The 56,822-nt window shown below is 69.3% G+C and carries 56 protein-coding genes (2 of these 56 running past the window's edge); 29 read left to right on the top strand and 27 right to left on the bottom strand.

Annotated elements, in window-relative coordinates; translation table 11 throughout:
- Window positions 1-66, top strand: the 3' end of a protein-coding gene (locus ATK30_RS12815) for an amidohydrolase family protein (RefSeq protein WP_101435796.1). Its footprint begins 909 nt before the window's first position; the window shows 66 of its 975 coding nt (coding positions 910-975); the start codon falls outside the window, past its left edge; it ends in the stop codon at window positions 64-66.
- Here ATK30_RS12815 and ATK30_RS12820 read toward each other — a convergent pair.
- Window positions 63-1,193 carry a glycosyltransferase family 4 protein gene (locus ATK30_RS12820; protein WP_101435797.1) on the bottom strand — a complete coding sequence of 377 codons (1,131 nt, stop codon included), beginning with the start codon at window positions 1,191-1,193 and terminating at the stop codon, window positions 63-65. The genes ATK30_RS12815 and ATK30_RS12820 overlap by 4 nt on opposite strands.
- Before the next feature lie 318 nt (window positions 1,194-1,511).
- Window positions 1,512-2,597: a glycosyltransferase family 4 protein gene (locus tag ATK30_RS12825; RefSeq protein WP_101435798.1), complete on the bottom strand. Its 1,086-nt coding sequence runs from the start codon at window positions 2,595-2,597 to the stop codon at window positions 1,512-1,514.
- Window positions 2,598-2,615: 18 nt separating this feature from the next.
- On the opposite strand from ATK30_RS12825, the gene ATK30_RS12830 reads away from it, so the two are divergent.
- The 3 genes from ATK30_RS12830 to ATK30_RS12840 are packed head-to-tail and all read left to right on the top strand — an operon-like array spanning window position 2,616 to window position 7,168.
- Window positions 2,616-3,545 (top strand): glycosyltransferase family 2 protein, encoded by a 930-nt coding sequence (locus ATK30_RS12830; RefSeq protein ID WP_101435799.1) that lies wholly within the window; start codon window positions 2,616-2,618, stop codon window positions 3,543-3,545.
- A gap of 31 nt (window positions 3,546-3,576) precedes the next feature.
- Entirely contained in the window at window positions 3,577-6,090 is a 2,514-nt protein-coding gene (locus tag ATK30_RS12835; protein ID WP_101435800.1) for a glycosyltransferase, read from the top strand.
- A complete protein-coding gene (locus ATK30_RS12840) occupies window positions 6,083-7,168 on the top strand; it encodes a glycosyltransferase family 4 protein (RefSeq protein ID WP_101435801.1) in 1,086 nt (361 codons plus the stop codon). The genes ATK30_RS12835 and ATK30_RS12840 overlap by 8 nt, the downstream gene beginning before the upstream one ends.
- Before the next feature lie 347 nt (window positions 7,169-7,515).
- On the opposite strand, the gene rfbD is transcribed toward ATK30_RS12840, so the two are convergent.
- Both rfbD and rfbB read right to left on the bottom strand, forming a co-directional pair.
- Window positions 7,516-8,400, bottom strand: coding sequence for a dTDP-4-dehydrorhamnose reductase (gene rfbD, locus ATK30_RS12845; RefSeq protein WP_101435802.1), 885 nt, complete (start codon window positions 8,398-8,400; stop codon window positions 7,516-7,518).
- Between the two features lie 27 nt (window positions 8,401-8,427).
- Window positions 8,428-9,420, bottom strand: coding sequence for a dTDP-glucose 4,6-dehydratase (rfbB, locus tag ATK30_RS12850; RefSeq protein ID WP_101435803.1), 993 nt, complete (start codon window positions 9,418-9,420; stop codon window positions 8,428-8,430).
- 116 nt (window positions 9,421-9,536) lie between these two features.
- Here rfbB and ATK30_RS12855 point away from each other — a divergent pair, with 116 nt between their 5' ends.
- The 3 genes from ATK30_RS12855 to ATK30_RS12865 all read left to right on the top strand — a co-directional run bounded on the left by ATK30_RS12855 (window position 9,537) and on the right by ATK30_RS12865 (window position 13,293).
- Window positions 9,537-11,084 carry an LCP family protein gene (locus ATK30_RS12855; RefSeq protein ID WP_101435804.1) on the top strand — a complete coding sequence of 516 codons (1,548 nt, stop codon included), beginning with the start codon at window positions 9,537-9,539 and terminating at the stop codon, window positions 11,082-11,084.
- Window positions 11,085-11,147: 63 nt separating this feature from the next.
- On the top strand, window positions 11,148-12,566 hold the full coding sequence (locus ATK30_RS12860) for an LCP family glycopolymer transferase (RefSeq protein ID WP_208637336.1): 1,419 nt from the start codon (window positions 11,148-11,150) through the stop codon (window positions 12,564-12,566).
- Window positions 12,567-12,588: 22 nt separating this feature from the next.
- Window positions 12,589-13,293, top strand: a complete 705-nt coding sequence (locus ATK30_RS12865) for a TIGR03089 family protein (RefSeq protein WP_101435806.1) — start codon at window positions 12,589-12,591, stop codon at window positions 13,291-13,293.
- A gap of 34 nt (window positions 13,294-13,327) precedes the next feature.
- On the opposite strand, the gene ATK30_RS12870 is transcribed toward ATK30_RS12865, so the two are convergent.
- Window positions 13,328-13,756: a DoxX family protein gene (locus ATK30_RS12870; RefSeq protein ID WP_101435807.1), complete on the bottom strand. Its 429-nt coding sequence runs from the start codon at window positions 13,754-13,756 to the stop codon at window positions 13,328-13,330.
- A gap of 281 nt (window positions 13,757-14,037) precedes the next feature.
- Between ATK30_RS12870 and ATK30_RS12875 the strand changes: the two genes are divergently transcribed.
- Window positions 14,038-15,942, top strand: coding sequence for an elongation factor G (locus ATK30_RS12875; protein ID WP_101435808.1), 1,905 nt, complete (start codon window positions 14,038-14,040; stop codon window positions 15,940-15,942).
- Here the strand turns inward: ATK30_RS12875 and ATK30_RS12880 are convergent.
- The 5 genes from ATK30_RS12880 to ATK30_RS12900 form a co-directional block, all read right to left on the bottom strand.
- The gene (locus ATK30_RS12880; RefSeq protein WP_101435809.1) at window positions 15,878-16,300 is read right to left on the bottom strand and encodes a hypothetical protein; all 423 of its coding nucleotides are present in this window, start codon (window positions 16,298-16,300) and stop codon (window positions 15,878-15,880) included. The genes ATK30_RS12875 and ATK30_RS12880 overlap by 65 nt on opposite strands.
- 84 nt (window positions 16,301-16,384) lie before the next feature.
- Entirely contained in the window at window positions 16,385-17,320 is a 936-nt protein-coding gene (locus ATK30_RS12885; RefSeq protein ID WP_167441896.1) for an esterase/lipase family protein, read from the bottom strand.
- A 75-nt stretch (window positions 17,321-17,395) separates the two neighbouring features.
- A complete protein-coding gene (locus tag ATK30_RS12890) occupies window positions 17,396-18,136 on the bottom strand; it encodes an ESX secretion-associated protein EspG (RefSeq protein WP_101435811.1) in 741 nt (246 codons plus the stop codon).
- An 8-nt stretch (window positions 18,137-18,144) separates the two neighbouring features.
- Window positions 18,145-19,578: a hypothetical protein gene (locus ATK30_RS44675; RefSeq protein ID WP_143271376.1), complete on the bottom strand. Its 1,434-nt coding sequence runs from the start codon at window positions 19,576-19,578 to the stop codon at window positions 18,145-18,147.
- 118 nt (window positions 19,579-19,696) lie between these two features.
- Entirely contained in the window at window positions 19,697-20,854 is a 1,158-nt protein-coding gene (locus tag ATK30_RS12900; protein WP_101435812.1) for an acyl-CoA dehydrogenase family protein, read from the bottom strand.
- Between the two features lie 119 nt (window positions 20,855-20,973).
- Here ATK30_RS12900 and ATK30_RS12905 point away from each other — a divergent pair, with 119 nt between their 5' ends.
- Window positions 20,974-22,647 (top strand): class I adenylate-forming enzyme family protein, encoded by a 1,674-nt coding sequence (locus ATK30_RS12905; RefSeq protein WP_183125343.1) that lies wholly within the window; start codon window positions 20,974-20,976, stop codon window positions 22,645-22,647.
- Window positions 22,648-22,699: 52 nt separating this feature from the next.
- Here the strand turns inward: ATK30_RS12905 and purE are convergent, their stop codons facing one another.
- Window positions 22,700-23,197 (bottom strand): 5-(carboxyamino)imidazole ribonucleotide mutase, encoded by a 498-nt coding sequence (gene purE / locus ATK30_RS12910; RefSeq protein ID WP_101435814.1) that lies wholly within the window; start codon window positions 23,195-23,197, stop codon window positions 22,700-22,702.
- Window positions 23,198-23,208: 11 nt separating this feature from the next.
- Window positions 23,209-24,393, bottom strand: coding sequence for a 5-(carboxyamino)imidazole ribonucleotide synthase (locus tag ATK30_RS12915; protein WP_101435815.1), 1,185 nt, complete (start codon window positions 24,391-24,393; stop codon window positions 23,209-23,211).
- A gap of 552 nt (window positions 24,394-24,945) precedes the next feature.
- Here ATK30_RS12915 and ATK30_RS12920 point away from each other — a divergent pair.
- Window positions 24,946-25,308 carry a hypothetical protein gene (locus ATK30_RS12920; RefSeq protein WP_143271377.1) on the top strand — a complete coding sequence of 121 codons (363 nt, stop codon included), beginning with the start codon at window positions 24,946-24,948 and terminating at the stop codon, window positions 25,306-25,308.
- Between the two features lie 181 nt (window positions 25,309-25,489).
- On the opposite strand, the gene ATK30_RS12925 is transcribed toward ATK30_RS12920, so the two are convergent.
- Both ATK30_RS12925 and ATK30_RS12930 read right to left on the bottom strand, forming a co-directional pair.
- Window positions 25,490-26,824 carry a glycosyltransferase 87 family protein gene (locus ATK30_RS12925; protein ID WP_101440791.1) on the bottom strand — a complete coding sequence of 445 codons (1,335 nt, stop codon included), beginning with the start codon at window positions 26,822-26,824 and terminating at the stop codon, window positions 25,490-25,492.
- A gap of 53 nt (window positions 26,825-26,877) precedes the next feature.
- Complete coding sequence (locus ATK30_RS12930; protein ID WP_167441897.1) at window positions 26,878-27,729, bottom strand: hypothetical protein; 852 nt, start codon at window positions 27,727-27,729, stop codon at window positions 26,878-26,880.
- A gap of 256 nt (window positions 27,730-27,985) precedes the next feature.
- Between ATK30_RS12930 and ATK30_RS12935 the strand changes: the two genes are divergently transcribed.
- Genes ATK30_RS12935 through ATK30_RS46850 form a run of 4 tightly spaced genes read left to right on the top strand, consistent with a single transcriptional unit; the run spans window position 27,986 to window position 31,457 of the window.
- Window positions 27,986-30,265, top strand: coding sequence for a sigma-70 family RNA polymerase sigma factor (locus ATK30_RS12935; RefSeq protein WP_101435817.1), 2,280 nt, complete (start codon window positions 27,986-27,988; stop codon window positions 30,263-30,265).
- A gap of 10 nt (window positions 30,266-30,275) precedes the next feature.
- Window positions 30,276-30,776, top strand: coding sequence for a GtrA family protein (locus tag ATK30_RS12940; protein WP_101435818.1), 501 nt, complete (start codon window positions 30,276-30,278; stop codon window positions 30,774-30,776).
- A 37-nt stretch (window positions 30,777-30,813) separates the two neighbouring features.
- Window positions 30,814-31,338 (top strand): GtrA family protein, encoded by a 525-nt coding sequence (locus tag ATK30_RS12945; protein WP_101435819.1) that lies wholly within the window; start codon window positions 30,814-30,816, stop codon window positions 31,336-31,338.
- On the top strand, window positions 31,335-31,457 hold the full coding sequence (locus ATK30_RS46850; RefSeq protein WP_279629990.1) for a hypothetical protein: 123 nt from the start codon (window positions 31,335-31,337) through the stop codon (window positions 31,455-31,457). Before ATK30_RS12945 ends, ATK30_RS46850 begins: the two co-directional genes overlap by 4 nt.
- Window positions 31,458-31,487: 30 nt before the next feature.
- On the opposite strand, the gene ATK30_RS12950 is transcribed toward ATK30_RS46850, so the two are convergent.
- Together ATK30_RS12950 and ATK30_RS12955 are read right to left on the bottom strand one after the other, a co-directional pair.
- Window positions 31,488-32,771, bottom strand: a complete 1,284-nt coding sequence (locus ATK30_RS12950) for an ATP-binding protein (RefSeq protein ID WP_101440793.1) — start codon at window positions 32,769-32,771, stop codon at window positions 31,488-31,490.
- Between the two features lie 15 nt (window positions 32,772-32,786).
- Complete coding sequence (locus ATK30_RS12955; protein ID WP_009072764.1) at window positions 32,787-33,488, bottom strand: response regulator transcription factor; 702 nt, start codon at window positions 33,486-33,488, stop codon at window positions 32,787-32,789.
- Between the two features lie 42 nt (window positions 33,489-33,530).
- Between ATK30_RS12955 and hisN the strand changes: the two genes are divergently transcribed.
- Window positions 33,531-34,322, top strand: coding sequence for a histidinol-phosphatase (gene hisN, locus ATK30_RS12960; RefSeq protein WP_101435820.1), 792 nt, complete (start codon window positions 33,531-33,533; stop codon window positions 34,320-34,322).
- On the opposite strand, the gene ATK30_RS12965 is transcribed toward hisN, so the two are convergent.
- The 5 genes from ATK30_RS12965 to ATK30_RS12985 all read right to left on the bottom strand — a co-directional run bounded on the left by ATK30_RS12965 (window position 34,316) and on the right by ATK30_RS12985 (window position 38,038).
- On the bottom strand, window positions 34,316-34,579 hold the full coding sequence (locus tag ATK30_RS12965) for a hypothetical protein (protein WP_101435821.1): 264 nt from the start codon (window positions 34,577-34,579) through the stop codon (window positions 34,316-34,318). The two genes, hisN and ATK30_RS12965, sit on opposite strands and share 7 nt — an antisense overlap.
- Window positions 34,576-35,391, bottom strand: coding sequence for a TNT domain-containing protein (locus ATK30_RS12970; RefSeq protein ID WP_244194598.1), 816 nt, complete (start codon window positions 35,389-35,391; stop codon window positions 34,576-34,578). Before ATK30_RS12970 ends, ATK30_RS12965 begins: the two co-directional genes overlap by 4 nt.
- A gap of 250 nt (window positions 35,392-35,641) precedes the next feature.
- A complete protein-coding gene (locus ATK30_RS12975; protein WP_101435823.1) occupies window positions 35,642-36,571 on the bottom strand; it encodes a hydroxymethylglutaryl-CoA lyase in 930 nt (309 codons plus the stop codon).
- 1 nt (window position 36,572) lies between these two features.
- The gene (locus ATK30_RS12980; protein WP_101435824.1) at window positions 36,573-37,148 is read right to left on the bottom strand and encodes a PH domain-containing protein; all 576 of its coding nucleotides are present in this window, start codon (window positions 37,146-37,148) and stop codon (window positions 36,573-36,575) included.
- 83 nt (window positions 37,149-37,231) lie between these two features.
- On the bottom strand, window positions 37,232-38,038 hold the full coding sequence (locus ATK30_RS12985) for a biotin--[acetyl-CoA-carboxylase] ligase (protein ID WP_101435825.1): 807 nt from the start codon (window positions 38,036-38,038) through the stop codon (window positions 37,232-37,234).
- A gap of 80 nt (window positions 38,039-38,118) precedes the next feature.
- Between ATK30_RS12985 and ATK30_RS12990 the strand changes: the two genes are divergently transcribed.
- Together ATK30_RS12990 and ATK30_RS12995 are read left to right on the top strand one after the other, a co-directional pair.
- Window positions 38,119-39,228: a C40 family peptidase gene (locus tag ATK30_RS12990; protein WP_244194599.1), complete on the top strand. Its 1,110-nt coding sequence runs from the start codon at window positions 38,119-38,121 to the stop codon at window positions 39,226-39,228.
- A gap of 151 nt (window positions 39,229-39,379) precedes the next feature.
- Complete coding sequence (locus ATK30_RS12995; RefSeq protein WP_208637337.1) at window positions 39,380-39,568, top strand: hypothetical protein; 189 nt, start codon at window positions 39,380-39,382, stop codon at window positions 39,566-39,568.
- On the opposite strand, the gene ATK30_RS13000 is transcribed toward ATK30_RS12995, so the two are convergent.
- Window positions 39,536-42,463 carry a BTAD domain-containing putative transcriptional regulator gene (locus ATK30_RS13000; protein ID WP_101435827.1) on the bottom strand — a complete coding sequence of 976 codons (2,928 nt, stop codon included), beginning with the start codon at window positions 42,461-42,463 and terminating at the stop codon, window positions 39,536-39,538. The two genes, ATK30_RS12995 and ATK30_RS13000, sit on opposite strands and share 33 nt — an antisense overlap.
- 70 nt (window positions 42,464-42,533) lie before the next feature.
- Here ATK30_RS13000 and ATK30_RS13005 point away from each other — a divergent pair, with 70 nt between their 5' ends.
- The 3 genes from ATK30_RS13005 to ATK30_RS13015 all read left to right on the top strand — a co-directional run bounded on the left by ATK30_RS13005 (window position 42,534) and on the right by ATK30_RS13015 (window position 45,322).
- Entirely contained in the window at window positions 42,534-43,394 is an 861-nt protein-coding gene (locus ATK30_RS13005) for an alpha/beta fold hydrolase (RefSeq protein WP_101435828.1), read from the top strand.
- 134 nt (window positions 43,395-43,528) lie between these two features.
- Complete coding sequence (locus ATK30_RS13010; RefSeq protein WP_101435829.1) at window positions 43,529-44,365, top strand: alkaline phosphatase family protein; 837 nt, start codon at window positions 43,529-43,531, stop codon at window positions 44,363-44,365.
- A 111-nt stretch (window positions 44,366-44,476) separates the two neighbouring features.
- On the top strand, window positions 44,477-45,322 hold the full coding sequence (locus ATK30_RS13015; RefSeq protein WP_101435830.1) for an NBR1-Ig-like domain-containing protein: 846 nt from the start codon (window positions 44,477-44,479) through the stop codon (window positions 45,320-45,322).
- A gap of 125 nt (window positions 45,323-45,447) precedes the next feature.
- Here ATK30_RS13015 and ATK30_RS13020 read toward each other — a convergent pair whose 3' ends face one another.
- Entirely contained in the window at window positions 45,448-46,431 is a 984-nt protein-coding gene (locus tag ATK30_RS13020; RefSeq protein WP_101435831.1) for a GlxA family transcriptional regulator, read from the bottom strand.
- A gap of 70 nt (window positions 46,432-46,501) precedes the next feature.
- Here ATK30_RS13020 and ATK30_RS13025 point away from each other — a divergent pair, with 70 nt between their 5' ends.
- Together ATK30_RS13025 and ATK30_RS13030 are read left to right on the top strand one after the other, a co-directional pair.
- Window positions 46,502-47,203 carry an NAD(P)H-dependent oxidoreductase gene (locus tag ATK30_RS13025; protein WP_101435832.1) on the top strand — a complete coding sequence of 234 codons (702 nt, stop codon included), beginning with the start codon at window positions 46,502-46,504 and terminating at the stop codon, window positions 47,201-47,203.
- 31 nt (window positions 47,204-47,234) lie between these two features.
- On the top strand, window positions 47,235-48,113 hold the full coding sequence (locus ATK30_RS13030; protein ID WP_101435833.1) for an SRPBCC family protein: 879 nt from the start codon (window positions 47,235-47,237) through the stop codon (window positions 48,111-48,113).
- A 44-nt stretch (window positions 48,114-48,157) separates the two neighbouring features.
- On the opposite strand, the gene ATK30_RS13035 is transcribed toward ATK30_RS13030, so the two are convergent.
- Window positions 48,158-48,976: a GNAT family N-acetyltransferase gene (locus ATK30_RS13035; protein ID WP_244194600.1), complete on the bottom strand. Its 819-nt coding sequence runs from the start codon at window positions 48,974-48,976 to the stop codon at window positions 48,158-48,160.
- Window positions 48,977-49,287: 311 nt separating this feature from the next.
- On the opposite strand from ATK30_RS13035, the gene ATK30_RS13040 reads away from it, so the two are divergent.
- From ATK30_RS13040 to ATK30_RS13060, 5 genes are all read left to right on the top strand, one after another.
- Window positions 49,288-50,925: an acyl-CoA carboxylase subunit beta gene (locus ATK30_RS13040; protein ID WP_037816034.1), complete on the top strand. Its 1,638-nt coding sequence runs from the start codon at window positions 49,288-49,290 to the stop codon at window positions 50,923-50,925.
- 7 nt (window positions 50,926-50,932) lie between these two features.
- A complete protein-coding gene (locus ATK30_RS13045; protein ID WP_101435835.1) occupies window positions 50,933-51,145 on the top strand; it encodes an acyl-CoA carboxylase subunit epsilon in 213 nt (70 codons plus the stop codon).
- A gap of 98 nt (window positions 51,146-51,243) precedes the next feature.
- Window positions 51,244-51,864 (top strand): helix-turn-helix transcriptional regulator, encoded by a 621-nt coding sequence (locus ATK30_RS13050; protein ID WP_208637338.1) that lies wholly within the window; start codon window positions 51,244-51,246, stop codon window positions 51,862-51,864.
- Between the two features lie 8 nt (window positions 51,865-51,872).
- Window positions 51,873-52,256 (top strand): RidA family protein, encoded by a 384-nt coding sequence (locus ATK30_RS13055; protein ID WP_101435836.1) that lies wholly within the window; start codon window positions 51,873-51,875, stop codon window positions 52,254-52,256.
- Window positions 52,243-53,370 carry an alanine racemase gene (locus ATK30_RS13060; RefSeq protein ID WP_244194601.1) on the top strand — a complete coding sequence of 376 codons (1,128 nt, stop codon included), beginning with the start codon at window positions 52,243-52,245 and terminating at the stop codon, window positions 53,368-53,370. The genes ATK30_RS13055 and ATK30_RS13060 overlap by 14 nt, the downstream gene beginning before the upstream one ends.
- A gap of 1 nt (window position 53,371) precedes the next feature.
- Here ATK30_RS13060 and ATK30_RS13065 read toward each other — a convergent pair whose 3' ends face one another.
- Both ATK30_RS13065 and ATK30_RS13070 read right to left on the bottom strand, forming a co-directional pair.
- The gene (locus ATK30_RS13065) at window positions 53,372-53,776 is read right to left on the bottom strand and encodes a hypothetical protein (protein WP_101435838.1); all 405 of its coding nucleotides are present in this window, start codon (window positions 53,774-53,776) and stop codon (window positions 53,372-53,374) included.
- 12 nt (window positions 53,777-53,788) lie between these two features.
- Complete coding sequence (locus ATK30_RS13070) at window positions 53,789-54,400, bottom strand: TetR/AcrR family transcriptional regulator (protein WP_101435839.1); 612 nt, start codon at window positions 54,398-54,400, stop codon at window positions 53,789-53,791.
- A gap of 91 nt (window positions 54,401-54,491) precedes the next feature.
- Between ATK30_RS13070 and ATK30_RS13075 the strand changes: the two genes are divergently transcribed.
- The gene (locus ATK30_RS13075) at window positions 54,492-55,781 is read left to right on the top strand and encodes an MFS transporter (RefSeq protein ID WP_244194602.1); all 1,290 of its coding nucleotides are present in this window, start codon (window positions 54,492-54,494) and stop codon (window positions 55,779-55,781) included.
- Here ATK30_RS13075 and ATK30_RS13080 read toward each other — a convergent pair.
- Window positions 55,771-56,487: a tyrosine-protein phosphatase gene (locus tag ATK30_RS13080; RefSeq protein WP_101435841.1), complete on the bottom strand. Its 717-nt coding sequence runs from the start codon at window positions 56,485-56,487 to the stop codon at window positions 55,771-55,773. The genes ATK30_RS13075 and ATK30_RS13080 overlap by 11 nt on opposite strands.
- 264 nt (window positions 56,488-56,751) lie before the next feature.
- Here ATK30_RS13080 and ATK30_RS13085 point away from each other — a divergent pair, with 264 nt between their 5' ends.
- Window positions 56,752-56,822, top strand: the start of a protein-coding gene (locus ATK30_RS13085; protein ID WP_101435842.1) for a PadR family transcriptional regulator. It continues 538 nt past the right edge of the window; 71 of the gene's 609 nt are visible here — the first part of the coding sequence; its start codon is at window positions 56,752-56,754; its stop codon lies beyond the right edge, outside the window.

Here is a 56,822-nt window from a genome sequence, read left to right on the forward strand (position 1 = left end):
CCCGACGAGGAAGATCGGGAAAAGATCGCGCACGCGAACGCGGAAGCCCTTTACCGCCTGCGTTAACGATTGCGCAAATGCTGGTGCCAGGCTTTTCCGTAAGCCTCGCGGTGCCGATCCGCCGTGGTCGCCCACGAGAATTCCTTGGCGCGCCGCTGCGCCGCGGAAGCGAGCACTGAGCGACGCGACGGATCGGCCAGCAATTCCGTCAAGGCCGCGGCGACATCGCCCGCACCGACGCCGCAGTACGCCACCGCGTCGCCGCCGACCTCCGGCAGCGAAAGGCGGCGCGTGGTCAGTACCGCTGCACCGCAGGCCATCGCTTCGAGAACCGGCAGCCCGAAGCCTTCGCCAAGGCTCGGGTACGCCACAAGTTCCGCGCCGCCAAGGAATCCGGCGAGCGTGCCGAACGGCAGATACCCCGCGCGGATCACGCGAAGCCGGTGCGGCACCGCGTCCAGCGCGCGCTCGACCTGAGTGTCCCAACCAGGCTGACCGGCGAGCACGAGCGCCGGGGCGTCCCGCTGCCCGGCGACCGCGCGCGCGTAACCGCGGATCAGCGCGGGCACGTTTTTCCGCGGTTCGAGAGCCCCGAGGAAGGCAATGTACGGCGTCGAGCCGAGCCCGACCGCCTTCCGCGCCGCCGCGATCTCCTCCGGGGACGGCGGATGGAATCGTTCGCTGTCGACGCCGTGGTGGATGATCTCCAACTCCGCCCGCCGCACCGGGCTCACCCGCGCCAGCTCCACCGCTGTCGCGTGACTGGGAACTACGCAGAGTGTCGCCCGGCGCAGCGCGGTGGTGGTCCAGGCGCGGAAGAACCGGGCCTTCACCGACGAGTGCAGGACCGCGTCGGTGAAGAACGTCGCGTCGTGCAGCGTGACCACCGAAGCGGCCCCGCTGCCGAGCGGCATCGTGTAGTGCGGCGAGTGCACGACGTCGGCGGCGAGCCGGCGCACGAGCCGGGGCAGAGTGGCTTGTTCCCAGGTCAGCCGAGCGGTGCGCGTCGAGGTCGCGGGCGACGCGGCGACGATCCGGGACCCGGGCGCGAGCTGGTCGTACAACGGCAGGTCGCGCGGCTGGCAGACCACCGTCAGCCGGGCCCCGTCCTGGTCGAGCGCGCCGACGAGCGAGTCCACGTAACGGCCGACCCCGCCCCGATCCGCGGGCACCGCGGTCGCGTCGATCAGCACACGGGGATCACCGGTCACGAGTGCAGCGTACGGCGATCACCCACCGCACAGGTCAGGAACCGGCAAACTGCCGCCGACTCCGGGCGCCGCCACCCTCGCCCACCTGCGCTCACCCGTCTGGGTTCACCCGACCGTGTCATATCGATCGCGGCCGACCCCGCCCGTCGACCTCTCGCAGCCGTCACCCGACGACCCAACTACGAGTCCGCGGCCAGCCCGACCCCACTGCCCAGCCCACCCGGCCGCCGACCCGCTGCCACCTCAACCACCAGCCTGGGCCACCCAGACCCGGCTATCGAACAGACCACCAGCCCGCCGTCAGCTCGACCGCCGATGCGCCGCCCACACCGCCTCAGCCGCGGCGCGCCAGGTGAACGTCCGCGCCCGCTCGCGCCCCAGCTTCGACAGCTCCGCCGCCTTGTCCGGCGACAGCAGCACCTCTTTCAGCGCCCGGGCCAGCGCGTCCGCGTCGCCTCGCGGCACCACCAGCCCCGCCCCGCCGGAGACCTCCACCAGCGCCGGGACGTCCGTGTGCACCACCGGCACCCCGATCGCCATCGCTTCCAGCAGCGGCAGCCCGAAGCCCTCGGCGAGGCTCGGCATCGCCAGCACGTTCGCGCCGCGCATCGCGGTCGCCAGCTGCGCGTCGGTCACCTTCCCCAGGACGCGCACCGATTTCAGGCCGCGGTCGGCCGCCAGCCGGACCGGGTCGATCCCGCCCCAGCCGGGCTGGCCAGCGAGGACCAGGCCGACGTCGCCGACCTCGTCCGTGCCGTCGAGCTGCGCCACCGCGTCGACCAGCACATCCATGCCCTTGCGCGGTTCGATCGTGCCGACCGCCAGCACGTACCGCGACGGCAGGTCGAGCTTCGCCGACCCCTCCGGCACGGTCACCCCGTGCGGCACGACGCGCACCGGAACGTGCAGGTCCAGCAGCACCGCGAGCTCGTCGGCGACCGCGCGGGTCGGCACGATCAGCCCGGACGATCGCCGCGCGGCCCGCGCGATCATCGACCGGTGCCAGCTGACGCCGCGTGCGGTCAAGGTCTCCGGATGCGTCCACGGCACCGTGTCATGCACCGTGACGGTCAGGGTTCGCCCAGCCGGGGCACGGGGCGGCGCGAACGGGGTCGGCGCGTGCACTGCGTCACCGCCCGGCCACCAGCGCAGGCCCAGCTGCCACAGCGCGACCAGCGCCCTCGGCGGCAGCGGCAGCACGCGTGGCCCCTCGACCCCCTCGATCCTGGCCGCGGAGACGTCCGCGTGCCGCGCGACCACGCTGGACACGGTCCAGCCGGGCGGCGCGGTGCGGGCGAGCGCGGGCAGCAGTTCGGCGGTGTACCGGCCGGTGCCACCCGGAACGGGGGCGAGCAGCTGCTCGGCGATCACGACCAGTTCGGGCACGCCGCTATTCTCTCCCAGGTGACCAGCGCGGAGTCCGGCACCACCGTCGTCGTGGTGACCTGGCGTGGGGCAGACCACGTCGCCGCGTGCCTCGACGCGCTCGCCGCCCAGGACCGTCCACATCGGACACTCGTGGTGGACAACGCCTCAACCGACGGCACCGCAACGATTCTCGCCGCGCATCCCAGCCGTCCGGAGGTCCTCCGGCTGCGCCGCAACACCGGATACGCCGGTGCGATGGCTCACGCGCTGGACCGGATCGATACCGCGCGTGTCGCCTGGCTCAACGACGACGCCGTCCCCGAACCGGACTGGCTCGCCAACCTCGAAGACACCCTCGACAGCCAGCCGCTCGCCGCCGCTGTCACGTCCCGGCTCGAACTGCCTGACGGCACTACCCAGTCCACCGGCGTCCGGCTCACCGGCGACGGCCACGGCGCCGACCTCACCGAACCCAGCGACGAGGTGTTCGGCTTCTGCGGCGGGGCCGTCCTGCTGCGCACCGACGCCGTGCGCGCGGTCGGTGGGGTCCCGGCGAGCTTCTTCTGTTACTACGAGGACACCGACACCGCGTGGCGGCTGCGGCTGGCTGGCTGGCACGTCGTCGCCGCGCCGAAGGCACGCGTCCAGCACCTGCACGGGGCCAGCACGAACCCCGGTTCACCGCTGTTTCACCGCTGGAACGAACGCAACCGCCTGCTCATGCTGCTGCGCTGCGCGCCCGCGAAAGTCGCCCTCCGCGAGCTTGCCCGCTTCGCCGCGATCACCGCTTTGCTTCCGCTGCGCCGGCACCGTCCGGACGCGGCGAACTTCGACCCGGCGCTGCGGGCGCGGGTACTGGCGGAGATCATTCTCCGGCTGCCCCGCACGCTGCGCGAACGCGGTCGCGTAAGCCGGATCTCGGCGCTGGGCCGAGGCGCGATCTGGGATGCCTGGGCTGGCCTTTAAGCTGGGCGGAAATTCGACGGAGGAGCTCGTCTTGGCAGTGGGGGACCCGCAACCGCTCGTCTCGGTGATCGTGGTGAATTACCGCGGCGCCGACGACACCATCACCTGCCTGCGGGCGCTGCGAACTGATCTGGACTACGCGAATGTCGAGCTGATCTGCGTCGACAACGCTTCCGGCGGCGACGACGCGGCCCGCATCCGCGCCGCGGTGCCGGACGTCCAGCTCATCGAGTCGCCGGTCAACACCGGGTTCGCCGGCGGCTGCAACCTCGGCGCGCGGCACGCGAACGGCACCGTCCTCGGCTTCCTCAACAACGACGCCCGCCCCGCTCCGGCATGGGTCTCCGCGGCTGTCGCCGAACTGCGCGCGCAGCCGACCGTCGCCGCGGTGGCGAGCAAGGTCCTCGACTGGGACGGCACCGGCACCGACTTCGTGGACGCGGGTCTGACCTGGTTCGGCATGGGCTACAAACGCCACGCGGGCAGCCCGCTCGCGGAGGTGCCGGAGGCCGAGCACGACGTCGCCAAGGACGTTCTCTTCGGCACCGGCTCGGCGCTGTTCGTGCGCGCGTCGGTGTTCGCCGAACTCGGCGGCTTCGACGAGCGCTTCTTCATGTTCTACGAGGACGTCGACCTCGGCTGGCGGCTCAACCTGCGCGGCTGGCGCGTCCGCTACGTGCCGGAATCGCTCACCTACCACCGCCACCACGGCACGATGGCCGCCGTCGACGCGCCGGACACCGGCCGCGAGACGTTCCTGCTGGAACGCAACGCGCTGGCCGCGCTGTACAAAAACCTCTCGGACGAATCCCTGGCCCGCGCACTCCCCGCGGCGCTCGCGCTGGCCGTCCGCCGGGCGACCGCGCGCGGCGGCATCGATCCGGATCAGCTGGATTTGGAAAAGGGCGTCGGCCCGGTCGACACCTCGGACGTTTCGGTCCCGCGCACCACGCTCGCCGGGGTGCTCGCGGTGGACCGATTCGTCGAGATGATGCCTTCGCTGGCCGAGTCCCGCGCAGTCGAGCAAGCCGCGCGCGTGCGGACCGATGCTGACTTGCTTCCCTTGCTGCGCAAGGCACTTGAGCCCGCTTATCCGCTGCCGGATTACCTGCGCGCGCACGAAATCCTCGTCGAAGCGTTCGGGATCAAGGACGTGTTCGGCCAGCGGCGCAAGATCCTCGTGCTGACCGGCGATTCGATCACTGAGCGGATGGCCGGCCCGGCGATCCGGGCGTGGAACATCGCCTCGACGCTCTCGGCCGAGCACGACGTGCACCTGATGACCACCAACCCGCTGGTCTCGCCTCCGCCCGCGGCCTTCCAGGTCAGCTCGGGCAAACACCGCGACCTCGACGGCCCGATCGAATGGGCGGACGTCGTGATCCTGCAAGGGCACGTGCTGGAGCTGGCGCCGTCGCTGAAGAAGCAGCACGAGCACAAGATCGTGGTCGCCGACGTCTACGACCCGATGCACCTGGAACTGCTGGAGCAGGGCAAGGACGCTCCTGACGACCGGCGCGCGCTCGACCTGGCGGGCGTCACCCGCGTCCTGGACGCCCAGCTCGAACGGGCCGACTTCTTCCTCTGCGCCTCGGAACGCCAGCGACACTTCTGGCTGGGCCACCTCGCCGCACTCGGCAGGCTGTCGCCGCGGCTTTACGACGCGGACCCGACCACCCAGTCGCTGCTCGCCGTCGTCCCGTTCGGTCTCTCCCCCCAAGCCCCGACGCGCACCGGCCCCGGTCTGCGTTCCGCTCTGGGCATCGGCGAATCGGACCGGGTCGTCCTGTGGGCAGGCGGTGTCTACAGCTGGTTCGACCCGCTGACCCTGATCCGCGCCTTCGACCTGCTCCGTCAGCGGCGCGACGACGCCCGTCTCGTGTTCCTCGGCATGAAGCACCCGAACCCCGAGGTCGCCGAGATGGACATCGGCGCGCGGACCGTGCGGCTCGCGGATTCACTGGGGCTTACGGACAAGCACGTTTTCTTCAACGAGCAGTGGGTCCCGTATTCGGAGCGGCAGAACTGGCTTCTCGACGCCGACTGCGGGGTCACCACGCATTACGAACACGTCGAGACGACTTTCGCTTTCCGCACTCGCGTTCTGGATTACCTCTGGGCCGGTTTGCCCATTGTCACGACGGACGGTGACGCGTTCGCTGACCTTGTCCGTGCGGAGAATCTCGGCGTCGTAGTCCCCGCCGAAGACGCCGTCGCGTTGGCGGACGCACTGGAAAAGTCGTTGTACGACAGGGAATTCGCCGACGCCTGTGTCGAACGGATCCGGGTGGTCGCGCAGCGGTACGCGTGGCCGGAGGCATTGAAACCGCTGGTGGAGTTCTGCCGCAACCCGCGTCCCGCCGCGGACCGGTTGCCCGGCGGCGCCGACCTCACCGTCAGCGACCCGGTACGCGGCACCGCGATGGTACGGCGCGATCTGGCTCTGGTGCGGGAATATCTCGCCGCTGGCGGCCCCGGCGAACTGGCGAGGCGAGCAGCGGGCCGGGTCACGAAGGTCGCGCGGGAGCGGTTGCGCCGTGGCTGATCGTCCGCTGCGCGTCCTGCTGGACGGCACCCCTCTGCTCGGTTCCCGGACGGGGATTGGCCGGTATACCGCCGCGTTGAGCGAAGAGCTGGCTTCACTGTCCGAAGTGGACCTTCGCGCGGTCGCGTTCACTTTGCGGGGATGGCGAAAGCTGCGGCATGTCCTGCCACATGGCGTGCAAGCTCGAGGCATGCCGGTCTCCGCGAGGCTCCTCCGGGCGACCTGGCTGCACACTCAGCTGCCCCCGGTGGAACTGTTCGCCGGACCAACCGATGTCGTGCACGGCACGAACTTCGTCCTCCCCGGGCGCCTTCGTGCCGCCGGAGTCCTGACCATTCACGATCTGGCCTTCATCGACGCCCCGCAAGAGCTGGCCCACTCCGACCGAACCCTGCCCGAGCTGGTCCGACGCGGTGCACGTCGAGCGAACGTCATCTGCACGCCCACTGAGGCTGTCGCGGATGCTGTCGCGGAGAAGCTGGATGTCGATCGCTCCAAGATCATCGCCACGCCCCTTGGAGTAAACCCCGCTTGGTTCACCGCCCGACCGCCGGACGATGGCGTGCGGGCAAAGCTACGGCTGCCAGAGAAATACCTCCTGTTCGCCGGCGCCGCCGGACCGCGCAAGGGCCTGGACTGGCTAGCCGCCGCCCATGCCGCCGCACCAGACCTGCCGCCGCTGGTTTTCGCTGGCCCCGGACCATTCCCCCGGCTGCCAAGGTCCGGCCAGACCGGCTATCTGTCCGATGTGGACCTTCGCACCGTAGTAGCCGGTGCCGCCGCCCTGGTTCTCCCCTCCAGAGATGAAGGCTTCGGCCTGCCCGTCCTGGAAGCAATGGCCTCGGATGTCCCAGTCGTCTGCACCGACATCCCGGCCCTCCGCGAAGTAGCAGGCGACTGCGCCACCCTAGTCCCCTACGACGACGTAGACGGCCTGGCAGAAGCCCTACGCCAAGCGGTAACGGACCCACACGGCCTAGCGACGTCCACCGCCCGCAGAACCCACGCAGCCAGCTTCACCTGGCACAACACCGCACTGCGCACCCTAGACGCCTACCGCCAAGCGACAGAAGCGTAAAGCGGAAACACACCGCCACCAAACCACCCAAAGCAGCAACCACCCAGCCCCTCCCCGCAACCCCGATCCCCGCCCAGCACGCGGTCTGAGGTGCTTGTCAAGGCATCTTTCCCGCCTTGACAAGCACCTCAGACCGTAGTGACAATCAAAAAATCGGGGTGGGGTCCCCCAATGGCAAAAGCCCGGCGAAGCCGGAAAAGCCCACGGAGAAAGGCACCCCGAAGCCGTCATTGTGCTGACGGTCGGTGGGTGCTTGTCAAGGCTGGAAAGAGTACCTTGACAAGCACCCACCGACCGCAGGGAGGCTTCGTATCGGGGTGCAGGGAGGGGGCTGGGGCTTTCTCCTCTTATGCGTGGATGTATGCGTTTAAGGCCGCGCGCCAATCCCTTAGGGGAGTTAGTCCGGCGTCTCGCCAGGAAGCGTTGGAGAGCAGAGAGTAGGCGGGGCGGGGGGCTGGACGGGGGAATTCTTCGGTCGTGCAGGGCTTTACGCGCGCTGGATCCGCGCCGATCTCTTCAAAGATCGCCTTCGCGAATCCGTACCAGGAGGTCTCTCCACCTCCAGTGCAGTGCAGGATCTTCCCCGCAGGGCCTCGCCCGTCCGCGATGGCCTCGGCCAACTCCCAGAGACCACCGGCCAAATCGGCCGACCAAGTAGGTGCTCCTACCTGATCGTCCACTACCGACAACTGGTCCCGCTCGGACTCCAGCCGCCGGATGGTCTCTACGAAATTGGCCCCGCTCTTTCCATACACCCAGCTGGTCCGCACCACCCAGGCCGACGCCCCGGACCCGAGTACGGCATCCTCCCCTGCCGCCTTGGTTCGCCCGTAAGCATTCTTCGGACCGAGCGCGTCATCCACCTCGTACGGCCGGTCCGCGTCCCCGGGAAAGACATAATCCGTCGAGATATGAATCAGCGGCACCCGCCGCGAAGTACAAGCCGCAGCCAGCACTCGGGGCCCGTCGACATTCACTGCGAACGCCCGGGCTTCGTCCGACTCCGCGGCATCAACCGCCGTATACGCGGCGGCATTGATCACCACCGGCACCGCCTCGGCGGCGCGCGCTCGCTCGGCCAGTTCGCTGACCGCGCTGATCACCTGACCAGCCGCCGTCACGTCCAGCTCCGCCGACGAAGGCGCGAGCACCTCCGTTTCCGGGCCCGCGGTATTCACCAGGTCCCGGCCCAGCTGACCGGAACCGCCGGGCACGAGCACTGCCAGCCGCACCGGCGTACCTCCTACTGCGAAAGGGTTTCAGGACGTGCCGAGCGCGGCGCGGGCCTTCAGCGGCTCCCACCACGCGCGGTGGTCGGCATACCAGCGCACCGTCTCCGCCAGACCGTCCTCGAACGACACCCGCGGAGCGTAACCGAGTTCGCCGCTGATCTTCGCGATGTCGACCGAGTACCGCCGGTCGTGGCCCTTGCGGTCGGCCACCGGTTCGACCATTTCCCAGCCGACGCCGACCGCCGCGAGCAGGCGTTCGGTCAGTTCCCGGTTGGTCAGCTCGGTGCCGCCGCCGATGTTGTAGATCTCGCCGGGACGACCGCCGTCTGCGACCAGCTGGATTCCGTAGCAGTGGTCGTCCACGTGCAGCCAGTCCCGGACGTTCAGGCCGTCGCCGTAGAGCGGGACCTTCTTGCCGTCCAGCAGGTTTGTCACGAAGACCGGGATGACCTTTTCCGGGAACTGGTACGGGCCGTAGTTGTTCGAGCACCGCGTGACGCACACCGGCAGCCCGTGCGTCCGGAAGTACGAGCGGGCGATCAGATCCGACGACGCCTTCGAGGCCGAGTACGGCGAATTCGGCTCCAGCACGTGGTCTTCCGACCACGAACCGTCCTGGATGGACCCGTACACCTCGTCCGTCGAGACGTGCACGAACTTCCCGACCCCCGCCTCCAGCGCGGCCTGCAGCAACGTCTGCGTGCCGAGCACGTTGGTGAGCACGAAGTCCGCCGAACCGAGGATCGAGCGGTCCACATGGGACTCCGCGGCGAAGTGAACGACCAGGTCGATGCCGCGCATCAGATCGGTGACCTGCGCGGTGTCGCAGATGTCGCCGCGCACGAAGCGCAGCCGGGGGCTGTCGGCGACCGGGGCGAGGTTCGCCTCGTTGCCCGCGTAGGTGAGCTTGTCGAGCACCACGACCTCGGCGCCGGCCAGTGTCGGATACGCCCCCGACAGCACCTGCCGCACGTAGTGCGAACCGATGAACCCGGCACCGCCTGTGACCAGGACCCGCATCCTCATCCACCCTTCCGCCCGACCGGGCAATCTCGCCACCAGCCTACGGGTGGCTCACAGATGAGTCGGTAGAGTTCGGCAAAGCGCGAAACGCGCGGTCATCCTGGGGAGGAACTGTGGCCGAATGGCCGGGGACGCCGCTGCCGGCGCACCGCGGTCGCGGCGTGCTCGTCGTGCTGCGGCGAAGCGGCAAGATCCTGCTGTCCGTCGTATCCGTGGTCGTGCTCGCGCTGACGTGGTACGGCTGGCAGTTCATCGGCGACCCGCGGTCCGGTTTCTCCACCACGGCGATCTTCGGTGAGCAGCAGGAGCACGCGAAACCGCTCGACGGCGCGATCGACATCCTCCTGGTCGGCCAGGACAGCCGCACCGACGCGCAGGGCAATCCGCTGCCCCGCGAGGTGCTCGACATGCTGCACGCCGGCGATTCCGACGGCGAAAAGCAGACCGACACGATGATTCTCGTGCACATCCCGCAGAACGGGGAGCACGCGATCGCCATCTCGTTCCCGCGCGACTCCTATGTCGAGATCACCGGCGGCTTCGGCAAGCACAAGCTGAACAGCGCGTACGTCTACGCCTACAACGACACCGCCAAGTCGCTGCAGGCCAAGGGCGACGCCGATCTCAAGGACGTCGACGAGAAAGCCAAGCTCGCCGGTCGCAAGAACCTGGTCGCAACGATCGAGAAGTTCATCGGCAAACCGGGCATGATCGACCGCTACGCCGAGGTGAACCTGGCCAGCTTCTACGAGGTCACGAAGGCCATCGGCGGCGTCCAGGTGTGCCTGAAGAACGCGGTGAAGGAAAAGAAGTCGGGCGTCGATCTTCCCGCCGGGAAGCAGACCATCGAGGGTGTGCAGGCGCTCGCGTTCGTGCGCCAACGTTACGGCCTGCAGAACGGCGACCTCGACCGGATCGCGCGCCAGCAGGCGTTCCTGTCCGGGCTGGCGAGCAAGGTCCTCTCGTCCGAGGTGCTGGCCAATCCGGTGCGGGTCGCGCAGCTCGTCGAGGCGGTGAAGAAGTCCGTGGTGCTGTCCTCGGGCTGGGACCTCTCCGAGTTCGTCTCGCAGATGCGCGGGCTGACCGGCGGAAACGTCGAGTTCCACACCATCCCCACCGAGGGCAACGCGGTCATGGGCGGCGCCGACGTGCTGCGCGTCGACCAGGCGAAGGTCCGCGCCGAGATCGACCGGCTGACTGCCGACGGCAGTGCCCCGACCCCCAGCAACGCGCCGTTGCCCGGAGCCGGGCAGACCACCGTCGAGCTGTTCGACGGCTCCGGCTCGGGTGCCGCCGACCAGGTGCGGGGTCTGTTGCAGGACAAGGGTTTCCAGCTCGGCACGAGCACGAAGCTGTCCACTCGCGCGACCACCGTGCTGCGCTACCACCCGTCGGACGAGGCCGCCGCCGATCTGGTCCGGCAAGCCCTCGGCAGCAGCGCACAGGCCGAGCCGGACGCCGACGTCGCCGCCGGACACGTCCGGGTGATCCTCGGCAAGGACGCGCGGGACACCGCCGGAGCACCGGCCACGACGTCCTCCGCTCCTCCTGCGGCCCCGCCGTCGTCGCAGTCGTCGTCGCAGTCCGAGCCGCCTCCGTCCGGATCCTCGACCTCACCCACGCCGCTCATCACGGCGGGCGATGTCCCCTGTGTCAACTAGAGTCGAGCACCCAGCGTCGCGGCGCACCGCAGGCCGTACGCTGTGAGCGGGGAGGTAACCGGGGTGAGCGAAAACCAGGACAAACCGGACCGGACGGCGGATTCTGCCGACAGTCCGGCGGTTCCCGACGCCTCGGACCGCGGATCCGACGGAACGGCGGAGCCGACGCACGCCGCCGCTGAACCGGCGGCCGAGAAGACGTCCGAGGACACCGCCGCCGAGGAAACCGAGCCGGTTACCGAGGGTGCCGCCGCCGAGGAGGAACCCCCTTCCGAGTGGAAACCCTCGCCGTACCCGCGCGTCGAACTCCCCCAGCCGTCGAACCCGGCACCGGAATCGCGGCACCGCGCGGGCCGGACCACCCGGATCACCCGCCGGGTCGCGATCGGCCTGGTCTCCCTGGTCGCGCTGGGCGGGACGGGCTACGCGTACGTCACCAAGGACAAGCTGCAGGACAACGTGGCCACCACCGACGTCCTGACCCCGCGCGCGGGCGAACCCCCGGCCCCGCCCGCCGACGACGGCGGCACGGACATCCTGCTCGTCGGCAGCGACGCGCGCACCGACCAGCAGGGCAATCCGCTGCCGCTGAGCATGCTGAAGTCGTTGCGCACCGAGGACAAGGGCGGCATCAACACCGACACGATCATCCTGGTGCGGATCCCGAAGAACGGCGGCAAGGCGTCCGCGGTGTCGATCCCGCGCGACAGCTGGGTCGACATCCCGGGCCGCGGCAAAGGGAAGATCAACTCCGCGTACGGCGTCGCCAAGGCACAGGCCGAGCAGGAGGAACGCGCGCAGGGCGAGCACGACCAGGCGAAAATCGCCCGCGATTCCGACAGTGCCGGGCGGCGGGTGCTCGTCCAGACCGTCCAGGACCTCACGCAGGTGCGCATCGACCACTACGCCGAGGTCAACCTGCTCGGTTTCTACCTGCTCACCGAAGCCGTCGGCGGCGTGCCGGTGTGCCTCAACCACGCGACCTCGGACAAGGACTCCGGCGCGAACTTCCGCCGCGGCGTGCAGACCGTGACCGGCGGCGAGGCGCTGTCCTTCGTGCGGCAGCGCAAGAACCTGCCGAACGGCGACCTCGACCGGATCAAACGGCAGCAGGCGTTCCTGTCCTCGGCGCTGCGCAAGGTGCTGTCGGCGGGCACGCTCACCAACCCAGGCACGCTGAACAGCCTGATCGACGCCGTGCACCGGTCGTTCGTGCTCGACGACAGCCTCGACGTGCTCGAATTCGCCCAGCAGGTCAAGGGCATCGCGTCCGGCAGCCTGACCTTCGCGACGATCCCGGTGATCACCACGAACGGCCGCAGCGAGGACGGGCAGAGCATCGTGGAGGTCGACCCGGCCGCCGTGCAGAAGTTCGTCGCGGGACTGGCCGGACGGACCGTCACCGGAGGCGGCGGCGCGGCGGCCGGGGCGGCGCCGCAGGGCCTGGACTCCGGAATCCCGGGCGTGCCCTGCGTCGACTGACGCCGCGACTAGCCTGAGACGCATGAGTCTCACCGAGCAGCTGCTGCGCCCGCTCCTGGCCTCGCCCGCGAAACCGCTGATCACGCACTACGACGACCGGCTCGGCAGCCGGGTCGAGCTGTCCGTGGCGACGACGCAGAACTGGGCCGCGAAAACGGCGAACTGGCTGGTCGACGAGTTCGACGTCGAGCCGGGCGACGCCGTCGCGGTGCGGCTGCCCGCGCACTGGCAGACCGTGGGCGTGCTGCTCGGCGCGTGGTGGTGCGGGGCCCGCGTGGTCGCGGAGCCGGACGGCGCACGGGTGGTGTTCACCAGTCCGGACGAGGAGATCGACGCTCCGGCCGTCGCGGTGGTGTCGCTCGACCCGATGGGCCGCGGCCTGTCGACGCCGCCCTCGGGCGGAGCGCTCGACTACCTCAGCGAGGCCCGGATGTCCGGCGACCAGTTCGTCCCGATGCAGCCGACCCCCGGCGACACTCCGGCACTGGGTTCCTCCACTGTGGACGAAGTGTGGGCGGAAGCCACTGCGCGTGCGGCAACACTCGGCCTGACCGCAGCAGACCGAGTGTTGTCCACGATGGACTGGACGGTGCCGGACGGCATACTCGACGGCCTGCTCGTTCCGCTTGCCGCCAGCGCGCACCTGGTCCAGGTGACGAACGCGGACCCGGCGAAACTGTCCGCCCGCCGCGAGGCCGAGCGCACCACCGCCGACCTTCCCTCGTGAGTGCTGACGGCGTCGGCAGCACTCACCGCGGTTCTCAGGCGTTCTGCAGTTCGGCCGCGCCCTGGCGACGACGCCAGAAGAGCACGTGGTCCAAAGACAGTCGTCCGCCGTTGAAGCCCAGCGCCAGCGCGGTGAGGCCCAGCACCAGCACCAGTTCGTAGCCGCCTTGGCCGGTGAGGCCGTGCGCCGCGTGGACGGAGATCAACGCGCCGGCCATGTCGATGGCGTAGCCGATGGCGACCACCGGCAGCAGGAAGCCGACGACGAACGCGATCGACCCGAGCAGTTCGAGCACGATCACGAGGAACGCGGCGACGCCCGGCAGCGGGATGCCGATCTTGCTGAACATGTCGGCGGTCGCCCCGACGCCGCTGTCCCATTTCTGCAGGCCGTGGGCGAAGAACACCACCGCGATGCCGATCCGGCCGAGCAGCAGCGCGACGTCCTTGACTCGAGTCAACATGGAGACAGCTCCCCCGGTAGGTGAAAGTTCAACTGACCCGGCCCACGGTAGGGCACTGAACACCGCCGCGGGGGTGTCAGCCAGTGATCGACAGGAAACCGACAGGCACCGAAAACTCGCTGTACACCGCGCGCGGCCCGGCGCTACCGTGCTGATCTCCGCGAGTACGTCCCGCTCGCGGCCGTGTTTTCGTGTTTCCGAGCCGCGAGGAGTCCCGATGCGCCGACAGTCCGATCGATCCCAGTTCGGCCTGTCTCCCGCATCCGAGGACTTCCGCACGCATGAAAGCACTGACCATCGGCATCCTGGCGCACATCGACGCAGGTAAAACCAGCCTCACCGAACGACTGCTGTTCGAAACCGGCGTGATCGACCACGCGGGCCGGGTCGACGACGGCGATACCCAAACCGATTCGCTCGACCTCGAACGCCGGCGCGGCATCACCATCAAGTCCGCCGTCGTGGCGGTCAGCACGCCAGGCCACCGGCTCAGCCTCGTGGACACCCCGGGTCACCCCGATTTCATCGCCGAGGTCGAACGCGCCGTCGGCGTGCTCGACGGCGCGGTGCTCGTGGTGTCCGCAGTAGAAGGCGTCCAGGCCCAGACCCGCGTGCTGATGCGCACGCTGATCCGGCTCGGTATTCCAGTGCTTGTGTTCGTGAACAAGATCGACCGCACCGGCGCTCGCGAAGCCTCGTTGCTGGAATCCTTGCGTACCAAGCTTTCCCCGCGATGCGCCCCAATGAGCACGGTCACCGATATCGGCACCGCCAGCGCACAGCCGGTGCCGCTGCCCTTCGACGAACGTCTCGCCGACGCACTCGCCGGAGACGACGCGTTTCTTGAGTCTTATGTGGCCGGTGCAGCGTCCTCAATGGATTACCGAAAAGCGTTGGCACGTCAGGTCGCCGCCGCCTCGGTGTATCCGGTCTTCTTCGGTTCCGCAGTCACTGGAGCTGGCGTCGCTGACCTCATCGCCGGGGTTTACGAACTGCTGCCGTCCCGCGAACGCCGGGGGGACGGGCCACTCGACGCCACCGTATTCAAAATCGAACGCGGCCGTTCCGGCGAGAAAATCGCTTACGTGCGCATGTTCTCCGGCTCGCTGGCGGCGCGCCGACCGGTTCCTTTCCGACGCTTGGGCATGGAAGGCGTCGGCCGCCCCTCCGCGGTGCGCGTGTTCGAGCACGGCGTAACTCCGGTGTCCGGCGAGGCGCTGGCCGGTGACGTCGCGCGGGTCTGGGGTTTGCCGGAGATCCAGATCGGCGACCGGCTCGGCGAAAGCGCCGACCTTTCCGAGAACCGGTTCTTCGCCCCGCCGAGCCTGGAAACGCTGGTGTACCCGGTCGATCCAGATCAGACGAGAGCGCTGTACACCGCGCTGACCCGCCTGTCCGAACAGGACCCGCTGATCAGCATCCGCCGACAGGACCAGGAAATCACTGTCCGCTTGTATGGCGAAGTCCAAAAGGAAGTAATCCGGACGACCCTCGCCGAAGAGTTTGGCATCGCCGCCGAATTCGAGGAGTCGCGACCACTGCTGGTCGAGCGTCTACATGGGACTGCATACCGCGTCCGCCACCCGGCGCCGGAGCAGCGCGTGTTCTTCTGGGCCACCGTCGGACTTCGCGTCGAACCCGGCCCTCCTGGCTCCGGCACCGACTACCGGATGGAGGTCGAACTCGGCTCGCTGCCGCTTTCCTTCCACACGGCCATCGAGGAAACCGTGCACGAGATCCTGCGCGAAGGCTTGCACGGCAGGGAAGTGATCGACTGCGTCGTCACCCTCACCGACACCGCGTTCTACCCGCCAGCCAGCACCGCCGGGGATTTCCGCGGCATGACCCGGCTCGTCTTGCAGGAAGCCCTTCGCGAGGCCGGAACGCGGGTGTACGAACCAATCCACGCTTTCGAACTCGAAGCCCCAGCGTCCGCGATCAGCACTGTGCTTCGCAAACTTGTCGAACTGCGCGCAGTGCCCGGCGAACCAGGGATCACCGATGACCGATGCACTGTGGACGGTCATCTTCCGGCCGCCTCCGCGCACGAATTGGAACAAGTGCTGCCCGCGCTCACCCGAGGCGAGGGCACGCTGGTCACGAACTTCGCCGAATACCGGCTCAGGCCGGGCGGCGGCGGGCCACGTCGAGTTCCGTCCAGCCGCCGTGGGCGGACAACAGCGTGAGGACGCGCTCCGCGAGGGCCGAAAACCGGCGCAGGTCCTCGTGGAGCGCCTTCGCGCGCGTCGAGTCGAGCGGGGCGTGGTCGTCCCACCACAGGCAGAGGACCGCGCTCGCGCACAGCACCAGCGGCTGAACGATGTCCGTGAACTCCGCGGACGGCTCGGCCGTTTCCCGGCACGTGCTCTCGATTTCTTCGCACGCGTCGAGCAGTTCGCGCAACGGGCCCACCGCGCCGGACGGGGTGCCGTCCCACGACGCGGTGGGCCACGCGCGGTCGCTCAGCTCGAGCCAGAGCCGCCATCCGGCGACCAGCTCGGCCTCGTCGTGCGGCGTCCAGGTGTCGGGGAGCAGCCAGAACATGTCACCGACTGTGACACCGCAGCCGGACCCCGCACAACCGAGCCGGCGAAAGTGTTCGCGTTTGTACCCCGGGGCGGGGGTATCTCAGCTGATCACCGGGGGCACGAACACGCAATTCGGCTTTTTCGCGTGCTGCGGGTCGAGCGCGTTGAGCACCTCGCGCTCCGCGATCGGGTCGTAGGTGATGCCGAGGTGGTCGGTGTAGTCGAGCCCGCAGACGTCCTGGAGGACGAGGTTTTTCACGTTGGGCGCGGGCTTGAGGAAGGCGTTGGTGTACGGCGTGACGACGTCGTCGTACCTGGTCTGGATGACCGTGTAGTCGACGCCCGGGACGGTGTCGCCGCCCGCGTTGAGGTCGGTGAGGAACGCGGACCCGGTGGACTGTTCGTTGCAGGCCGGACAGGGCACGCCGACGATGTCGCGGGCGGGCGGGATCGCCTGGATGGCGGTCAGGAGGCCGTACAGGTTGGTGCCGTAATTGGACGGAGACAGGCCGATCAGTTTGCCGATCTTGCTCGCGCCGCCGAGGTACTTGATCCAGTAGCGCGGGTTCATCCCGCCCTGCGAATGCCCGACGACGTCAAGCTTCGCAGCCCCGGTGGCCTGGAGAATCTTGTCCCCGAAGGTCGCGAGCTGGCCCGCGGTCCCCGCCACCGGCCCCACCGTCTGCAGGAACGCCCCCGGCGACCCGCCGAAGTTCCCGGCGAACACGCAGTACCCCTCGTCGGCGAGCCGCTGGGAGAGATTCGCCCAGTTCTCGTACGCGTTGGCCGTGGTGCCGTTGGACAGCAGCACGGGGTTCGGATGTTCCGCGGAGGGTTTGCAGTTCCAGTCGTTGGCCCCCGGCGGCGCGATCGTCGGCTGCGCGGCCGAGTAGATCGCCGCGGCGATGATGTTCGGCTGCACCGGACCGGTCGGTTCTTTCCCGGTTGCCCCCGACGCCACCGCGGTGCCGCCGCCGAGCGCGACCACCGTCGCCGCCAGGAGGACCATTCCCCGTCCGAAAGCGCGTACGCCCATTCCGTTTCACCTCTCTGTGAACCCGACGCAGTGGTTAACGCCGAACACGAGAAAGGGAAACGCGGTTACTAGTTTTTACCGCAATCCGGTGAGCGTACGGTTCACCGCATCGATCAAGGAGGCCCGGTTTCCCGGGTAGACACTGATCTGGGCCTCGCCGTCACTGGTGCTCTGGAAGCTCAGCACCCGCCCGCGCCCGCTGAGATCGATCACCGACAACGGCGAGCTGTACCGGCGCTCGCCCCGCCCGTCCCGGACCGCGGCGTGCAGCTGGTGCACCGCGTCGCGCGGCGCCCGCATCAGGTACCGCAACTCGTCCGCGTCGCCGCCTTCCTCCGCCAGCGGATCCGCGCCGCCGCCCCCGTCGTAGTACTCCCGGCTGACCCGCATCGCCCGCACCGCCGCCGGAGGACATTCGGGCATCGCCATGACCAAACAGGCCGCGAGCTCATCCGGCGACACCGGGTCGAGCTGAACGAACTCCGCGTCGGTAATCAACCGAACGGCGTCTGGTTTGGTGGCCGCGACGAGAATCGCCCCGTTGTCCTCTTGGTGGGTGCCAAAGTCGGTCCACCCGTACACCTCTTGCCGCGCGCTCGCGAGCAGTTTGAGCGTGCCTCGCAACGCGTCCGCCGCTGTTTCGCCAAGCTGCGCAAGGAGATCCCGCGTCCGTTTTGCTCGTTCAGCGGCGCCTTCCTCGGTGAGGTACATCGGGGTGTCCTCGACCACCACCGGTACTCTGCCGAGGTTTTCCGCGTGCCAAAGCGCCAAAAACACCGGCCGCGGCATCCGCAGCGGCCTGTCGATGATCGTCATCGAGCCCCTCAACCACCAATCGTCGGGGGTGTCGGAGGCAACCCAGTGCGGGGGTCGAGGGCCCGCTCGCCGTTCTCGTCGACGAGCGAGAAGGCGGAGTCGTCGTCGATTCCGTACTTGCGCTGGTGTTCTTTGTCTTCTTCGCCTTTGCCTTTGCCGCCGCCGGCCATGCCGCCCATTCCCGGGCTCCCCTTGGCTCCGGCCGCGGCCTTCCCGGCCGCCCCCGCAGCCCCGCGGCCGGCCCCTCCTTCACCCGCGCCGACCCCGGCTCCTGCTCCTGTCCTTGCACCGGCACCGGCACCTGCCCCTGCACCGCCGCCGAGCCGCGCCGCGATCCCGCCGCTGCGGCCCCCGGCTCCGGCCTCGCTTGCGCCACCGAGCGGTCCAAACGCCCCCGGCGTCCAGCCGCTGCTGTCACTACCGCCCCCAGCCCCGAACGAGGTCGGCGTCGGCGTCGACATCGGCGGAGTCCAGGGCGAACCTCCGACCCGATCAACCGACGGCGGAGTCCACCCAGACGTCGAAGTCCCGTCGTAATCCCCCGGCGGCGGTGAGGGCGGCGGCGCTGTGACGCCCCCAGCACTCCCCGGGGCCACACCGGACCAACCGACATTCCCCGGCCCACTGACCCCGCTAGCCCCGGCCCCACCGGTTCCCGGCCCTCCGACGGTCCCCGGTCCACTCCCGAACCCAGTTCCCTGCCCACTCCCAGGCCCGCCAGAGTCCGACCTCCGATAAGACCGCTCGTGCGACCCGGTCTTGCCCGTGACGTGATCGCCGCCAGAATCGATCTTGAGATTCTGCCCGTCGAACCCGGCCACTTGACCGTAATTGCTGTTCAACCCCTGGCCGTTGGTCTTGGCCTGGTCCGCGTACTTCTGATACCGCTCAACGTTGTGATTGGCGGCGGCGTTGTACGCGTTGATCTGCTTCTCGGTGTCGGTGTCCCAAGGAGTGCCCTGGTCCCAAAGATTCTTGTGCGGAGGCGTGGGAGGCATCGCCTGCAACGCGATCTTCATGTCGTTATAGCCGTGCGTGGTGTCGACCAGCTTCTGCCCATTGACCACATAAGCCTGCGCGGAGGTAGACGACGCGTCAGACAACGGTCTGAGCCGAGCCCGTGCCGCATCCGCACCGTCGCCAGTCCAGACAGATTCCAGCATGGTGGTGATCTGCTGCGCGTCGTCACTGTTCTGGTTGTGCTCTTGGATCATTTTCTGAACCGTGGCACTACCACTGTCCCACGACGAGGTCCCCGGTCCTTGCTGCACCTGCTGCACAATCACCGGCGCGGGAACGGCTTGGTCTCCGAGATTTCCGTGGTAGAAGTCGGAGAACCAATTCCCAGCATCCTTGAGCCGATCGTTGACCCAATCGTCGGCGTCACTGATCCGGTCACCAATCCACTGGGCACCTTCGCCGATGAAGTCAAAGAACCCCATCGGTCACGCACCCGCCTTCTGCTTCAGATTGGTAACTACCGAAGAAGGCGAGTTCGGGCACAAAAGAGCCCCACCACCCGATCCGGGTAGTGGGGCTCTTCTGCAGACCGTCAGGGGCTCAGCCCTTCAGCAGGGCCCTCGCCATGACGACCTTCTGGATTTGGTTCGTGCCTTCATAAATCTGCGTGATCTTCGCGTCGCGCATCATGCGCTCGACCGGGAAGTCTCGCGTGTAGCCTGCGCCGCCGAACAGCTGCACCGCGTCCGTGGTCACCGACATTGCCACGTCGGACGCGTAGGCTTTGGCTGCCGAGGCGGTGAAGCCGGCGCGCTTGTCGCCTCGCTCCGAGGACGCTGCGGAGGCGTACACCAGGTGGCGGGCGGCTTCGATTTTCGTTCCCATGTCGGCCAGCATGAACTGAATTCCTTGGAAATCCGCGATTGCTTTGCCGAACTGCTTGCGTTCCTTGACGTACGCGACGGCCGCGTCCAGGGCGCCTTGGGCGATTCCCAGGGCTTGCGCGCCGATCGTCGGGCGGGTGTGGTCCAGGGTGCGCAGGGCGGTCTTCAGGCCGGTGCCCGGTTCGCCGATGATGCGATCCGCGGGGATGGTGCAGTTTTCGAAGTAGATCTCGCGGGTCGGGGAACCCTTGATGCCCAGCTTCTTTTCCTTCGGGCCCACCGAGAAACCCGGGTCGTCCTTGTGCACGACGAACGCGGAAATGCCGTTGGCCTTCTTTTCCGCGTTCGGGTCCGTCACGGCCATCACCGTGTACCAGGTCGATTCACCGGCGTTCGTGATCCAGCACTTGGTTCCGTTGAGGACCCAGTGGTCGCCATCGAGGCGGGCGCGGGTGCGCATGGACGCGGTGTCCGAGCCGGCCTCGCGCTCGGACAGGGCGTACGACGCCGATGCTTCGCCCGAGGCGATCGAAGGCAGGACCAGCTTCTTCAGGTCCTCCGAACCGGACAGGATGATCGGCTGCGTGCCCAGCTTGTTGACCGCCGGGATCAAGGACGCGGACGCGTCGACGCGGGCGACCTCCTCGATCACGATGCACGCGCCGATGGCGTCGGCGCCCTGGCCGTCGTACTCCTCGGCGATGTGGACGGCGTTGAAGCCTGCCTTGACGAGCGCTTGGTTGGCTTCGACCGGATAGCGCTCCTGCTCGTCGACCTCCGCCGCGTAGGGCGCGATCTCCTTTTCGGCTAGAGCCCGGACCGCGGCCCGCAGTTCCTCGTGCTCCTCGGCCAGCTGATACAGGCCCTCGGCCACCTTCAGTCACCTCTTCTGCAGCGAAACGGGAGAAAGTCCCCCGATGTTAGCCCGCGTTCACACCGAACGCGGCGGCTCGCTGCTTGTGTCCTCGGCCTCACCGTTCGTATGGTCAAGTGATGGCTGCCACTGCGTCGACTCCGCCGCCCGGATTGCCCGCTTCCCTTGACTACCCCCAGGTGCCGATCGGTTCGCTGCTCGCCGGCGCCGCGACGCGCTACGGCGACCGTGTCGCGTTCGCTATGGGCGACGACCAGCTCACGTTCGCTCAGACCTGGCAAGCCGCCTGCCGGTTCGCGCAAGCGCTGCTTGCCCGCGGCATCGGGCGGGGCGACGTGGTCGCCGTGCATCTGCCGAACTGCCTCGCGTATCCCATCGCCTACCACGGCATCCTGCTGGCGGGGGCGACGTTCAGTCCGACGAACCCGCTGCTCCCGCCGGACGACCTCGCCTTCCAGCTCACCGACTGCGGGGCCGCCGCGGTGGTGACGTTCGGACCGGTCTCGGGCACGCTCGCGGCGGTCGCCGACCGAATTCCGGCGCGGCTCACGATCGTCGTCGCGCCCGACGGTGAGCTCAGCGAAGGAAGCGTGGAGTTCCGCGAGTTCTTCGCTGACCAGCCTGCGACCAGGCCAGACGTGGCGATCGAGGTGGACCGCGACCTCGCTCATCTCGCCTACACAGGAGGCACGACGGGGCGGTCCAAGGGCGTCGAGCTGACGCATCGCAACGTCGTCACGAATACGCTCCAGCACACCTGCTGGTCGACCGGCTCGGTACCGGCACTCGACGCGAACGGCGACCTGACGATCGACCAGATCGGCAGCCCGGACGAATGGCCGACCCGGCTCGGTACCGGCACCGCGATCAACCTGACGCCGTGGTTCCACGCGATGGGCGTGATCGCCGGACTCAACGGTCCCTTGCTGGCCGGCGGGACGACGGTGCTGCACGCCCGGTTCGATCCGGCGGCGTACGTCGCGGACGCGGAACGGCTGCAGGTCACGACCATCGGCGGCGCGCCCGCGCTGTTCGCGGCGTTGCTGGCGACACCCTCGTTCCATACGGCTGACCTGTCGTCGGTGCGCAACATCGGTTCCGGTGCCGCGCCGATGAGCCACGAGATGATCCGCGCGCTGCACAAGCGGTTCCCGGACGTCGTGATCGCCGAGGGATACGGGCTCACCGAGGTGACGATGGGCGCGGTGATCTCGCCGAGCTACCGGTCCGGCGTGCGCAAGGTGGGGTCGGTCGGCAGGCCGATCTTCGACACCGAGGTCAAGCTCGTCGCGGACGGCAGCGAAGAGCCGTTGCCGCCCGGGCAAGAGGGCGAGGTGTGCTTGCGCGGGCCGCAGGTGATGCGCGGGTACCGGAACCGTCCGGAAGAGACCGCTGCCGCGCTGGTCGACGGATGGCTGCACACCGGCGACATCGGCGTTCTCGACGAGGACGGCTATCTGTCCATTGTGGATCGCAAGAAGGACATGCTGCTGTACAAGGGCTACAACGTCTTTCCGCGCGAACTGGAGGAGTTGCTGAGCGCGTCGCCGGGCGTGCTCTCCGCGGCGGTGGTCGGCCGGCCGAGCCCGGAGGTCGGCGAGCTGCCGGTGGCGTTCGTCGTGCGGAAGCCGGATTCCTCAGTGGACGCGGAGCAGCTGATGGCGGCGGTGAACGAGAAGGTGCTGCCGTACAAACGCCTGCGGGAACTGCATTTCGTGGAGGAAATCCCGGTGTCGGCGGCGGGCAAGGTGCTGAAGCGCGAACTGCGGAAGCAGCTGCCCGACCCGGCGTGAGCTGACGGTGCGTGCGGATGCCGGGCCTGCGCCGGCATCCGCACCGCGCCAGCTACTTGCCCGCTTTTTCGCGGAGTTTGGCGTCCTTGTCGAGGACCAACTGCTCCAGGTCCTCCTGGAACTGCGTCAGCTTCGCCTGCAACTGCAGGTCAGCGGCGGCGAGGATCCGGACCGCGAGGAGACCGGCGTTGCGCGCCCCGCCGACGGACACGGTCGCGACCGGGATGCCGGCGGGCATCTGCACGATCGACAGCAGCGAGTCCATGCCGTCCAGGTACTTCAGCGGAACCGGCACGCCGATCACCGGCAGCACCGTCGCCGACGCGACCATGCCCGGCAGGTGCGCGGCACCGCCCGCGCCCGCGATGATCGTGCGGATGCCCCGGTCGGCCGCGGACTTCGCGTAGTCCAGCATCCGCTGCGGGGTGCGGTGCGCCGAGTAGACACCGACCTCGTACTCGACGCCGAACTCGTCCAGCGCTTGTCCCGCGGCCTCCATCACCGGCCAGTCGGAGTCGCTGCCCATGATCACGCCCACCTGCGGCGCCATTGTGTTCCCCTTCAGTGGATCTCGTCGCCGTCGAGCCAGACGGCGTGGGACAGCCAGTGCGCGGACAGCAGCGCGCGGTTGCGCAGGTCGTCCATGCGGTCGCCGATGAAGTTGACGTGGCCGAGCTTGCGGCCGGGCCGGTCCTGCTTGCCGTACAGGTGGATTTTCACCTCGGGGAACCGCGCGAACAGGTGGTGCACGCGCTCGTCCGGGCTCATCTGCGGCGAGACCTCCGCGCCGAGCACGTTCGCCATCACGCACGCCGGCGCGATCAGGTCGGTGCGGCCGAGCGGGTAGTCCAGGACGCCGCGCAGGTGCTGTTCGAACTGCGACGTGCGCGAACCGTCCATGGTCCAGTGGCCGGAGTTGTGCGGACGCATCGCCAGCTCGTTGACCAGCAGGCCGGTCTCGGTCTCGAACAGTTCGACCGCGAGCAGCCCGGTGACGTCGAGCGTCGACGCGATGCGCAGGGCCAGCTCCTGCGCCTCGTGCACGCGCGACTCGGACAGCCCCGGTGCCGGGGCGAGGACCTCGGTGTTGATGCCGTTCGTCTGCACGGTCTCCACGACCGGATACGCCGCGCCCTGGCCGAACGGGGAGCGCGCGACCAGCGCGGACAGCTCGCGCTTCATCGCGACCTTCTCCTCGACCAGCAGGTCGGTGCCGGCTTCGAGGAGCTCGGGAACGATCTCCCGGGCCTGCTGTGCGGTGTCGAGCATCCAGACGCCCTTGCCGTCGTACCCGCCGCGCGACGCCTTCAGGACCACCGGCCAGCCGTGCTCGCCGCCGAAGGCCACCACGTCGTCCACAGTGGACACTTCGGCGAAGGCGGGGCCGGGCACTCCGAGGCCGGCCATCATCTCGCGCATCACGAGCTTGTTCTGCGCGAACCCGAGCGCGGTGGGCGCGGGGCGGACGACGAAGCCCTCGGTGGCGAGGGTGAGCAGGTGCTCGCCGGGCACGTGCTCGTGGTCGAAGGTGACTACGTCGACCTGGCGGGCGAAGTCGATCAGCGCGTCGAGGTCGGTGTGGTGGCCGATGACGACATCGCTGGCCACGAGGGCCGCCGCGTCGCCCTCGTCGGCCGCCAGCACCTTCAGCGACTGGCCGAGGGAAATCGCCGCCTGCTGCGTCATGCGGGCAAGCTGCCCGCCGCCCACCATGCCGACGATGGGAAGACCGGTTCGTTTGTCCATAGCGCAGCCCAGGTTACTGGTCGAGAACTCGCGGACCACCGGCGACCTGCGGCGCAGGGTGCGGTGGACGGGGCGCGCGCTGGCCCGGGACGGCTGGGGTCGGGGGTGGCGTGGCGGGAACCGGCCGCGGTGGGGGGGCTCGACCATGAGATCAGCCGGACAGCGGTCCCCAGGGCACCCGAAATCTCTCGCAGAAATCCGGCGAAGACGATCAATCGCAGGGCCCAGGTGGGAATGACCAGGTTCGACGGGCGAATCGGCAGGAACCGACCATGGCGGCGGCAACCACGATGGCTCCTCATGCGGAAGTCCCTGGGCAGAAGCGCAGCGACCGGTTGGCCGACACGGGTTCGGCTGCGGGCGAATCGAGTCGGCAACAGGTGCGCTCACCGGACTGCGCAGGCGAAACCGGCGCGCCGATCCAGAGAAGCAGCCTGGCTCCCCAAAGTGCCTTCCCGCAATCCGAACGCAGGCAGCACCCCAACCCCAACCAGGCAACACCCGGACAGCGAAACCCCACCTCAAACCCTCCCGCTGCAGCAGGATGGCCGGATGGACTCTGTCACCCTCCCGCGGCCGGTTCTTCACGCACTTCGTCAGGCGAGCCTCCCCGGGGTGGCCACCGGGATGCTCACCGGCGCACCCCGGCCGCTGGCCTTTCCTCCGGGGTTCGGCGAGGTGCTCGCCTGGCTCTGGACCACCGATTCGAACGCGGCCGTCATCTACCTCGCCGAGCTGATGAAGCAGCTCCGCGAACGGCATCCCCTCGCCAAGACCGTCACGCCGCCGTTCCGGTTCGATGAGTTGCTCGCCGCGGCCCGCGACTGTCTTCCGGACGACTTCGCGCACGCCGAGCTGCTCATTCAGTACACCCGCACCTCGCTGGGCGACTATTACGGCGGTTCGGCGGACTGACAACGCTCACTATTCGGCTGATCTGTCCACACCGCGCCCGATCAGAGCGATGCCGGATCAGAACGATGGCCGTGCCCGCCCGCGAGCCAGGCTCCGGACGGCCGCGTAACCACCGCGATCCAGACAGTAACCGCCACCACCGACAAAAACCGCCAGCAAGCCGCTGACCAGCACAAAAAGGCTAAACGGTCTCCTGCTGTGCCCGGTTGCGAGCCCGCCGCTGCAACCCCCACCGCAGCACCAACGCGACGGCCAGCACCACCGGCATCAGGATGTACGCGTCACCGAGGATGTTCTGCCACACCTTCCAGTGCAGCTCGACATTCCGGCCGTTCGGCAAGATCAGCAGCACGCAGCTGACGAACACGAACGCCACCAGGAACGTCCCCAGCCACCGTTTCCACGCCGTCGCCGGGGTGGTTTTCGGCAGCCTGGACACCAGGAGCACGACCAGCGGCGCGACCCAGACCCAGTGGTGCGTCCAGGAAATCGGCGAGATCAGCAGGATCCAGAACGCCGTGACGAGCAGCGCGGCCAGCGCCTGCCCGCGCCGGTGGAAGCGGAACATCAGCCACAGCGCCGGAATGGCGAGCACGAGGCCGATCGCGGTCGCCGCGCTGGAGGCCCACGGGGCCAGGTCGGTGGCGCGGTTCATCAGGGCGTTCAGCGACTGGTTGCCCGCCCAGTGCACCGGGCCGATCCGGCCGGTGTCGGGGAGCGTTTTGGTCCAGTATTTCCACGAATCGTGCGGGTTGATCAGGAACAGCAGCGCCTGCATGCCGACGAAGGTCGCCAGGCCGCGCAGGGCGTCTTTCCAGCGGCCGGTGATCAGCAGGTGGCCGACGAACACGATGGGAGTGAGCTTGATCGCCGCGGCGAGGCCGACCAGGACGCCGCCCCAGCGGCTGCCGCGTGCGCAGATCACGAGCAGGTCCAGCAGGACCATCGCCATCAGGATCAGGTTGATCTGGCCGAGGAAGATCGTCCGCCACACCGGTTCGAAACCGAGGAAAACCAGGAAGAACACGATGGTCGACCGGGCGGGCGAAGCCCACCAGCGGGGGCTGTCGGCGGCCGGACGGGGCAGCGCGCCGATCGCGATCCGCACCGACAGCGCGAGCGCGCCCAGCGAGACCACGGTCAGGAAACCCCAGGCCACCTGCACCGGCACGACGGCGAGCGGCGCGAACAGCAGCGCCGCGGTCGGCGGGTAGGTGAACGGCAGCAGCGCCCAGCCCGGTTCGGTGGGCAGCGTGTTCGCGTCGTAAAGATTGTCCCCGCGCAGCAGCTGCAGCGCGCCTGCCCGGTAGACCGCGCTGTCCACGCCGAGGTTCCAGTCGTGCGCCCAGCCCCAGAACCCCATCGCGATCGCCAGCAGCGGGAAAATCGCGAAGATCAGCATCGACCGCGGGCGCACGGACAGCCGTGCCAGAGATCGGCGCAGAGCCAGCCGGGGCTGCCCGGATCGATTCACCGGAGCTTCGCTGTCAGCAGCGGAGGATACGGTCCTGGTCACCACAACAGGAAAGCACGCCTGCGGGAATACTGGTCAGGAAGGGGGACCGGGGCTTAGCTGTGCGCCAATTCCGTCAGCAGCTCGCAGGCCCGGTCATGGGTCCCGGGCAACCGCACGGCCGACACGAGCGGACGTGCGACGTCGCGCAGCTGCGGATCCACGGAAAGACGTTCGTTAAGCGCCCGTCGGAGCGCGACCCCGCGCGTGGCCAGGCGCTCGTTGCGTTCGGCCAGCACCGCGACCGCGGACGGGCCGATCGTCGCGTAACACTCGCCGGTGTCGAACACGGCCCGGACGGCGTCGGCGGCGAGGATCATCGCGGTCAGCCGGGGCCAGCCGGACACCGACGTCAGGTCCAGCGACACGGTGAGCAGCACATTCGCTTCGTTGCCCCCGCCTCGGTAGATCTCACCGAGCCGGGTCCGCAGGTACGCCGCGGACGGAAGGCCGGTGAGCGGGTCGGTGACTTCGGTGTGCACGAGCTGGTCGGTGGCGACGTCTGCCCAGGCCAGCGCGGTTACGCGGAGAAGCCGGGCCGGGGTGGCGTCGACGTCCGGTGCGACGAATCCGTCGACCGCGTCCGGGTCGGCGAGCACCGCGTGCAAAGCGGCCAGGTCAGACAGCGTTTCCGACAGCCCCGCGCCCGCCGCGGCCCGTGCCCGGCCCAGTCCGGCCAGCGCGTTTTCCGCGCCCGTCGAGCCGTGCCGGACCACCGCCGCGCACACCGCGTCGACTTCGGGCAGCGCCCAGTCGCTGGGGAAACGCCAGCCGGCTGCGAGACTGGCCGTTCGCCAGCGAGCTCGCAATGCCCGTAAATGGCGGTCCCGCTCGAACCGCGCACGCGTCTCGTCCCCCGACGAGTCGCCTGCGGAGCCGAACCGCGCCCCGGTCGCCGGTACGTCCACCGAACCCCCAGCTCCTTCCGGTACCTGTCGATCTTGTCCCCAATCACGAAGGGGACGCGGCGGAGGGGTCCTCGTGACGCGTTTTCCCCGATCTTTTTCGCGTAATCACGGAGACGAGAAGGTGAACTTGCTGCGCCTACTGAGGCATCTGCCGGACCACGGCGTGACGAGTGTCGCCGCATCCGTCACACTTGGTGTGCGTTGTAGGGAGTAAGGCGCGTGGAGTCCGCCGCGCGCGCAGCCTCAAAGGAGCCCCGTGTCCACCGTTCCCGCCGATCTCTCCGGTAAGAGTGACGCCGAGCTGATCGCAGAGGTCCGCGCGGGAAAGATCGCGTCCTACGGTCCGCTCTACGAGCGGCACAGCGGTGCCGCGCACAACCTCGCCCGCCAGCTCGCGCGGTCCAGCTCGGAGGCCGACGACCTCGTGTCGGAGGCCTTCTCGAAGGTGCTGGACACGCTGCGCGGCGGGAAGGGCCCGGACAGCGCCTTCCGCGCGTACCTCCTCACCGCGCTGCGTCACACTGCGTATGACAAGACGCGCCGTGACCGCCGGATCGACCTCAACGAGGACATGAGCGACGTCGGCGGGGCCGCTGGCGAGGCGCTCACCGTGCCGTTCTCCGACACCGCCGTCGCGGGCCTCGAGCGCACGATGGCCGCGAAAGCGTTTGCGCGGCTGCCGGAACGCTGGCAGGCAGTGCTGTGGCACACCGAGATCGAGCAGCAGAGCCCGGCCGAAGTCGCGCCGCTGCTCGGGTTGACCGCGAACGGCGTTTCCGCGCTCGCGTACCGCGCCCGGGAAGGGCTTCGCCAGGCGTATCTGCAGGTCCACCTGCAGGAAACCGGTGCCGACCGCTGCCGCGCGACGGCCGATCGGCTCGGCGCCTGGACGCGCGACGGGCTGTCCAAACGCGAACGCTCCCAGGTGGAGAACCACCTCGACGAATGCGAGAAGTGCCGGGTACTGGCGGCCGAACTGGCCGACGTCAACGGCAGCCTGCGCGCGATCATCGCCCCGATCGTCCTGGGCGGCGCCGCTCTCGGCTACCTGGCCACGATCGGCGCGGCCAAGGCGAGCGCGGCGACCGCCGGTGCCGCCGCTGCCGGTGCTGGAGCCGCTGCGGCGGGCGGGGCCAAGGCGGGTGCGGCAGCCGCCGCGTCCGCGCCGCGGCAGTTCGCCGGGGTCGCCCTGTCCGGAGCCGCGATGGTGGCGGCCATCGCGGTCGCGTTGGCCGCGGGCGGTGGGACCCAGACCATCCCGGCCGCACAGCAGGCACCCGCACCACCGCCGGCTGCCGCGCCCGCACCTGCGCCGAAGCCTGCTCCCCCCGCTCCTCCGGCCGCGCCGCCCGCCGCTCCCCCGGCACCAGCGCCTGCCCAGCCCGCGCCTCCGGCCGTGCCGCCGCCCGCGGCGCCTCCGGCCGCCCCACCGGCGCAGCCGCCTGCCCAGAACCCGCCCGCCGGGGCTCCGCAGCTGTCCGCGTCCCTGCCGCCGAACGGGGTTGAACTCCAGCCGGGCGGCGGACCGGTCGCGCTGCCGATCACCGTGCGCAATAACGGCAACGCCGTGTCCGATCCCGTCCAGGCGACGCTGAACCTGCCGCCGGGAGTGCGAGCCGTTCAGGCCAACGGCGGCGGCGCGGTCGGCTCGTACTCCAGCGAAGCGGCCGCGCAGTCTGGGCCGATGCAGGTCGCGTGCCCAGGCGGCACGGGCACGGTCACGTGCAAGACCGGCAGCGGGCTGCAGCCTGGCCAGTCGGCTGTGCTGATGTTCCGGTTGCAGGCGGACGAGAACGCGAGCGGCGGCACGGTGACCGGTTCGGTCACGGCGGGTGCTTCGGTGAACGTCACCGTCAGCGTCCAGGTGAAGGTCAAGGCACCGCAGGACGCCCTGTCGCTGACGGCCAGGCCGTTCGGCCTGCCGTGGAAGCTGCAGCCGGAGATCCAGGCCACGGTGCAGAACACCGGGCAGAGCACGAAGCCCGTCACGATCACGTTCGACCACAGCACCACCTGGCAGTTCGGCTTGAAGAGGTTCGATTGCACGTCAGGGGAGGCGGGCACGAGCTGCACGAGTGCCAAACCGCTGGCTCCGGGCGAGAAGGCGGACCTCTTGGTGATGGTGGACCGCAAGCCGTTCGACGGCCCCCTCACCGTCACGGTCAACGCGTCGCTCGGCAGCGCCTCGGCCAACCCGGTGTCGGTGGATCTCGGCTGCTGGTGGGACATGTGCCACGAACCGACGATCGGACCGTTCACGTCCACGACGGTGCCGTCACTGCCGACGACGTCGACCTCGACCTCGAAGAGTCACGAGCCGAGTCCGTCGAAGCACCCGACGACGAGCGTCACCCCGCCGTCCACGCCGTCCTCCGACGACGACGAGACGCCGGACCCGACGTCGAGCAGCCCGTCCGCCACCACGAGCGCGCCGCCGAACCCCGGCTCGAACGGCAAGCCCGGCAAACCCGATAACCACGACAACCGTCCGCCGGCGGTCGAACCCCGGGGGTTCTTCGGCTGGTTCACGGAGTAGCGTCCGGTCGGTGCGCGAACTCCTGGCGAAGCACCGTGAGCTGGTCCGTTTCGCCCTGGTCGGCGGCACGAGCTTCGTCATCACGCTGACGATCACCTATGTCCTGAAGTTCACCGTGCTGCGGACCCATCCGGTCACGGCGCTGATCGTCGGTGTGCTGATCGCCACGATCTTTTCCTACGTCGCGAACCGCGAATGGTCGTTCCGCACCCGCGGCGGGCGCGAGCGCGCGCACGAGGCCGCGCTGTTCTTCCTGATCAGCGGGGTCGCGCTGGGGCTGAACGCGTTGCCGCAGTGGGTATCGCGGTACGCGCTGCATCTGCAGGTGCCGCACGTGAGCCTGGTCGGGCAAGAGGTCGCCGACTTCGTGAGCGGGATGATTCTCGGCACCTTGCTGGGGACGCTGTTCCGCTGGTGGGCGTTCAAGAAGTGGGTGTTCCCTACGGAGGGCGCCCGGCCGGAATCAGCGCGGAACGACAATCCGGATATTCCGGACCGTAAGGCCGCCTGACACCGGGCGTGACCTCGAATTCTCTAGACTGCGATACGTGACCGTCGTCGAAACCGTGCTCGCCCGCACGCCCGAGCCATTGCGCTCCGTGCTCGTGAAGCACCGGGAGCTGCTGAAGTTCGCGATCGTGGGCGGCACGACCTTCCTGGTCGACAACGGCGTCTGGTACTTCCTGAAGCTCAGCGTGCTGGAGTCGAAACCGACCACGGCGAAGGCGATCGCGATCATCGTCGCGACGATCGTGTCGTACGTGCTCAACCGCGAATGGTCGTTCCGCACCCGCGGCGGCCGCGAACGCGCCCACGAGGCGACCCTGTTCTTCCTGATCAGCGGGGTCGCGGTGGTGGTGAACCTCATTCCGCTGCTGATCTCGCGCTACTGGCTGCACCTGGAAGTGCCGAACGTGTCGCGGTTCGTGCAGGAAGTCGCGGACTTCGCGAGCGGGTCGATCATCGGCATGCTGCTCGCGATGGTGTTCCGGTTCTGGGGATTCAAGAAGTGGGTGTTCCCGGATGAGCTGGGGGAACGGCGCAAGGACGGGGTGACCCGGATTCCCCGGTGACCCGGCTGGCACTGTTCGACCACGACACGCTGACCGATCTCAGCGGTGCGTTTTCCCGCTGGGCGACGGAATTCGTGATACAGCACCGGCTTCCAAAGGTCAGCCACCGCATCGCGTAGCAGTGGATCCGCCGGAAGCCGTCCAGATCCTCAGCGAGGAACCGGCTCCGAGGGCCACTGCAATTCTCCTACCTCGTCCGGGCGCGGCACCTTCAAGAAGAGACTGAAAATCGCCGGACGCTTGTTCGACAGTTCCAGTCGTCCGCCGTCCGCCTCGACCAGAGCGCGGGCCAGAGCCAAACCCACCCCGGTCGAACCTCCGCCGGAAAAACCGCGTTCGAAAATGTGCGGCGCGATTTCGTCCGGCACCCCGGATCCGGTGTCCGCGACCTCGATCACCACAGTTCCCTCGGCATCGCCGCGGCGGGCGGACAGCGTGACCGTTCCCGCGCCGTGGCGGAGGGCGTTGTCCAGCAGCACTCCGATCACCTCGCGCAGCCGCGCCGGAGTCACGCGCACCATCAAGCCGTCCGCGACCTTCAGCCGCAGGTTCCGCCCCTCGACCCGCAGCAGCTGACGCCATTCCTCCGCAACCGCCGGCAGCGCCACCGGCAGATCGACCGGCTCGGCATCCACCTCGCGCGCGGCACGGGCGGCGGCCAGCAGTTCGTCCAGGGCCTGGGCTAGCCGGTCCGCCTGTTCCTGCGCGGCCCGGGACTCCTCGACGACATCGGGGTCCTCATGTCCGGTCAGCGGCTCCAATCGGAGCTGCAGCGCGGTCAACCGGCTGCGCAGCTGGTGCGAGACGTCGCCGACCAGCTGCCGTTCCCGCTGCACGAGCTGCGCCAAGGCGGATCCCGACGTGTCCAGGGCCTCCGCGACCATGTCCAGCTCAGCTACTCGGTAGCGGCTCGGGTCCGGGCGGAAATCGCCGCCGCCCAGGCGGGACGCTCGGTCCGCGACGTGCCGGAGCGGTTTCGCCAAGCGGCGCGCGGTCACGGTCGCCACCACCGCGCCGGTGCCCACCGACAGCACCACCAGCAGCACGACCAGCAGGGTCACCTGCGTCTGCTTCGTGCGCACCGGACCGCTCGGGATCGCCAGCATCACCGTGCCGCTGCGCGCGGTCGGCACCGATTCGACCACCGGGTCCGGGCCGGGGTTCGCGCCGAGGTGTTTTTCGCTGAAGCCCTCGGCGCGCACGATCAGCATGCCGCCGTCGGGAACCCCGACCCGGAATTGCTCCAGGTCGATTTCCTGGCCGTTCGCGACCTGCGTGTCGACGGTCGCGGCGATATTCCGCGCCCGTTCGGCCAGGCTTTCCCGGTTGAGGTTCTCCACCAGCCGCCACGCGGTGACGCCGAGCGGGATGCCCAGCACGGCCGCGGTGACCAGCACGGCGAGGAGGATCGCCAGCAGGATCCGGCGGCGCATGCTCATCGGCGGCGGCTACTCGACATTGAACCGGAACCCGACTCCGCGCACGGTCGCGATGCGCCGCTCAGCGTCGGAATGCGCCGGTTTCGCCTGCCTGCCCGCCGCCTCGTCGGCGGCGACCGCGAGTTTCCGGCGCAGCCAGGACATGTGCATGTCGAGCGTCTTCGACGTCTTGGACTCCAGGTCGTTCCACACCTCGGCGAGGATCTCGTCGCGGCTGACGACCTGCCCGGCCCGGCTCATCAGCACGCGCAGCAGCTCGAACTCCTTGTTCGCCAGCTGCACCTCGTGCGAGTCCACAGTGACCAGTCGCGCGCCGAGGTCCATCCGGACGCCGCCGGCCTCCAGCACCTCCGGCACCCGGCGGCGCAGCAGCGCGCGGATCCGGGCGAGCAGTTCGGCGAGCCGGAACGGCTTGGCCACGTAATCGTCCGCGCCCGCGTCGAGGCCGACGACGAAGTCGACCTCGTCGGTGCGCGCGGTGAGCATCAGCACCGGCAGTTCGGTACCGCTCGCGCGCAGTCTGCGGCACACCTCCAGCCCGTCCATCCCGGGCAGCCCGAGGTCGAGCACGAGCAGGTCGACCCGGTGCGCGGCGGTCGCGGCCAGCACCGCCGGGCCGTCGGTGACGACCTCGATCTCGTACCCCTCCCGGTGCAGCGCGCGGGACAGCGGCTCGGCGATGGCCGGATCGTCTTCGGCAAGTAGGACCATGCTCACCTGGCCAACCTTACGGCGAACGGGCGTGAAACCATCGTGACCGTGCCTGCCTACTCGGATGACCTCGTTCTCGCCACCCGGCTGGCGGACGCCGCCGACGCGCTGACCACTGCCCGTTTCCGTGCGCTCGACCTCGCGGTGTCCGCGAAACCGGACCGCACGCCGGTGACCGACGCCGACACCGCCGTCGAGGACGCGATCCGCGAAATCCTCGCCGCCGAGCGGCCGGGCGACACCGTGGCGGGTGAGGAACGCGGCGGCTCGGCGGGCAGCGAAGGCCGGGCATGGGTGATCGACCCGATCGACGGGACCAAGAACTTCCTCCGCGGCGTCCCGGTGTGGGCGACGCTGATCGCGCTCGTCGAGGACGGCACGCCGGTAGTCGGCATGATCAGCGCGCCGTTGCTGGGCCGCCGCTGGTGGGCAGCTCGCGGCGAGGGTGCGCACCTGCGCGACGCGGCGGGCGAACGGCGCATGTCGGTGTCGAAGGTGGCGGCGCTCGGCGACGCCTATCTGTCCACGACGGACTTGAACAGCTGGACCGAGTACCACTCCCGCGAGAAGTACCTCGCGCTCACCGAGGCGTGCTGGGAATCCCGCGCGTTCGGCGATTTCTGGAGCCACTGCCTCGTCGCCGAGGGCGCGATGGACGTCGCCGCCGAGTGCGTCGTGAACCCGTGGGACGTCGCTGCCGCGCAGGTGATCGTCACCGAGGCGGGCGGCCGCTTCACCGATCTTTCCGGTGCGGAGACCTACGAGGGCGGCTCAGCGCTGTCCACGAACGGCCTCCTGCACGACGAAGCGCTGGCCGTCCTGCGCCGTCAGTGAGCGCCGGGCAGCACGCCGACCGCGCCGCGCGCCACCTGTGACCAGGTCAGCCTGCCGAAGAGGTAGTGGCAGGCGACCTGTTCGGAGGTGAACGCGGCCCAGTCGTAGCGGTTGCCCTGCTCGCGCCAGAACACTTCCCAGCCGCCGTCGGAGGTCGGCAGCAGGCACCACGTGTTGTCCGCTTCCCGGCCGATCGACACGACTTCCTCGGGCACGCCGATGACGCCCAGCCATCTGCGGATCGACTGGGCGTTCATCGTGCCTCCTGCGTGACGTCTGCCAAGAATCCCAGCGTGACCAGTTCGTCCGCGGAGAGCACCGCACGGTAGCGGATTCCGCCGCCCGGTCCGTCGAACCACTCCGCCGACGTGGCCTGCCACACCGGCATCGGCTTCAGCACGCGGTAACGGCGGTAGCCGGAACGCAGTGCGGCGGGCGGCAAAGCGCGCTCCGCGAACGGCGTGCCGTCGGGCGCGAACACGCGGCCGTAGTCGCTGCCGAAGCGGTCCAGCAGCGTGTTTTCCGGCAGTACCACCGGGTTCGGCTCTTCGACGCAGCCCTCCGCCGGCGGCCACACGTACTCGGCGCCGACGACGAACCGGCGCTCCCACTCGGGACCCTCCGGCGGCACATAGCCTTCGACGACCGCCTCGGGCGGCTCCGGATCTACCGGCGGTGCGGGCGAACGACGGAAGCCCTGCTTGACGTACCCGAGCACGGCGGTGTCGTCCAGCAGCGCCGATTCCGGATGGTCGAACAGCGGCCGCCGCACGCCCTCGGCGACCGCGACCCCGTCCGAGGGCAGCGGCAACTGCCGGTCCGGACGGTCCGAAGCCACCGGCAAATGCCCGAGCGGGAACATGTGCACCGCGAACAGCGCCAGCACGCTTTCCCGGTCGGTGCGCGGAGAACCGACCGGCGGACGGCTTTGCGCGGGCAGCACTCCGGTGCCCGAGGGCGGGGTGGGCACCTCGTCGAAGCCGCGTTCGAGCAGCCCGCCGTACTGGACGGGCACGCGCACCGGGCCGGTAGCGACGTCGGTGTCTGCCGGTTCGGGCTGGTCGGACACTGGCACCCTCTTCTCGGTCGTGCCGGCACCGGGTCGGACGCCTGCTCGCGGCGGAAGGTTCCGAGCGAGCGGGAAACCCACCTTATCGGGCGACGGGGAGGCGCCGCCGCACCAACGCGCGGTCCAAGCCGCTTTTCGACCAGCCCAGCGGTTCGCCGTCGACGATTGCCCGCGGCCCCAACGGTTTCCCGTCGGCCCTCGCCCGGGCAAGGGCCCCGTCTGCCCGCTGAGCGGGACGACTTCGGGAGCGTTATCCGGCCAGCGCGTTCACGACCCGCGACGGCGACGGACGGCCCAGCTGCCCGGCCATCCACACGCTGGTCTCCACCAGTTTGCCGAGGTCGACGCCGTGCTCCACGCCGAGTCCTTCCAGCAGCCAGACCAGGTCCTCGGTCGCCAGGTTGCCGGTCGCGGACTCGGCGTACGGGCAGCCGCCGAGGCCGCCGGCCGACGAGTCCACTGTGGACACACCGGCGCGCAGCGCGGCCTCGGTGTTGGCCAGCGCCTGGCCGTAGGTGTCGTGGAAGTGCACGGCGAGGGCCGAGGTGTCCCCGAACGCCTCGATCAGCCGGGTGACCTGGTTCGTGGTGGCGACGCCGATGGTGTCACCGAGCGAGAGCTGCGAGCAGCCGAAGTCGAGCAGCCGCTTGCCCGCCCGCACGACCTGCTCCACGTCGACCACGCCCTCCCACGGGTCGCCGAAGCACATCGACAGGTAGCCGCGGACCTCGAGGCCCTCCTTGCGAGCCCGGGCGACCACCGGTTCGAACATGCCGAACTGGTCGTCGAACGTCGAGTTCAGGTTGCGCTGGGCGAAGGTCTCGGTGGCGCTGGCGAAGATCGCGATGTGGTCGACGCCCGCTTCGAGCGCGCGGTTGAGGCCGCGGTCGTTCGGCACCAGCACCGGGTAGCGGACGCCGTCGTGGCGGTCGAGCCCGGCGAGCAGCTGTTCGGCGTCGGCGAGCTGCGGCACCCACTTCGGGTGCACGAAGCTGGTCGCCTCGAGGGTGGTCAGCCCGGCGCCGGCGAGCCGGTCCAGGAATTCGAGCTTGACCTCGACCGGCACGACCGAGCTCTCGTTCTGCAGCCCGTCGCGCGCCCCGACCTCCCAGATCTCGACCCGCGGCGGCAGCCCGCCCGCGGGGACCCGTTCCGGCAGGCCGACCTCTCGAGCACCCACGTCAGCGTCTCCTTCCGCGCGGTTCCCGGCCGCGCGGGGGCAGAGGTTCGGTGTCCTGCGGACCGGGCGCGCCGTGGTAGTCGTCGTAGGGATTGTCGTTGACTTCGCGGTAAATGACCGTATGCACGTGCTCGACGTGGGGAATGTCATCGAAGCGCAGCGGCTCGTCCGAGGCCGATTCGATGATGAGGGTGCCGCAGCCGAAGATCCGGTCGAGCAGGCCGTGCTCGAACTGCACGCTGTTGATCCGCGACAGCGGGATGTCGATGCCGGTGCGCTTGAGCACGCCCTCGCGCGCGATCAGCCGGTCGGTGGTCACGATGAAGTGCGTCGTGCGCCAGCGGACCAGCGGCGCGAGGAACAGCCACACCACGAAGAGCAGCGCCACCACGGCGACCGCGATCATCGTGATGTTGTTCCACGGCCCGGCGAAGTCCTTGGCGACCACGAGCAGCCACACCGCCGCGCCGACGGTGATCACGAACGCCAGGAACGGGAAGATCAGCATCTTGAAGTGCGGGTGGCTGTGCACCACCACGCGTTCGTTCTGGCTGAGCAAATCGTCCGGATAGGCCACGGCGGGCGCTCCCCTGCGAATGTGTGCCGGTGTGGTGGATCCACCGTACCGGCGCTGGGCTCGCTGGGGCGCGCCCGTTCCGGTCAAGCGGGGCGGACGTGCACCACATCGCCGGCGAAAACCGTCAGCCGCCGCCCGTCCGGCACGTCGACCTGCAACTGGCCGGACGCGTCCAGGTCCGCGGCGCGGCCGGTGAGCGTCGACCCGTCCGGCAGCTGCACCTGGACGTCCTGGCCGAGCGTCGCGCACCGGGCGCGGTAGTCGCCGAGCAGTCCGGCCTCGGTGAGGTCGCCGCCCGCCGTCCGCCAGCGGCGTTCGAGGTCGTCGAGCCTGGTCAGCAGGCCGAGCGCGACCTCGGTGCGGTCGGTGGTCGTCGCGCCCTGCTCGGCGAGCGAGGTCGCGGGCAGACCGCCCGGACCGGCCGGGACGTCGTCGCCGAGCGGCAGGACGTTCAGCCCGATGCCGAGCACCACCGCCGATTCGCCGGCGCCGACCGCCTCGGCGAGGATGCCCGCGCACTTGGCCCGCTCCGGTCCGGCGAGCACGTCGTTAGGCCATTTGAGGGCGACGTCGACACCCAGATCGGTGGCGAGCGCGTGCACCGCGAGCCCGGCGACCACGGACAGTGAACCGAGCGCGGAAAACGGCACGCCCGCCGGGCGCAGCGCGACGCTCAGGTACAACCCGCCCTTCGGCGAGCTCCACGAGCGAGCCCTCCGACCGACCCCCGCGGTCTGCTGTTCAGCCAGCAAAACTGTCCGGTCTTCCGCTCCTCCGACGAGGGCTTCCCGCAGGTCAGCGTTGGTGGAACCGGTCGTCTCCACGACGTCGAGGCGGGCGTAGCGGCCGCCGAGTCCGTCCCGCAGCCGCGCCGCGTCGAGTTCAGCCATGTGCTCACAATATGAGAGTCCCCCTAACGTGCAAGCCACTCGCTCGTTACCTAGAGGTGCGCTCTTCTAGATTGGACGCCGTGACGCCGGAGACCCCCACCGCCGACGAGCCGCCGAAGCCCAGCTGGGCTCGGGGCGCGCTGTACCGTGGCCTCGTGGCGTTGCCGCTGGTCGCCGGGCTCGCCACCGCGGGCTGGCTGGTGGCCGGACGCGACCAGCCCGCCCCTGTTCCCGCGCAAGCCGCGCTGACCGCGCCGTCCCCCGCGAAGACCGTCAGCGGTCCGTCGGTGCTGCAGGCGAGCGCTCCGGTGCAAGCGCAGGAACCGGCGCAGGGCGCGGCTGGCGGAGGCGGTGGTCCGGCCCCGCTGCAGAAGTGGGCGGATTCGCTCGCCGGGCCGCTGGACATCCCGGCCCCCGCGCTGCTCGGGTACGCCAATGGCGAGCTGGCCATGCGCAAGGAGCGCCCGGACTGCCACCTGTCGTGGGTCACGCTGGCGGGCCTCGGCGTCGCCGGCAACAACCACGGCCGCGGCGACGGCGAGCCGATGGGGCTTTCGGCGCAGCAGTGGAAGAAGTACGGCGCGGAGATCCCGGGCATCGCGAACCCAGCACTGTCCGACCCGTCGGCCGCGTCCGTCGCCGCGGGCCGCGCGCTGTGCGCGAGCGGCGTCGACCTCTCGGCGGGCAATGGCTGGTGGAAGGCCGTGGCCGGTTACGAGAACGGCAGCGGCATGGAGCTGTTCCGGCAGCGAGTGCTCGGCTACGCCCAGCTGTACGCCACCCTTTCCCTGGACCCGACGAAGGCGAACGCGCCTTCGGTGCGCGCCACGCGGTTCGCGCTGGGACAGCTCGGCCTGCCGTACGTGTGGGGCGGCAACGGACCCGACGCGGGCGCGGCCGGGTTCGACTGCTCGGGTCTCACCAAGGCTTCCTACGAGAGCGCCGGTATTTCCTTGCCGCGCACGGCGGACAGCCAGTTCCGCGCGGTGCCGCCGGTTCCGGCCGGGCAGGAACCGCAGCTGGGCGATCTCGTCTTCTACGGCAGTCCGGCGGCTGGCATCCACCACGTGGGGCTCTACCTCGGGAACGGCCTGATGATCAACGCGCCGACCGAGGGACAGGCGATTCAGATCCACACCTTCCACCGGCCTGGGGACGACTACGCCGGAGCTGGGCATCCGGCGAACTGACAGCTAGCCACGGGACCAGCGGCAAGGTTTCCGTTTTCGCCCGCAGCGCCCGTATGTCGCCTACGCTCCGGTCTGTTCTTCCTGACCGGAAAGGCATGCCATGTCCGCTCGTATGCGCCCTTTCTTCGGGCCGTGTGAGAAGACGATGCCGATGTCGTTCAAGATGCTCTCCGACACGCAGAAGCAGGCCATGCTGACCGCGAGTGTCGACCGGTCCAAGATCAAGGACGGGGCCGACAAGGTCGAGATTCCGGCGAGCGCGGTGAAGGCGTCCGTCAAGTTCGCCAAAAGCGACATCGCGACGTGGTTATGGAGAAGCGCGGCGGCAAATGGTACGTAGTCGGCTGACCCAATGCGCGGCACCGGCTCGGCGGGCCACTTCGGCGGCCTTGCGGTAGTGCTCCTCGGGCGGCAGTCCCAACCGGACAGCCAATTCGCCCAAGTAATAAGCGACCGGGCCCAGCGTCACCACGCCTGAACCGGCACCGGCCAGCTCGTTCTCCGCAGGAGCCAAGCGCGCATACAACTCGCGTGCGTCTCCGGTCGAGGCGGTGAGGCACGCGCGCAGTTCGAGGAACAGGTCCGGGCGATCCGGCGGCAATGTGAAGTCCACTGTGGACTCCAAGCCGTGCTGGACGTAAAGGCAATGCCGAGCGAGCGGCAGCAGGCCACGGTCCACTCCGGACATTCCGCTTCCGGACAGCCGGGCCGCAGCACTGCGGTAGGCGGCTTCCGCGGCAGCGACCGGACCGGTGACGGCCAAACGGAGCGCGCGGTACCAGTCGGTGAAGACGCTGACGAGCGGGAGGTCGTACTGCTCCCCCAGCCGATCGGCCGCGGCCGCGTGGGTGTCGGCAGCGGCGAAGTCCGCGAGCGCTGACTGGGCCTGCATCAGCACCAGGTGACCGAGCACCTCGAACGTCATCAGCCGGTGCCGGGCAGCCAGTTCGACCAGTTCCTCTCCGATCCGGGCGCGTTCCGGGGCTAGGCCGGCGCGGGTGAACGTCTGCGTCCAGCGTGCGTTCAACGCCAGCGCCAGCAGTGCCGGATCCTCGGCGGACCGCGCCAGTTTCTCCGCTTCGACGGCTGCGTCGTGGGCGCGTTGACCGCCTTCACTGCGCAGCTCCAACGCGATGGTCGCCAGCAGCCGGGCGCGGACGAGCGGATCGGTGGTGTGGACGCGTTCGGCGGCGTCGGCGATGCGACGGGCCAGCGCGGGGTCGTCGTTCTCGGTCCAGATTCCCGGCACGTCGAACGCGGTCAACACCCGGATGGTCAACGCGGAATCGTCGCCGGCGAGATCCAACGCTTCGGCTCGGTAGCGGCGCGCGGCGGCCAACGAGCCGGTGACCGCGGACGTCCGGGCGACGCCCATCAGCAACTCCACAGTACGCGGGCCTTGCGCCAGCGCGGCTTGCCAGAGCCGAAGTGCCTCGTGGGGCGCGAAATCCCGTTCGGCCCGTTCGGCGGCAGCCTGCGCGTAGGCAGTGCCGCGGTCGTCTCCGGCAAGCAGGAAATGGTGAGCCAGCAAGGAAATCTCGGACGGCCGCCGGCTCGCCAAAGCCTCGCCGACTTCACGGTGCAGCTGCGCGCGCCGGGCCAGCGAAAGATCGTCGTAGACGGCGTCGCGGACGAGCGAATGCGCGAACCGGAACGCCCGTGGGCCGCTTTCGACCAGAAACCCTGCCTGCACAGCGGTTTCCAGCTCGTCGAGGACGTCGCCGAGCAGGCCGAGGTCGACGTCCGAACCGATCACGGCGGCTTTTCCGAGCACCGCGCGCACGTGGTCGGGCAACGCGGCGATGCGGTTCCGAACCACGTCGCGCACTCCGTCCGGAAGATCGCCTTCGGCATCCAGCGCGCGGGCGAGTTCCTTGACGAAGAACGGATTTCCGCCGGTCCGCCGATGAATCACCGCAGCGGACTCGGCCCCGACCAGCTCGGCGACCGCCTCGACCGAAAGCCCGCCCAGATACAGCCGAACGGGGTCGGCGCGCGCGAGCCTGCCCAACGCCGCAGTCAGTTCCGCGGAGACTTCGGTGGTCCGATACGTCGCGATTAACAGCACCGGAGCCGCGGTCATCGACGTCAGCAGTGCCAGGGTTTCCTCGCCAGCCCAATGCAAATCGTCCAGCACGAGCAGCAGCGGACCCCGGCGCGCCACCTCGGCGATCCGCGCGGTCATCGCCTGATGCCACTCGAACCGCGCCACCGCCGGGTCGCCACCCGCCGGCCGCGGCGGGACCGGTTCGCCCAGCGCGGCGAGAATCCGCGTCCACGGCCAGGCTGGTGGCACCCCGGCACCGTCCGGATTTACGCCCCACGCAGTGGTCCAGCCGAGCCGAGCAGCGAATTCCTCGACCAGCGCCGTCTTCCCCGCACCCGCCTCGCCGGACTCCAGCACGAGCCGGAATCGCTTGCGGTCAGCCACTTCCGCCGCGACCTCGGCGAGCCGCGCCAGCTCCCGGTCTCGCCCAGCCAACCGCCGCGGAACGGACGGTGCCAGCTGCGGAGCCTGCGCGAGGATGTCCTGCTCCACCTGCCGCAACGCCGGACCAGGATCGACCCCCAGTTCCGCCGCCAGCCCGGCCCGCGCGCGACGCAGCGCGGCCAGCGCGTCCCCTTGACGTCCAGCTCGGTACAGCGCGAGCGCCAGCAGCCGCCACGCTTCCTCGCGCAGCGGATGAGCGTCCACAAGAGACTCCAGATCCGGCACCGCTTCGGCGGCACGGCCGAGGTCCAGCAGACCGGCCGCCCGGCGTTCCAGCGCGAGCAACCGCAGTTCGTCGAGCCGAGCCCGTTCGGCACGCGCCCACGGCGCGTCGGCGAACTCCGCGTACGGTTCGCCCCGCCACCAGCCGAGCGCCTCGTCCAGTTGCGCGACCGACGGCGTCCCCCTCAGCAACGCCTCGAACCGCCACGCGTCGACCTGCTCCGGTTCGGCGCGCAGCGCATACCCCGGACCCGCGGTGACCAGCAGCTTCGCGGGTGTCCGCGGCGGGCGGTCCGGTTCGAGCGAACGCCGCAGCGCGCCGACGAAGGTCTGCACCGCGCCGACCGCGCCCGCCCGCGGCTCGGTCCACAACGCGTCGACCAGCGCGTCCGTCGAAACCACCTGCCCGCGGGCGACGAGCAGGCGCGCGAGCACCGCGCGATGCCGCGGCCCGGGCAACGCCACCGGCCCGCGCGCGTCGCAGGCCGCCAAGGGGCCCAGCACGGAGAACGAGATGGTCATCAGTTCCGTACTGTAATCAGCTCGCTCGTTGCTGATCGATTGCTGATCGGCCCGGCGCACGCTGGGTCGCATGAACTTCGACTACCAGCGGATCCCCGTCGCCGACGGCGTGTCCCTCAACGTGGCGGTCGCGGGCTCCGGCTCGCCCGTCGTCCTCCTGCACGGCTTCCCGCAGACCCACCTGATGTGGCGGCACGTCGCCGCCGACCTCGCCGCCGACCACACCGTGCTGTGCCCCGACCTGCGCGGCTACGGCGACAGCGACAAGCCCGCCGACGACGGCGAGACCTACTCGAAGCGCACCATGGCCGCCGACGTCGTCGCCCTCGCGCGCGCCTTCGGACACGAGAAGTTCGCGCTCGCCGGGCACGACCGCGGCGCGCTCGTCGCGATCCGCGCCGGCCTCGACCATCCGGACCACGTGTCCCACCTGGCCATCCTCGACGTCCTGCCGACGCTGGACATGTGGGACGTGCTGCACGGCGTCAGCGCCTCCGTGGCCTTCCACCTCTACCTGATGGCGCAGCCGCCCGGCCTGCCCGAGCAGCTGATCAGCGGCGCACCGGACGCGTTCTTCAGCTACTTCCTCGACCAGTGGGGCGCCGACCCCGAGGCCATCCCGGCCGACATCCGCGCCCGGTACCTCGAGGCGAGCCGGAACGCGGTCCCGTCGATCGTCGCCGACTACCGCGCCTCCGCGGGCATCGACGTCGAGCACGACCGCGCCGACCGGGAGGCGGGCAACCAGCTGAAGATGCCCACCACCGTGGTCCAGCAGGATTGGGGCGTCGCGCTCGGCTACGACGCGGTCGCGCTCTGGCGCGTGTGGGCACCGGACCTCGTGCACGAAACCGTGCACAGTGGACATTTCATGGCCGAGACTTCGCCTGGCAGCGTTACGAAATCACTGCGGGACCTGCTTGCCCGCTGACCCGCCGAAAGTCGTGCCCCGGACGAGTGGTCGCCAGTTATTCACCCACCGGCCGCTCTCCGGGGCGCCTTCTCCGTGGCACGGTCTATGCCGCTCCCACCTGAGCGCATTTCCCGACCGGCCTTGGAGGACCTGTGTTCCGCAAGCGGATCGTGGCCGCCGTCGCGACGGCGATTCTCGGTGCGGCGACCGCCGCCCAACCCGCCTCAGCAGCGGCGTCCGTGCCTGCCTTCGACCACGTCGTGCTCGTGATGTTCGAGAACGAGTCGTCGACCTCGATCGACTCGACCACCGCGCCCTACTTCGCGTCGCTCGCCGCGCAGGGCGCGAACTTCACCGACTCCCACGCAATCACTCACCCGAGCCAGCCGAACTACGTCGCGCTGTTCTCGGGCGACACCCAGGGCGTCACCGACGACACGTGCCCGCAGAACCTCGGCAACGTGGACAATCTCGGCTCGCAGCTCATCGGCGCCGGGAAGACCTTCACCGGCTACTCGGAGTCCATGCCGTCCGACGGCTACACCGGCTGCTCCTCCGGCGAGTACCGGCGCAAGCACAACAGCTGGGTCGACTTCTCGAACGTGCCCGCGTCGAGCAACCTGCGCTACTCGAGCTTCCCGACGGACTACTCGCAGCTGCCCAGCGTCGCGTTCGTGACCCCGAACATGTGCAACGACATGCACGACTGTTCGGTCGCCACCGGTGACACCTGGCTGAAGAACAACCTCGACGGCTACGCACAGTGGGCCAAGACGCACAACAGCCTGCTGATCGTGACGTTCGACGAGGACGAAGGCACCTCGACGAACCAGATCTACACGTCGTTCACCGGCGCGCACGTGAAGCAAGGCGACTACTCCGAGACGATCAACCACTACACCGTGCTGCGCACCATGGAGGCCGCCAACGGTCTCCCCGGTCTCGGCAACGCGGCGAGCGAGACGCCGATCACCGACGCCTGGCAGTGACGCGCGCCGGTCGCGGCCGCCTCGCCGGGGCCGCGACCGGGGTGCGCCCCGCAGTGCCGAACTGGAATGTCAGACTTGTCCGACCAGCGGATCTGACAACCAGGGAGAGCAATGGGCGACGGGCCATCTGCCGCCGAGGTGCTCTCCGCGGAGCTGGCCGCGCTGCGCGCGCGGGCCGGGAATCCCTCGTTCCGCAAAATGGCCGACCGGTCCGGGCGGATCTCGCACACCACGCTGCACGAGGCGGTCCGCGGCACCCGGTTCCCGTCGTGGGACACCACGCGCGAGTTCGTCCGGGCGTGCGACGCCGACGAACAGCAGTGGCGGCGGCGCTGGGAAGAGCTGAAGGGCGTGCCGCCGGAACCCGCGGCTCCGGAGAACACTGCCGGCGAACCCGCTGACGTCGCGATCGTCAAGACTGCCGAGCCCACGGCGGAACCGGTGCTGATCAGCGCGGACCCGGTCGCCCCGGAGAAACCTCGGAGACGCCGCAAGTACGCGCTGGCCGCGGTCGCGTTCGTCGTCGTGCTCCTCGCCGCCGTCGCGGCGATCGTGGTGCCGAAGCTGACGAGCGGCAGCCTGGTCGACGTCGGTGCGCGCATCCCCGGCGACAACTCCAAGTTCGTCGGCGACGTGACCGTGCCCGACGGCACCGTGATCCACGTCGGCGAGACCGTCCAGAAGGTGTGGGAGCTGCAGAACACCGGCTCGGTGAGCTGGCATCAGCGGTACCTGCAGCGAATGGACCTGCCGCCGAGCCCCGGTTCGTGCCGCACCCCGGACCGGGTGCTGATCGGCGACACCCCGCCCGGCGATCACGTGATGGTGAGCGTCCCGCTGACCGCTTCGCCCGCGCCGGGACGCTGCTGGATCGGCTGGAAGATGGTCGACGCCAGCGGCAAGGAGTTCTTCTCGACCCGCCGTCCGGTGTATGTGCTGGTGACGGTCGTCTCCTGACGCGTGTCAGATTCTGTAAGACCCGGTCGCCGGGGTACCGAACACCCCCGTCCGCTCGCCAGGATGAGTACCGCTGGGGGTCGGTCCGTGGCAGCTGCGAACAGCGCTGCCACGGACCGCCGAGTTCACGCCGGGCGGCGGAAGGTCGTCCGGTAGGCGCTCGGCGAAACCCCGAGCGCGGCCTGCAGGTGCTGGCGCAGCGACGCCGCCGTCCCGAATCCGCACGCCGCCGCGACCCGGTCGACCGGCAGCTCCGACTCCTCCAGCAACTGCCGCGCGCGCTCCACTCGCTGCTGGGTCAGCCACTGCAGCGCAGACATCCCGACCTCGTCCCGGAACCTCCGGGTGAACGTCCGCGTGCTCATCGACTCGCGCGCGGCCAGGTCGCGCAGCGTGATCGGCTGGTCGAGGTTCTCCAGTGCCCATGCCCGCGCGGCCGAGGTGGACGACGACCGCGGCTCCGGCACCGGCCGGCGGATGAACTGGGCCTGCCCGCCCTCGCGATGCGGCGAAACGACCGTGCCGCGGGCGACCTCGTTGGCGACCGCCGCACCGAAGTCGCGCCGGATCATGTGCAGGCAGAGGTCGATGCCGGACGCGACGCCCGCCGAGGTGAAGACGTTGCCGTCCTCGGTGTAGAGCACGTCCGGATCGAGCTGTACGCGCGGGTATTCGAGCTGGAATTCGCAGGCCGAACGCCAGTGCGTGGTCGCGCGGCGGCCGTCGAGCAGGCCCATCGCGGCGAGCACGTACGCGCCGGTGCAGATCGAGGCGATCCGGCTGTCCGGGCGCACCAGGTTCATCGCGTGCTTGAGCTGCTCGGTCAGCTGCCGCCCGGTGGGCTCGTATTCGAGCGACGACGCGGGGACGATCACCGTGTCGGCCTCGGCCACCGCCTCCGGACCCTGCTGGACTGGGATGGCGAAGTCCGAATCGGTGCGGATGTCGCCGGGCTCCGGCGTGCAGGTGACGACCTCGTACAACCGCTCGCCGTCGGCGGATCTGGCCTGGCCGAACAGCCGGTGGACGATGCCGAGCTCCATCACGAGCATGCCGTGCCGCACCAGCACCGCGACCTTGTGCCGCTCCGGATGACGAAAAACAGCCATGGCCCGATTCTTGCACAAGGTGGCCATCGGGCCACTGTTATGACCGTTTCGCCGGTCGCACCCTGGCCTCATGAACGTCTTGTGGATCTACGCCCATCCCGACCCCGCATCACTCAACGGCGCGCTTCGCGACGAGGGCGTCGCGACGCTGCGGAATCTCGGCCATGACGTGTGCGAATCCGATCTCTACGCCATGCGCTGGAACCCGATCGTCGACGAGGTCGCGGCCGTGCCCGAGGACGTCCGGATCGAGCACGAGAAGCTCGACTGGGCGGACACGGTCGTCGTCCAGTTCCCGCTGTGGTGGGCAGACACCCCGGCCATCCTGAAGGGCTGGTTCGACCGCGTTTTCGTGCAGGGATACGGCTACGACTACCGCGACGAAACCGGCCACACGCTGCGCTACGGCAACGGCGTGCTGGCCGGCAAACGCGCGATGGTCATCGTCACCGCCGGGGCGCACGAGGAGAGCCTCGGCCCGCGCGGCGCCCACGGTTCGCTGGACGACCTGCTGTTCAACGTCCAGCACGGAACGCTTTTCTACACCGGCATGACGGTCCTGCCGGCGCTCAAGGTGACCGGCACGAACCGGATGACGCCGGAGAAGTACGACTGCGTCGTCGAGCAGCTGCGCAAACGCTTGCACTCCCTGGAAACGACCGATCCCCTGCCGTACCGGACCCAGGACGGCGGCGACTACGACCGTCGCCTCGTCTTGCTTCCCGAGGTCGCCCCAGGTCAGACCGGGTACGCGGCACATCTGACCGCTTGACCCGTATATACCTCCGTGGTTATATACGGACATGGCGATTCTGCGAACCACTCCCGGCGGACGACCGAGCGTCACCCTCGAACGGACCCTGGCCCACCCGCCGGAGAAGGTGTGGCACGCGGTCACCTCGCCCGAAGAGCTGGCGCACTGGTTTCCGGCCGCCGTCGCGCTGCCGGAAACCCCGGCGCCGGGCGGGAAGATCACGTTCACCTTCACCGAAACCGGCGACACGAGCGAGGGCGAGATCCTCGGCTACCAGCCGCCGGAGGTCTTCGAGTTCACCTGGAACTCGGACCTGATCCGGATCGAGGTGTCCGCGGACGGGACGGGCAGCAAGCTCGCCTTCACGCACGTCTTCAACCGCAACGAACCGGACATCGCCCTGCTCGGCGCCGGACGGCACGTCACCGGCTGGGTCGCCTGCCTCGATTCCCTCGAAGCCGCGCTCGACGGCCGGACGCCGGAAATGCCGTCCGACTGGCACGCGCGGATGGTGCACTACATCGAGGAATTCGGGCTGGAGGACGGCGAGGTCCTGGACGACGGCACGATCCGGTTCCGCCGCGACCTGGTGTGGCCGCCGGTCGAGGACGTCTGGAAGCGGCTGCCCCAGCCGGAGGACGGGGCGCAGGTGCTGGAGTCGCGATCGCCGGAGGTGCTGGCCTACACCTGGCTGCACGACGGGAAACCGGCCGGGCGCGTGCGGTGGGAAGTGACCGCGGATCCGCTGGACGGCGTGCGGGTGGAGCTGACGCAGACCGTCCCCGCGGAACTGAGGGATCAGCTGCCGGACTTGCTGACCGCACGGCATGAGCAGCTGAACGCGTTGTTCGCCGGGACCTTCGGGGTGGAGCTGGAGCCGTGGTCAGCGGAGCGGAAGGCCGAGATCAGGCAGCGGTACAGCTCGTGAGCGTTTATGCCGGTTCTAACCGGGATTAGCACTCACGACACCCTCTACCCCAGCGCGGTGTTGTACGGCGAAAATCGCACCCCGGCCGGGCCCGGCACCGCTTTGCCGTGGAGCACCAGCCGCGATGCTTGCCCGTGCACCGTCAGCCCGCGCGCCTCACACCACGCTGACAGCTCCGGGAACCGGTGGTCGACCGCCAGCCGGAGGTCGCCGGACGTGGTGCGGGCGAGGCCGCGGATCAATGCGCGGGCCTGGCCCTCGTCCGCGGCCACCACCGGACCGATCACCAGCACTCCGCCTAGCACGGTGCCGAGCGCGTAGCCGTCGTCGGTCACGTGGACGTGGTCAGCCTCGAACAGCATGCGGTTCAACAACTCCCGCCGCGCGAAGCCCTGCGCCGCACTGTCCAATTCGTACACTCGCGCCACGTCCGGCGGGCCGATCGGCCGCGCCGCCGGACCGCCGTCGTCGGCGAACCGGCCGCGATGGTCGTTGCAGCCGCCGTCGAACTCGAAGCCCATCGATTCGTACAACGGACGCGCGTTTTCCGTAGCGTGCAAGGACACCACGGCATCACCGGCTTCGTCGAGCGCCTGCGCCATCACGCGACGGCCGAGTCCCTGCCGCGCGAATCGCTCCGCGACGACGACCATCGACACGGTCGCGGTCGGCCCGGTCCGGGTGAGGATCGCCGCCGCGGCGAGACCGCCGTCCGGGGCGTCGATGCCGAATCCGCGGCCGACGTCCAGAAGCATCGCCCATTTCCGTTCTTCGCGCGGCCATCCGCGATCGGTTCCGAGGTCGAGGCAAGCGGACAGGTCGGCAGGCCCGAGCGAGCGGACCGAGGCGTCGGCGAGCAGCACGCCGCCCACCCTAGGCCGGAGCGCGGCCGGGTTGGCCGGCTCGACGCGGAAAATTCAACTGCCTCCGGTTCCAGAGGCCGCCCGACCACCAGGTCCCGCGATAGACACCATCGGGTACACCGTCTACGTCGCGGACAACTCCGGCACCTGCAGGTCAACGGCCACCCTGTCGTCCCGCTCTCGCTGAGCGCCCAAGCCCCGGACCGGCTCGTCCTCGGCACGCTCGACGGTCGCGTACTGGTCTGCGCCGCACACGGGAGGGAGTCCTACGCCACACGCGCGGCAACCGCGCAGTAGCTAAGCTCCGCCACATGAGCAGTGCGACGCAGCCGCTCGGGACGCCGCCCGAGGGAGAACCGGACATCCACACGACGGCCGGCAAGCTCGCGGATCTCTACCGCCGCTACGACGAGGCCGTGCACGCCGGCTCGGCGCGCGCGATCGAGAAACAGCACGCCAAGGGCAAGAAAACCGCCCGCGAGCGGATCGATCTGCTGCTCGACGAGGGCTCGTTCGTCGAACTGGACGAGCTGGCGCGGCACCGCTCCACGAACTTCGGGCTGGAGAAGAACCGCCCGTACGGCGACGGCGTCGTCACCGGGTACGGCACCGTCGACGGGCGTCCGGTGTGCGTGTTCAGCCAGGACGTCACCGTATTCGGCGGCGCGCTCGGCGAGGTGTACGGCGAGAAGATCGTCAAGGTGATGGACCTGGCGATCAAGACCGGCCGTCCGATCATCGGCATCAACGAGGGCGGCGGCGCGCGGATCCAGGAAGGCGTCGTGTCGCTCGGCCTGTACGGCGAGATCTTCCGCCGCAACACGATGGCCTCCGGCGTGATCCCGCAGATCTCGCTGATCATGGGCGCGAACGCGGGCGGGCACGTCTACTCCCCCGCGCTCACCGACTTCGTGGTGATGGTGGACGAGACGTCGCAGATGTTCATCACCGGACCGGACGTCGTGAAGACGGTGACCGGCGAGGACGTCACCTTCGAGGAGCTCGGCGGCGGGCGTACGCACAACACCAAGTCGGGCGTGGCGCACTACCTCGGTTCCGACGACGAGGACGCCATCGCCTACGTCAAGGAACTGCTCTCCTACCTGCCGCAGAACAACCTGTCCGAGCCGCCGGAGTTCGACGCGAACCAGCCGCCCGCCGGGTTCTTCGAGAACGTCACCGACACCGACCGCGAGCTGGACACGCTCATCCCGGACTCGCCGAACACGCCGTACGACATGCACGAGGTCGTCACCCGGGTGCTCGACGACGGCGAGTTCCTCGAGGTCCACGAGCTGTTCGCACCCAACATCCTGGTCGGTTTCGGCCGGGTCGACGGGCAGAGCGTCGGCGTCGTGGCGAACCAGCCGACGCAGTTCGCCGGCTGCCTCGACATCGACGCGTCCGAGAAGGCCGCCCGGTTCGTGCGGACCTGCGACGCGTTCAACATCCCGGTGCTGACCTTTGTGGACGTTCCCGGCTTCCTTCCCGGCACCGACCAGGAGTGGAACGGCATCATCCGCCGCGGCGCGAAGCTGATCTACGCGTACGCGGAGGCGACCGTCCCGCTGATCACGGTGATCACGCGCAAGGCGTACGGCGGCGCGTACGACGTGATGGGCTCCAAGCACCTCGGCGCGGACGTCAACCTGGCCTGGCCCACCGCCCAGGTCGCGGTGATGGGCGCGCAGGGCGCGGCGAACATCGTCCACCGCAAGACGCTGGCCAACGCGGCTGCGGAAGGCAAGGACGTCGACGCACTGCGCGCGGACCTCATCCAGGAGTACGAAGACACGCTGCTCAACCCGTACGCGGCGGCTGAACGCGGCTACGTCGACTCGGTGATCGTGCCCGCGCACACCCGCGGCCACGTCGCCAAGGCGCTGAGCCTGCTGCGCACCAAGCGCGAATCGCTGCCGCCCAAGAAGCACGGCAACATCCCCCTGTGAGGTCGCGATGACGGACGCTCCCCTGCTCCGCGTAGTCCGCGGCAACCCGGACGACGCCGAACTCGCCGCGCTCACCGCGGTGGTGGTCAGTGCCGCTTCGGCGTCGGCACCCGCTCCGGCACCGCGTCGCACGTCGTGGTGGGGCGACCGGGCGGCTGCGGTGCACGCGCCGCTCGCGCCTGGCGACGGGGCCTGGCGCGCCTCGTCCTTGCCTCGCTGAAGTCCCCTCGTTGATCCCGGCCCTGCCGCCGGGATCAACTTTTATGCGCACCTGCTAGACTAATTTTCTAAAGTTAGACACCAAGTCAAAGGGGTGGCGTGGACGCGGACGAGCACCTCATCCGGGAAACCGAGAAGATCGCCGTCGCACTCGGGCGGATGTTCCCCGGATTGTGCGAGGTCGTGCTGCACGACCTGCGGGATCCGGACCACGCGATCCGCGCGATCGAGAACAACCTGTCCGGCCGCGAGGTCGGCGATCCGGCCACCGAACTGGGACTGCAGCGGATCAGCGACCCGGATTACCCGAGCGTCCTGCAGAACTACGCGAACCAGTTCCCGGACGGGCGGCCAGTCAAAAGCACGTCGATCGGCATCAAGAACGCCGACGGCGACTACATCGCCGCGCTGTGCCTGAACCTCGACGTCTCAGTGCTCTCGCCGTTCACGCACACGCTGGCCAACCTGGTCGCCACCGATGCCGCGCAGCGCGGTTTCGTCGAAAACCTGCACTCGCGGACCTCGCGTGAGCTGCGGGAGCTGATCGAGCGCACGGCCGCGGACCGCGGCGGCAGCCCGCGTTCCCTTTCCCGCGAAGCCAAACGCGACCTGGTCCGCCTGCTGCGCGACGAGGGGTACTTCGAATCCCGCGATGCCGCCCAGACCATCGCCGACCTGCTCGGAGTATCCCGGGCGACTGTCTACAACTATGCGAAATGAGAGCGTCGATGAGCGACATCGTCCTGCGTGACAGCCCTGAACTGTCCGCTCCTGGCGGGCATTACTCGCACACCGCAGAGGTCGGCGGGATGGCCTTCATCTCCGGACAGCTGCCCGTCACCAGAGACGGGGCCCGATTGGTGAGCGAGCCTTTTTCCGTGCAAGCTCAGCAAGTTCTGGCCAATGTCGACGCGTGTCTCGCCGCTGCGGGCACGAGCCGCGACCGCCTGGTGTCGGTCACCGTGTACGTGACGGACATGGGCGGCTGGCCGGAGTTCGACCGGATTTACCGTTCCTGGCTTGGCGATCATCGCCCGGCACGCGCGGTCGCCGGGGCGAGCACCCTCCACTTTGGAGCGAAGGTCGAGGTGCAGGCAATTGCCGCCGTCTGACGAAACCCTGGCTGATCCGGACACGCCGTTCGCTGTCGTCGAGCTCTCGCGAGCCCAGCGCAACGCCGAACGTCTCGCGCGCCGCATGCGCGACCTCGGCGTTTCGCTGCGCCCTCACACGAAAACAGCGAAGGCGCTGCCTGCCACCGCGTTGATGCACGGCAGCAAGCCAGGCCCGATCACGGTGTCGACGCTGGCCGAAGCTGAAGCCTTCGCCGACGGCGGCTACACCGACATCACGTACGCAGTCGGCATCGACCCGCACAAACTCCCACGCGTGGTCGCACTGCTGCGCCGCGGAATCACCGTGCGCGTGCTGCTAGACAGCGTCGCGCAAGCCTCAGCGGTAACCGCCGCAGCGCGCGAAGCCGGGTTACGCATTCCGTCGCTGATCGAGGTCGACTGCGACGGTCATCGTGGAGGCGTGTTGCCCGACGACCCCGCACTGCTCGCGATCGGACGACAGCTGCACGACTGTCTCGACGGTATCCTCGTACACGCCGGTGAGTCCTACTTCGCAACAACCGCTGCGGCGCAACGCGAAGCCGCCGCGCATGAACGAGACGTCGCTGTCGCGGCAGCGCAACGCCTTCGCGACGAAGGCCTGTACGCGGGCACAGTCAGTGTCGGCTCCACCCCGACCGCGCACGCAACCGACGACCTCGCTGGAGTCACCGAAGTCCGCGCAGGCAACTACATCTTCTTCGACCTGGTCATGGCTGGGCTGGGCGTCTGCCGCGTCGAAGACCTCGCGCTGTCGGTGGTCGTCACCGTGATCGGACACCGCCCCGAACACGGCTGGATTCTCACCGACGGCGGCTGGATGGCGTTGTCGCGAGACCGCGGCACCGCGAACCAAGCTGTCGACCAGGGATACGGCCTGGTCACCGACCTCGACGGCACCCTGCTGCCCGGTCTTGTGGTGACCGGCGCGAGCCAGGAACACGGAATACTCACCGCCCGCGACGGCCATCCGCTGCCCGACCTGCCGATCGGCACCCGGCTGCGCATCCTGCCGAACCATGCCTGCGCCACTGCAGCACAACACGCCAGCTACCGGATCGTCGAGAACGGCCGCCTCACCGACACCTGGCAGCGGATCAGCGGCTGGTAACTCACCGCCCCCGCTGCGCCCACTCCGGAGCATCCGCACCCGCGTGCGCCAGCAGTTCCTCCCGGGTAATCGAGCCAAGCGGCCCCACCCCGCGCAGCAGCAAATAATCGCCCGCGTCGGCTTGGTCGTGCTCGATCTCGACGTCCTCGGCGTGGTAACTGTCCGTCCAGACGATCCGGACCTGGCAGCCGCCGTTCTGGGTGAGCGCGTGCACCTGCTGGACGGTCGCGAGCCGCGCCATCGGCTCCGATTCCCACTGCTGCTGCAGGAATCGCCAGCGCGAAGCCTGCTCGGCCGCGCGCAACCGTTGGTCGAGGCCCGCGGCGCGGTCCCGGAAAACCCAGGCGATCCCGGCCAGGACCGCGGCGGCCACAGCCAGCCCGACCAGCCATAAGACCGTTCCCATGTCTCCGGGAGCCTACTCGCGCGAATGCTCCCGGAGGAATCGCTCGACCAGGCCATCTGTGAACTCCGGCGGCACCGGCGCGCCGGTGACCAGCACGCGGTAGTGGATCGGTCCTACGAGCTGCTCGACCGCGCTGTCCAGGTCGACGTCCGACGGCAGTTCGCCGCGGGCGACGGCGCGTTCGAGCGGCAGCCGGTCGCGCGCGTGCTGGGCGCGGATGTGCACCTCGCGCAGCTGCCGCGCCAAATCCGGGTCGTGCTGGGCCTGGCCGAGCAACGTGCGGAAGACCGCACCGGCGTCGGCGGCGGTCAGGAAGGACGCGATCGCGGCGAGGTGCGCGCAGAGGTCCTTGCGGAGCTCACCGGAGTCGGGCGGGGAGAGTTCCTCGACCAGGTCGTCGCCGAGCGCTTCGAGCAGAAGGTCCACTTTGGACGGCCACCAGCGGTAGACGGTCTGCTTCCCGACGCCAGCCCTGGCCGCGATGCCCTCCATCGTGAGCCGGGCGAAACCGACCTCCACCAGCAGATCGTCGACCGCGTGCAAGACCGCCCGGCGCGCGTTCTCGCTGCGGCCGTAGCGGTTCCCGTGATGCCGGCACCGGCCGGGTTCAGTGACGTCGCCCACGTGCGGAAGTCTAGTCAAGACGCAACGTCTCGTCTAGCGTTACGAGCACCAGCTCACTAGGGGGTTTCCAGTCATGTGTTCCGCGTGCGGGGTGCCGACGCACCGACCCGAATCCGGGGTTACCGGCACAGCAGCCCCGCGCAAATTCGCGGCGCTGTACAACAAAGACTGCCGTCCGTATCTCATCGGCACCGGCCTCGCGATGATGGCGGACAACATTGAACACGTCATCACCTACTGGGTGCTGTGGGAGAAATTCCACTCGCCCGCGCTGACCGGGTTCGAGGTGATCAGCCACTGGGTGCCGTTCCTGCTGTTCTCGGTGTACTTCGGCGGACTGGCCGACCGGCACGACTGCCGCCGGATCATCCAGGCCGCGCAGGCGCTGTTCATGGCGGTGTCCGTGGCGTGGGGCGTGCTGATGGTCACCGGCACGCTCGAGGTGTGGAACGCCTGCGTACTGCTGATTTTGCACGGCTGTGCGGGCGCGATCTGGGGACCGGGCGAACAGCTGATGCTGCACGATTTCGTCGGGCCCACCGAATTGCCGAGCGCGGTCCGGCTCAACGCCACCTTCCGCAGCCTCGGCATTCTCTTCGGCCCGGTCGTCGGTTCGGCGCTGCTGCTCGGGCTCGGACCGGTGGCGGGCATTTTCGTGAACGTCGCGTTCTACCTGCCGCTGACCGTGTTCTTGTTCCGCACCAAGTTCACCGGACATACGCGAGACGGCGGAATCATCCGTCGGCCACGGGTCGGCCTGATGGATTCGGTGCGGATCCTGAAGGAAATCAGCGGGAACCCGACGATGGTCGGGATGATCATCCTCGCCGGGCTCGGCGCGTTCTTCGTCGGCGCTTCGATGCAGAGTTCGATGCCGATCTTCGCGCAGGACCTCGGCGCGGGCAGCGCCGGAACCGCGTACGGCGTGCTGCTGTTCGCGAACGGCGCGGGCGGCGTGATCGGCGGAATCCTGCTGGAAGCGACCGGGAAGATCAAACCGAACGTGCCCGCCGCGGTGATCAGCACGGCGATCTACGGTCTGTCGAGCCTGTTCTTCGCGATGACCGCCAGCTACCCGATCGCGGTGGCGCTGCTGGTGATCGGCGGCGTGGCCAACCTGGCGTCGATGTCGATCGGCCAGACCGTCGTGCAGTTGCTGGCGAAACCGGAGGATCGGGGCCGGGTGATCGGCGTGTACAGCGTGTCCGCCAACGGTCTTCGCGCGGGCAGCGGATTCACCGTGGGACTGCTCGGTTCCGCGGTCGGGGTGCACTGGTCGCTCGGCATCAGCGCGGCCGCGCTCACCGTCGGCACCGGGATCGCCGGGTGGTATTCGCTGGGCAGCCGCCGGGCGCGGCAGCTGCACCAGGTCACCGACTGAGCCGGTCCCGAAGACGGTCGACCTCGTCCGCGGCCAGTCCGGCGCGGACGAGGCAATCGCGGACGTCGAACCCGTCGAGGGTGGCCAGGACGGCTTCGCGGACGGTCGTCTGACGGCGGGCCAAAGCTGCTTCGAGCAGCGCGGTTTGGTCCTCGACGCCTAGCGCCCGGTACAGCGGGAGGACGGCTTCGGTCGAGAGGGCGTAGTCGGCGGCGATGGTTTCCGGTTCGACGTCGGCCAAGGCGAGCAGAAGGAGCGAGACGAGACCGGTGCGATCTCGGCCCGAAGTGCAGTGGAACAGCACGCCGCCTTCGGCCTGGGCCAGCGTTCTCAGGACAGTCGCGCAGCGTTCTGCTTTGCGGGCAAGGAAAACGCGGTAGTACAGCGGAGTGCCGTCGAGCTGTTCGCCGGCGATGTACTGCCAGAACTCGGTGTCTTCGACGTCGTCCATGGGGACTTCGAGGCGCGTCATTCCGGATGGCACGGTGGCGGCGTAGGTGCTGATCTCGGCGGGGTTGCGCAGGTCGACGATGGTGCGGAGGCCGGATTCCCGCGCTTGGCCCCAGCCCGCGGCGGTGACGAATCGGAGGGTAGCCGACCGGTAGAACCGCCCGGACGCGGTGCGGACGCCGGATTGCGTCGGGAGCCCGCCGAGGTCGCGGGTGTTGAAGAAGCCTTCCCACTCCACTGCTCGGTTGTCGCCCATCAGCCGATCCTGGCCCGGATCGCGCGCCGCGGACAACCAGCGGCCTCTTGCCGACGGCCGCGGAAAGGGCCGTCGAACAGGCGATCGCCGGTTTTTGTCGGTGGCCGTCGTTACGCTCTCGCCATCCACGCACCACCCGTCACCGTCAGCGACAAGCTGCTCACCAGCGCGGATCGCACTGGACCGCAGTTTGCCCCACACCGTATAGTCCACGTGGAATAACCCACTTCGGTCACTCGATTGGATCTCTGGAGGAACCCCGTCATGGTCGCGGCCAAGCTCACGGCGCTGGGCGTCGCCGTGCTCGAGCTGCTGCACGAGCGGCCGATGCACCC

It is taken from the genome of Amycolatopsis echigonensis, assembly GCF_002846615.1.
GTDB classification, from domain to species: domain Bacteria; phylum Actinomycetota; class Actinomycetes; order Mycobacteriales; family Pseudonocardiaceae; genus Amycolatopsis; species Amycolatopsis echigonensis.

Coding starts and splice junctions, on each gene's coding strand:
- ATK30_RS13045 (WP_101435835.1), top strand. CDS start 50,933: ATGACGGACGCTCCCCTGCTCCGCGTAGTCCGCGGCAACCCGGACGAC.
- ATK30_RS13065 (WP_101435838.1), bottom strand. CDS start 53,776: ATGGGAACGGTCTTATGGCTGGTCGGGCTGGCTGTGGCCGCCGCGGTC.
- rfbB (WP_101435803.1), bottom strand. CDS start 9,420: ATGCGGGTCCTGGTCACAGGCGGTGCCGGGTTCATCGGTTCGCACTAC.
- ATK30_RS12920 (WP_143271377.1), top strand. CDS start 24,946: ATGGACTCTGTCACCCTCCCGCGGCCGGTTCTTCACGCACTTCGTCAG.
- ATK30_RS12870 (WP_101435807.1), bottom strand. CDS start 13,756: ATGTTGACTCGAGTCAAGGACGTCGCGCTGCTGCTCGGCCGGATCGGC.
- ATK30_RS12865 (WP_101435806.1), top strand. CDS start 12,589: ATGAGTCTCACCGAGCAGCTGCTGCGCCCGCTCCTGGCCTCGCCCGCG.
- ATK30_RS13005 (WP_101435828.1), top strand. CDS start 42,534: ATGAACTTCGACTACCAGCGGATCCCCGTCGCCGACGGCGTGTCCCTC.
- ATK30_RS12985 (WP_101435825.1), bottom strand. CDS start 38,038: ATGGCTGAACTCGACGCGGCGCGGCTGCGGGACGGACTCGGCGGCCGC.
- purE (WP_101435814.1), bottom strand. CDS start 23,197: ATGGCGCCGCAGGTGGGCGTGATCATGGGCAGCGACTCCGACTGGCCG.
- ATK30_RS13015 (WP_101435830.1), top strand. CDS start 44,477: ATGGGCGACGGGCCATCTGCCGCCGAGGTGCTCTCCGCGGAGCTGGCC.
- ATK30_RS12995 (WP_208637337.1), top strand. CDS start 39,380: ATGTCGTTCAAGATGCTCTCCGACACGCAGAAGCAGGCCATGCTGACC.
- ATK30_RS13025 (WP_101435832.1), top strand. CDS start 46,502: ATGAACGTCTTGTGGATCTACGCCCATCCCGACCCCGCATCACTCAAC.
- ATK30_RS13030 (WP_101435833.1), top strand. CDS start 47,235: ATGGCGATTCTGCGAACCACTCCCGGCGGACGACCGAGCGTCACCCTC.
- ATK30_RS12880 (WP_101435809.1), bottom strand. CDS start 16,300: ATGTTCTGGCTGCTCCCCGACACCTGGACGCCGCACGACGAGGCCGAG.
- ATK30_RS44675 (WP_143271376.1), bottom strand. CDS start 19,578: ATGGGGTTCTTTGACTTCATCGGCGAAGGTGCCCAGTGGATTGGTGAC.
- ATK30_RS12965 (WP_101435821.1), bottom strand. CDS start 34,579: ATGAACGCCCAGTCGATCCGCAGATGGCTGGGCGTCATCGGCGTGCCC.
- ATK30_RS12915 (WP_101435815.1), bottom strand. CDS start 24,393: ATGGACAAACGAACCGGTCTTCCCATCGTCGGCATGGTGGGCGGCGGG.
- ATK30_RS12890 (WP_101435811.1), bottom strand. CDS start 18,136: ATGACGATCATCGACAGGCCGCTGCGGATGCCGCGGCCGGTGTTTTTG.
- ATK30_RS12875 (WP_101435808.1), top strand. CDS start 14,038: ATGAAAGCACTGACCATCGGCATCCTGGCGCACATCGACGCAGGTAAA.
- ATK30_RS13040 (WP_037816034.1), top strand. CDS start 49,288: ATGAGCAGTGCGACGCAGCCGCTCGGGACGCCGCCCGAGGGAGAACCG.
- ATK30_RS13055 (WP_101435836.1), top strand. CDS start 51,873: ATGAGCGACATCGTCCTGCGTGACAGCCCTGAACTGTCCGCTCCTGGC.
- ATK30_RS12955 (WP_009072764.1), bottom strand. CDS start 33,488: ATGGTCCTACTTGCCGAAGACGATCCGGCCATCGCCGAGCCGCTGTCC.
- ATK30_RS12950 (WP_101440793.1), bottom strand. CDS start 32,771: ATGCGCCGCCGGATCCTGCTGGCGATCCTCCTCGCCGTGCTGGTCACC.
- ATK30_RS12885 (WP_167441896.1), bottom strand. CDS start 17,320: ATGGGCGTACGCGCTTTCGGACGGGGAATGGTCCTCCTGGCGGCGACG.
- ATK30_RS12905 (WP_183125343.1), top strand. CDS start 20,974: ATGGCTGCCACTGCGTCGACTCCGCCGCCCGGATTGCCCGCTTCCCTT.
- ATK30_RS13020 (WP_101435831.1), bottom strand. CDS start 46,431: ATGGCTGTTTTTCGTCATCCGGAGCGGCACAAGGTCGCGGTGCTGGTG.
- ATK30_RS13000 (WP_101435827.1), bottom strand. CDS start 42,463: ATGACCATCTCGTTCTCCGTGCTGGGCCCCTTGGCGGCCTGCGACGCG.
- ATK30_RS13080 (WP_101435841.1), bottom strand. CDS start 56,487: ATGGGCGACAACCGAGCAGTGGAGTGGGAAGGCTTCTTCAACACCCGC.